Below are 54,385 nucleotides of genomic sequence, written 5' to 3'. Positions count from 1 at the left end.
CGCTGCCGGCGTGGTCATCTCCAAAGATCCTCTAGATGAGATCGTGCCCTTGCAATACAACAACGAAGGCCAAATTATTACTCAGTACTCGATGGAAGATATCGAGTCTCTGGGCCTGTTGAAGATGGACTTTTTGGGGCTGCGCAACCTGACGATGATCCAGCGGGCCGTGGAGCTGATTCGAGAGCACAGAGGGGTCACTATCGACCTGGATAACCTGCCATTGGACGACGAGAAAACTTACCAACTTTTGGAAAAAGGAGAGCTGGAAGGGATCTTCCAACTGGAGTCTTCCGGCATGAAGCAGGTGGTGCGAGAGCTCAAGCCTTCCAACTTGGAAGATATTTCCTCGGTCTTAGCTCTTTACCGGCCAGGGCCATTGGATACGGGCATGATCCCGGACTTTATCGATCGCAAGCATGGCCGCAAGCCGGTAACCTACGCCCACGATCTCCTCAAGCCAATCCTTCAAGATACCTATGGCGCCATTCTCTACCAAGAACAGATCATGCGCATTGCCCAGGACATGGCCGGCTATACCCTGGGCCAGGCTGATCTATTGCGGCGGGCGATGGGAAAAAAGAAAGTTTCCGAGATGGAGAAACACCGGGAGCAATTCGTCCGAGGGGCAGTAGAGCGAGGTGTGGCCAAGGAAGTGGCTACGGAGCTATTTGACCAAATGGTTGCTTTTGCCGAGTATTGCTTCAACAAATCCCACTCTACGGCCTATGGACTGATTACTTTCCAGACAGCCTATCTCAAGGCCAATTATCCAACAGAATACATGGCGGCGCTGCTTTCTTCTGTGGGAGGGGATCAAGACAAGGTCCAGCGCTACATCACCTATTGCCTGTCGATCGGGATCCAAATTGAGCCGCCGGATATCAACCGTTCTGGCCTGGACTTTACCCCTCAGGGATCCAGCATTTTGTTTGGTCTAGGAGCAGTGAAGAATGTGGGCGAGGGGGCGATTCAAAACATTCTGGCTGCCCGCCAGGCCGGAGGCCCCTTCACCTCTTTGGCCGATTTTTGCCAGCGGGTGGATCTGCGCGTGGTCAACCGCCGCGCCATCGAGTCGTTGATCTGTGCGGGCGCTTTTGATGGTATTTCCGGCAACCGCAAACAGCTAATGGCGGATCTGGATCCCATCCTCAATTGGGCAGCGGAGCAGGCTAAGTCTAAAGCCATTGGCCAAGCCAGCCTGTTTGATTTGTTGGGCAACGACCAGGGATTTATTGAAGCTCCGCGGGGGCCTGCAACTGAAGATTTTCCACCGCAAGAAAAGTTAAGGCTAGAACGGGAGCTGTTGGGCTTTTATGTTTCGGATCACCCGCTGCGGCGGATTCAAGAGCAGGCGCGGCTGTTGGCTCCTGTTAACCTCTCCGATTTGAGCGGCTACGCAGCCGATACTTCTGTAGGCATTCTGGCCCTGCTGACCGCCATTAAAACGGTAACCACCAAGAGAGGGGATCGCATGGCCATTTTGCAACTGGAAGATCTCACCGGCAGTTGCGAAGCGGTGATCTTCCCCAAAACTTACGAACGTTTGCGCCATCGTCTGGAGGTGGATCAACGGCTCTTTATCTGGGCCAAGGTGGATCAGCGGGATGAACAGGTGCAATTGATTGTCGAGGACTTACAGCCGATTGAATCGGTGAGTTGGGTTACGGTGGAACTCCCTCTGGACTCGGCTGGGACATTGGAGGATCGATACCGTTTGCAAACATTGCTTGCCCGCCAACGTTCGGAAGCCAAGGAAGAAAATCGCATCCCTGTTGTGGCGGCCATCGTCGCCCCTCCCCACACGCTCTGGGTGAGGCTGGGATCCCAATTTTGGGTTAAAGATGCCGAGGCCACCGTGGCAGCTTTGCGCCAAGCTGGCTATACCGCCCGCAGCGAAGCGCTAGCCTCCCGATAGGCAACCCAACTGTTGTCCCAGCCAGGCGCGCAACTGCGCCGCCGTCAGCCGCGGCGAGGGGCGAGGCAAAAGCCGTTCGGGATCCCCGGCCACCTTCAGCACGGGAACCTCCAGGTGGTAGCGCTCCCACCAGGCGGGGTTGGCGGTGATGTCGCGGATTTCCAGCTCGCCGATTTCGGGGATCTGCCGCAATTTCTCCGCTAAGCCCTCGCAGAGGTGGCAGCCAGGCTTGCTGTAGAGGATTAGCGGCGGCCAAGGCATAGGGGATCCCTCAGGCAAGCCGACGGTGTTGCAGCGAGGGCATCTGCCGTCGGACAAGCTGCAGCCGCTCCGGGTCGATCTCGGCAATGGCCGCACCTGGTTTTTCGCCGCCGGCATCCGCCAAGATCGTCCCCCAGGGATCCACGATCATGGCGTGCCCGTGGCACTGCCGCCGCGCGTAGTGGGTGCCCACCTGGGCGGGGGCGATCACGTAGCAGGTGTTTTCAATGGCCCGACACTGCAGCAAAACCTGCCAGTGATCCCGACCCGTGTAGGCGGTAAAGGCGGCGGGGATCAACAACACTTCTGCCCCTCGATCCACCAAGGAGCGATATAGCTCAGGAAAGCGCACGTCGTAACAGACCGACAAACCAAGGGTGCCTAGCCGCTCCTCCTGGCAGACAACCACCTCGTTGCCGCTCACCACCGTGTTCGACTCGCGGTAGGTGTTGCCGTCGGGCAGGTTGACGTCGAAGAGGTGGATCTTGCGGTAGCGGGCCAGCTCCTTGCCCTCGGGGCTGTAGAGGGCCGCCGTGTTGTACACCTTGCCCTGTCCATCCGGCACCGGGTATCCCCCGCCCAGCACAAACACCTGGTAGCGCTGGGCCATCTTGGCCAAAAACTCTTCGGCCCGCTGCGCAATCTCCGGCGCAAGGCGGGCTTTTTCTTCCTCCGGCCCCATGAAGGCAAAGTTTTCCGGCAAGGTCACCAGCTCACAGCCCCGGCGCGCCGCAAAGTCAATCCACTCCTCTGCCTGTTGCAAGTTGCCGGCCAGATCGGGGGTGCTGGTCATCTGCAGGGCGGCTGCCAAGTAGGATCGCATAGGAAAACTCCACTCAAGGGATCCAGCCGGCTAGCCCACCAGGTGCCACCAGCCCAGGGCAGGCCCCACAAATCGCACCACCACCCAGACAATGGCCAGGAGAATAATGCCGGCCCAAGCGCCTCGAGTTGTCCAATTGTAGATCGTGCGGGCTTGGGCTTTGGTGAGAGGAATGTCTTTGAGCTGGGGAAAGAGCAGCTCTTGGTCGGGAGTCGGTCTGTTTCGGGTTTTGCGGCGCTTGGCTTCGCCCATAGGGTGGCCTCCAAGTTGGCTTTTGCTGTGCCGGGGTAGTGACCATCATCTTAATGCTGTTACGCTTCCGGTGCACCCACAACTTTTCCCAACGGCAGGGTGGCTCGGGATCCCTGTTTTGCCGATCCACATCGGCGAGAGTGCTCCGCCAGTCGCTTAAGCAGAGGGATCCTGGCTAGATCCATGCCTTGCCTCCGCCGACGAACCTATGTTGGTTGGCCACTGCTCCCGCTAGCCGGAAATCCACAGAGGGGATCCCTGGTGCTCTTGGGGCCGGCTGCCGTCTTCTTCGGTAATGGCCACTGCCCGCACCCATTCTGTGGATGCGAACACCGGTGGCAAGCGCAGCTCCTGTTCTTGGTTTCCCGCCGCATCCACCCGGAAAGCTGTGGTGAGGATCGCCCCCGCCCTATCTTTGGTGAAGGGCGCTTCCGGCTCCAGCACCACCCAGAGCGCATAGACGCGGCCTTCCGGCAGCGGCGGCAAACCGCGGGCTACCAGCCTCCCCTGCAAGCGCTGCGGATCCACCTCCACCGTAACCGAGCCAGTCACGTTTTCTGCCGTCGGTTGCAATTCATATGTCACCACCTCGACCGGGATCCCTTGCGTCTGGGCCAGTTGCAGCCTGCGCCACAGGTAGAGATTCCCCAGTCCCAAAGCCACGATTAACCCTGCTGCCAATGCCGCCAGGCCCCGCCAGCGAGGGGATCCCTGAATTGTCGTGGAGAGGGGTTTGGGCGCCGGCTCTGTGTAGGCTTGCAGCAGAGAAGCCCGCAGCGCGGGGGGAGGTTGCTTCTCTTCGACGCCGTAGGCCCTTTCCAGGGTCTGTTGCAGGGCTTGCAGCTCCTGCTGCAGCTCCGGGCGCAGCTTGAGCACCGCTTCCAGGCGGTCGGCCTCTTCCGGGGAGAGATCCCCCAGCACGTAGCCGGCCAGCCACAGTTGCAGTTCTTCGGGAGACACAGACTCGGCTTTCATGGGGCGCCTCCCAGCAACTCGCGCAGCCGCAGCAAGCCTCGGCGGGCTCTGGCTTTAACCGTTCCCAAAGGCAGATTCAATTGCTTGGCAATTTCTGTTTGGCTCATGCCTTCGTAATAGGCCATCTTTAAGACTTGCCGTTGACTTTCGGACAACTCGGCCAAGGCCGTTTGCACCTCGGCCACCCGTTCCGCTTGGGCCAACTGCTCCAAGGTGGGATCCGCAGCAGGACTACCCTGCAATTCCACTCTGCCCTGTTCCAGGGAGCGCTGTCGATTCCGCCAAGAGCGCAGCCGATCCAAACAGCGAGAGCGAGCCAAGATGCTCAGGTAGGTGCGCAGGGATCCCCGTCTGGGATCAAAGGAGGAACGGGCCAAGTTCAAAAAAATATCTTGGGTGAGATCTTCGGCTTCGGCAGTGTTGCCCAGCATTTTGCAGGCAATTCCGTACACCAAGCCGGCATGTCGGTCGTAGAGAATGGCCAGAGCTTGTGACCGGCCTGCTTTTAGGGCTGCAAACACCTCTGCATCGGTTTTTTCCTGCAGGGATCCCTCAGCTTTGTCACCCTCGATCTTCATGAGCGGGAAGAGGAAACGGGATGGAAAAGAGAAAGAAACTGCAGAGGCACAAGCATCGCCCAGGACAACCCAAGCAGGGCAGCGGCTCTCATAATTTATCGTCTGCATAGGCGGAGGTCAACCCCGAGCTAAGGGGAGATAGAAGGCCCAATCCTGAGCTGGGATCGGGCCGGGTCAAGGATCAACAGCAGCAACGATCTCAAAACGATTCCAACAATTGGTTCCAAATCAATGAATCCAAAACATTGATTAATGTTGATTAACCTTGATTTAGATAGGCAAATGGGAATCGGCTTTCCTAGAGGGCGGCCAAGCCAAAGAACGGCCCACCCGGCAGGGTGCCCAGGGATGTGGCCCGACCGGTGTTTAGGTCAATTCGATACAAGGTGGAACCGCCGATGGCAAAGCCGGTATCCACCCCATCAGCAGTACGGATGTCAAACCCGCCCACAGGGCCGAAGTTCACCCCCAGGGGGCCAATGGGCACCTGAACCCCATCGTTGGGGGGATTCTGCAACACCAGCAGGTTCCGTTGCCCGTCGATGTTCAGCAGCCGCGTGGATTGGGCACCCGCCACATTGTTGGTGTAGGCGGCGGCGGTGATGGCCGGCTGGGATCCCTGTAGTTCCATTGGGCCAAAGGCCAAAGGTCTATCTTGGATCACTTCGCCCGTATCCACATTGATGCGGAAGTTCTGGCCATTGGCTCCCACCAAGCGCAGCCGATCCGGAACAGGGTTGAAATCCATGCCAGAAAGCGTGCCCGCGGTGAAGGGAACCGACAGAGTGCTGGCCACGGTAGCGACACCGGTCTGCAAGTTGATGGTGTAAAGGATGCTGGTGTCGGTCAGCCCGTAAAGCAGCCGGTTGGCAGGGCGCACATCGATACCAATGAGGTTGCCGTTCACTCCTGTTACCGTCAGGGATCCTTGCACAGAAGCATCGGCAGAGCGGATAAAGGTGAGGCGGTTGCCGCTGCTCAAAGCCACCAAATCCGCTTGGGAAGGCATCATCGAAGACGAAGTGCCGCTGCCACAGCCCAAGAGAGCAAAACTGCCGGCTATCACAGATGCTGCTACAAAGCTTGTGTGTTTGTGCATTGAACAGGCTCCTCAAAAGATCGACAAACCATCAAAACCACTGACAGACAAGCCCCCCTAAACCACAGAGCCTGTGGCTGCAAAGCGCTGCAGTGAAAACTTTTTTGCCCTCAACCCAGAGAACTCTGCGATTCCCTCTGCCTTGTACTGAAGGCAGTTGTTCTCCGCGATGTCAGCGCGTGGGGCGCGTCTGTAGAAATTACTCAACTCCTGGAAACTCGGATGCGTGGGATCCAAGCTTTTTGGCCCAGACTTTAACTGGAAGCGCTGGTGTAAAAGCGCAGGGCAAAGCGCCAGAAGAGATGGGATCCCCACAACAGCCCTGCCGCCAGCAGGGCGGATCCCACAAGCCAGGGCCACTGGATCCGACCCAGCAAGACTTCTGCCGGCACGGTGGTCAAGAAAGCCACCGGCACGACGAAGGTAAAAAACAACCGATAGGCCACCGGATAGGCCACCAGCGGGAATCGCCCCGCCTCCACCAAGCCCCGCAACACCTCGGTGACGTTGTAGATCTTGACAAACCAGATGCTGGTGGCCCCCAGCATAAACCAGAGGCTGTAGAGGATGACCAACCCCAGCAAAAGGGGCACTAGACCCAGAACATAGGCCCAGGCCGGCAGCCGCAACTGGATCCCGGCGTAGAGAATCAACAACAGGCCACAGCCAATATCCACCAGGCCCCAGGGAGAAAACACCCGAGTTGACAGCCAAAACTGACTGCTGATGGGCTTGAGCAACACAAAATCCAGGGTGCCTTCCTGAACTTGTTGCACGATGCGGTTTAAGTTGACGTTAAAAAGGCTGGCCGACACCCCCTGCAAAATGGTGAACACCCCCAAGACGATGAGCGCCTCCGGCCAGCTCCAGCCCCCCAGGCGGTGCCCCTGCTGGTAGAACAGCGACAGCCCAAACAAAGCTGACCCCAGGCCGCCCAAGCTGCTGAGGCTGGCAAAGACAAAATTGGCCCGGTACTCCATTTCTGCAGCTACAGAAGTGCTCCAAAACAACCACAACACCTGCAAATAGCGCAGCACTTGGGTTTTCTCCCATCTCAGCGTTCATTCCACTTGCGGTAGCAGCGGGCAGTAATCAAATAGGGGTGAAACACTTCTAAGAAATGGCTTTGTAACACCTGAAAGAACTCCTCGATCCGCTGTGAATCGTCGAGATGAAAGGGAAATTCGCCGTTAAACCCCTTGAAAAAATACCAGTTAATCAAGAGCTTACCTGCCGGCTGGAGCCAGTCGTCAAATTGCCGCAACTGCGCCGCCGGATCCGGCAAATGTTCCACCACATCGAAGCAGATGACGGTGTCAAAACGGATCCCTTCCGGGAAGGTGTCTGGACAGTGGATGCGTTCGCTTAGGCCCAGCTTTTCCGCCCGCAGTTGCACAAACTGCCGATGGATGGGGTTGATATCCCAGAAGATCACCTGCTCCACCGCCGGGCAGAGGGCCGCCCCAATGGCGTGGGTGCCGATGCCGCCGCCAAAATCCAACACCCGCCCACGGGCATGGTCGGCCACCAGGCGCAGGGTATCGCCGATGTAGTCGGTGCTGCTCAGGTGCCAAGCTGCCAAGTCCAGCAAATAGGCGGATCCCACCCGATCCCGGTAAAAGATCTCCGCCTGATCCCAGATGAAGTCGCGCCGGCCCAGCTCTGCCAACTGTTGCTGGCCAAGCCGCAGCTTCTCCCGCAGCTCGGCGGCCTTGAGGCCGAGAAAGGATCCCAAGTGAGCTTCCAGGTCGAAGCCATTTTGCCAGTAGCCGCTCAGGGCAGGGGGAGTGGGAGTCACGGGAACCCAAAACTCGGCAGGGGGTTGGATTGAAAACCATTCACGCCATCAAGCGGCGGTGAAGTCGTCGTTCTCTCTGGGCGTCTCTTTCAAGGTTTCTCTCTGGGATCCGGTTGGGGTTACATTGTCGCCGAGGGCCGGCGGCCTCAACAGGGCTGCCAGCGTCTCCGGGCTGAGGCGGTCGGTGCTCTCCACGATGGCGGTTACATTGGGCCCAAACCCTATCTTGTCCAAAAGCTGTAGCCGATGAGACAAAACCCGCTTGCCGTTGACGAACAAACCATTGGTGCTGCGGCGGGATGCGGAACTGCCGTCAAAGATCATATAGCCGTACCCAGCCCGGTTCTCTTCCGGGATGCGGATGATCAGGGCGTGTTCGCGGGAAACACAAGAGTCGTAGAGGCGGATGTGGTTGCTGGCTGCCCGGCCCACCGAGTAGTAAATCTTGTCTAAGACAACGCCGCGCCGACCCATCCGATCCGTGAAGATCAAGACCAAGTGAGGAGGGCTGGGTTGGGCAGCAGGAGCGCTCATGCTCATCTGTGGATACGCCCGGAGCTGAGGTGGTCAGAAAGGGCAGACTGGGAACAGTCAGGCAATCAAGCCGCAAAATGCGGATCCCCCTCTCTTCTCACCCGCTATAGGCTTGAATCATACACTATCCTAGGTCAACCCATACCGACAGCGCCTCCTACCCCCTCTTTTTCTCAAGGGCAAACAGGCTGAGAAAATGGGTTCGTTGCAAAAACAACAACTGACCCAGAACAACTCGGTCTGACTTCTAATCTGGTTGGGGAACTCTCAAGAAGCGAGAAAGAGCGGGACAATGCCCAGCGCCTGCCGGATGTCGTCATCCAAGCCCTTGGCAAGGGTCAGAATCAAGCGCAGGAGGGATCCGGTTGCAGGTTTGCCCCAGACAGGAGATCATAGAGTCCTATCAAAGCAAAAAGCTCCCATTGACAGCGTGACGGTGGAACCTAAGCAGACTCAGCTAGACCCTCGGCCCGCCGGCCTCACCACAGCTACCGGAACCATCAAAGCCCAGTTGGATTTGCTGTTGCTGGGGCTGGAGTCCCTGAGCGGAGAAATTTCCGAGGCGGTTCTGGCTGCAGCCAAAGCCCTGAACTTGGAAAAGCAGATCGGCGATCGGGTGGCTCTCTGGCGGCTGCGCAACGCCAACCCTCTGCGCCGCAGCAGCGGTGGGCGAAAAGAAGTCGATATCGAAGAGGCGCGCGCCCTGGTGCTGGTGATTGCTCATCTGGCTGCTCAGCAGCAGGCCCGTATCCGCAGCACCTTGGAGCAACTGGAAGCTGCTGTTGAACAGGAGCTCAGCCCTTTCCGTCAGCCACTGGTGGGCGACTATCTAGATGAGTTTATCTCCCACTACCGCAGCCGCATGGTGGATGGGGATGTGCGTGACGAGAACAGCCTCGCCGAGCTGGCTCTGCGCATCTTGATCGAGCTGATGTTTTACAGCAGCCCAAGAGGGGCCCAGCGTCTATGGAAAGCCCTGCTCAACCGCCCTGAGATGGATCTGCCCGCCGGCAGCGACGAAGAAGGGGAGGTAGCCCATAGCTCCGGATCGGATGCTTTGCCCTCTTCCTGAAATAGGCTCCTTGCTTGTGTTGTTTGCCCGCCAGTTGCCATGCCCAGTCTCACCCTTATCAGTCATACCTATCAACAGCCCACCTCGACCCTCACGGTGCGGGGAGAGGCACCTGGCCTGCCCGAAGCTGCCGAGGGTTCCTCAACGCCGCCCCTGCGAGCCATCCAGCAGAACTTCGAGTGTCAGTTGGAAATTCGCCAGGGGGAGACCACCAAAACTCTGCAGGGGGACAGTGTTTGGCTCAGCGATTTGATCGCGGTGATCGACCGCTACGTCGGATCCCAGCTCAGCGGCGCGCCCAAGGGAACCTTCAGCGGTACTGTGGCCATCCGTCCGCTGGATTTTATTTTTCATCGCCTCACGGTGCGCCAAGGGGAGAATCAGATTGCCCAAGTGGATCTGTCGATGACCCAGTTGTACGACCTGTTGGAGAACCTCTCTCAGGTGGCCGATGACATTCCCCAACTGGCCAGCCTGGGAACGCCGGTAACGCGGGCTTGGTATCGACAGCCTGCCGGGATCGCTGCCCTGCTGGTGGGAGGGATCGCCCTGGTGGCCGGGGTCGGGATCTGGGCCAGCCGCACCCCGGAGAAGAGGGCTCCCACTGCTTTCAACTCGGCCCAGGAGCAGCTCACCGCGCCGGAAGCCTCTGGAGATCCTCTGCTGCGGCTGCAAAACACCCTGGCCCAGCAATGGCAGTCTCCTCCCGATTTGCAGGAGAGCTTGATCTATCGAGTAACGGTGGATGCGGCGGGATCCCTGCTGGCTGCCGAGCCGGAGAATGAGCTGGCCCGGGAACGCCGCGCCGAAACTCCTCTTGCCGACCTGCCGGAGTTGCCGCCGGATCCCTTGCCGACGGGTGCCAAACAGTTCCGCATCAGCCTAGGGCCAGAGAGCCGGGTAGAAGTGACCCAGATAGAGCCCCTCTGAAATCCGGGCTGAGGAGAACGTCACTCCAGACAGATGACCGGCCCCTCTGTGCCACACTGCTCGCCGTGCAGCCACTCTTCCTGGGGATCCGATTGAGCCAAAGACATAGCCGCCAGCAGAGCCAAAGCAGCGACTACCCCCGCGAGCCAGATGCTGCGCATGGTTTTCTCCCCATCTGCGATGAGTTCAATCTCTCGCTTTTCCGCCCGTGTCTTGGTGACCGGATGAGAGGTTCGAAGGCGATCCAAATCACAGTCAACGGCTGGCCGCTCGCCCTCTCCCCTTGCCGTCGCGGTAGAGTTTGGCAGTGATCTTAATCTGCAGGGATCCCCACTTTGCCCTCTTTCAGCGCAGATCCCGGCCAAAAGGCAACAAAGACAGGATGACCAGCTTCAGGTGCTGTTTGGCAAAGGGGATCCCAACGACGGTGACGGCCAGGATCACAGCCCAGAAGAGGTGGTTGAGCACCAGGGGCCAGCCGAAGAGCAACAGCCAGATCACGTTGAAGATCAGCAGCAGCGGGCTGTTGGCAACTCCACCACTTCTTTGCCGAAGGGGGCAAGCACTGCAAACCCCAGTTTGATGCTCTGCCAGCCAAAAGGAATGCCGATGATGGTCAGGCAAAGGCTTAGCCCCCCCAAGATATAGCCCAGACTGGTCAGCAACCCCCCGAAGATCAGCCAAATGATGTTGCCAATTAAGCTCATGATTCAGAACCTCTAGCGCTGAGCCCGGACTGCAGGGCAGGTTTCCGCTCCCCGCCCCCTGGACAAGCAGACGGGGCGGACCCCTTTTTATTGTTCCCATCGCCAAAGCACGTTCCCTTGAGCCTCGCCGAACTGGAATACTTCGTCAAGGTTTGCAACGCTTTTGGGGAGCTGTGGTAGGATGCCTGCTGTCTGACGAGCCGATCTACTTGCAGCGAGGAGAGCGCCTTGAGCCTGAGAGTTGCTGTTGTTGGGGGTGGCCCAGCCGGAGCCTCTGCCGCCGAAGTTCTAGCCCAAGCCGGAATCGAGACCTTTTTGTTTGAGCGGAAGCTAGACAACGCCAAGCCCTGCGGGGGCGCTATTCCCCTCTGTATGGTCTCAGAGTTCGACCTCCCTGAGGAGATTATCGACCGCAAAGTGCGCAAGATGAAGATGATCTCCCCTTCCAACTACGAGGTGGATATCGCCCTCGCAAAGGAAAATGAGTATATCGGCATGTGCCGCCGCGAGATCCTGGATGCCTTCTTGCGCAACCGCGCTCGCCAAAAAGGGGCGGAGCTGATCCACGGCAAGGTGATGCATCTGGAAATCCCCCAAAATGGCCGGGATCCCTACATCCTGCACTACAGCGATTTTTCCGACGGCTCAAATCGGGGAGTACCCCGTTCGCTGGCGGTGGATCTGGTGATCGGGGCAGATGGCTTTCACTCCAAGGTGGCAGAAGCCATCGGTGCCGGCGACTACAACTATGCTCTGGCCTTTCAGGAGCGGATTCGGCTCCCGGACGACAAAATGGCCTACTACGAGGAGCGGGCAGAGATGTACGTGGGGGACGATGTTTCTCCGGACTTCTATGCCTGGGTGTTCCCCAAGTGCGACCACGTGGCGGTGGGCACCGGCACCATGAAGGCCAACCAAGCCCAGATCCAAAAGTTGCAGGCCGGGATCCGCGCCCGCGCTGCCGAGCGGATTCGGGGCGGCCAGGTGATCAAGGTGGAAGCCCATCCGATCCCAGAGCATCCGCGTCCGCGCCGTGTGGTGGGTCGGGCAGCCCTGGTGGGAGATGCGGCAGGCTATGTAACCAAGTCCAGCGGCGAGGGGATCTATTTTGCCGCCAAGTCGGGCCGCATGTGCGCCGAGACCATCGTCGAGACCTCCGAGGGCGGGAAGCGCATCCCCAGCGAAGAAGATCTCAAGCTGTACCTCAAGCGCTGGGATCGCCAATACGGCCTAACCTACAAGGTTTTGGACATTTTGCAACGGGTGTTCTACCGTTCCAACGCCACCCGCGAGGCCTTTGTGGAGATGTGCGCTGACCGGGATGTGCAGCGGATGACCTTTGACAGCTACCTCTACAAGACGGTGGTGCCCATGAACCCTTGGGTGCAGTTCAAGATCACGGTTAAGACTCTAGGCAGCCTGCTGCGAGGGAACGCCCTGGCACCTTAGGGATCCCTACTGCCACTGGAAGGTGACGGTGACCCGATCCCAATTGGCATCGGTTTTCAGAACCCTAGCAGAGGCGCGTTGTCCCGGCGGCACGTCGCTGGGTTCAAACGCGACCACCCGCGTCTCCACCACCTCCTCTCCCCGGTAGAACGTGAAGCGAGCACGAGCGTTGAGGACGGTGCGGGTGCTGCGGTTGATCGCCTCTACGCTCAGGCGGCTGCCAGCCCCCACCCGTTCTTCCTGAATCGAGCCCACGATCACGAAATCTCCCGGGTTGGGTGCAGATTCGGCGGCAGCAGTCGGCGTTGGGCTGGCCGTCGGTGGGGCCGTCTCGGCCTGGCCGGGATCGGGCTGCTTCAAGAGCGCCAAGACGCGGGCCAGCTCCTGCTGAAAGAAGACAAAGGCTTCCCGCGATTGGTTGGCCACCTGGGCCAAGATCAGCCGATCCGACTCTTCCAGGGGGATCTCCAGGAGGGGGGCCGGCCCTTTGAGGGCGACCCGAATGCTGGCGACTTCTTGGTTGATGAATTTATCCAAGTAGGGAAAGATGTTGAGAATGCAGTCTTGAAAGGATCCCATTGGCATAACGCGATTGTTCGTCAGCACTAAGTCGGCTCGCTCACAGCTAGTTCGATCCTCCATATCGATTTCCAGCGGCACCCGAAAAGATCCCAGGCTGGTGTTGGTGATGGTGACGTTAATGCCGTCCACTTCCTGCCGCCAGCCGTGGATGATCTCCAGGCTAGGGCTGGTCACTTCCTCGGTGAAATACTCTCCGGCCCAGGCGGGGGATCCCCATAAAGCTAGGGCCGAGAGCAATCCAGGGAGATAGTAAGTCCGTCTCCAATTCACCTCAACTTTCCCTCCTTGAACTCGCAGATGTCGGGGTAGAGCCAAACCGCACCCAGATGTTGCCTGCTGCCCCGAGATGGCAATAGCCTAGCCCCAGGGCTAGCACAAACCAAGAGGAGACAGCGTTGGTTTAACGGCTTTCAACCTTCTCCTTACTCGGCTCGGCAGCCGAGCGCCCATCTTCTGAGAAACTCGCGGTTGTCTCTGCAGCAGCTCCCCAGAGACCCTACTTGGACGCTCCTGCCGCTGCCGTTTTCCGACTTGTCAGGTGAGGGATCCCGTGTGCGATAGGATCAAAAGGTGCCAAAATCCTGAAAGCCTCGGATCGAGTGCGCCCGTGTTCCTCACCCTTTCAGCAGTATGGCCAGATCTCCAGCTTTGTGGCTCAGTCGCCTCGCTGTTCTGCGAGGGCTGATCTTTATCTTGGCGGTGGTGGTTGCTCTCGTCTACTTGGGCTTCAGCCGCGAAGTTCGTCTTGGCCTTGACCTCAAAGGGGGGACGCAGCTCACCCTGCAGGCTTTGCCCACGGAAGAGGTGCCTGAGATTACCTCTGAGGTGATGCAGGGGGTAGAGGCGGTGATCCAGCAGCGGATCAACGGCCTGGGGGTGGCCGAGCCTCTGGTGCAGATCAGCGGCCAAGATCGCCTGTTCGTGCAGCTGCCGGGGGTGGCAGATCCCGATCGGGCCATTGCTCTTTTGGGCGATACGGCCCGGTTGGAGTTTCGCAAGGGCCTGGTGCCGGTCAGTGCCCTGCCCCGCAACGAGCGGGGAGAGATAACGGCGGGGGAGGATCCCGACGCCCTGTTTGAACGGGTCGGCCTCACCGGCGATCTGCTGCGCAACGCCTATCCCCAAGCCCCCCGCCGCGGATCCCAGACTTGGGAAGTGTTGCTGGAGTTTAAGCCGGCAGGGGCAGAGAAGTTTACTCAGCTCACCCGCGAGTTGGCCGGAACAGGGCGCCCGATTGGCATTTTTCTGGACGACGTGCTGATCAGCGCGCCAATTGTGGGGCCGGAGTTTGCCCGCACCGGCATTACCGGCGGGACGGCGGTGATCACGGGCAATTTCACAGTGGAAACCGCCACCGATCTGGCGGTGAAGCTCAAGGCGGGGGCGCTTCCCGTTCCCATTCGCGTCATTGAAAACCGCACCGTCGGGGCCACGTTGGGGGAAGAGAGCGTGCGCCGCAGCCTCTATGCTGGCATTGCCGGCCTGGTGCTGGTTTTCGTCTTCATGGTGGCCTACTACCGCCTGCCGGGGCTTGTTGCCGATATCGCCCTCCTCATCTACGCCCTCTGTACGTTTGCTCTGTTCCAACTGCTGGGGGTGACCATGACCCTGCCCGGGATCGCCGGCTTCATCCTCAGCATCGGCATGGCGGTGGATGCCAATGTGCTGATTTTCGAGCGCATCAAAGAGGAGCTGCGGGCCGGCAAGTCCATCTACAAGTCCATCTCGGAAGGGTTTAACCGCGCCTTCAGCAGCATCCTCGACAGCAATGTCACCACCCTTTTGGTCTGTGGCGTACTTTTCTGGCTGGGGATGGGGCTGGTGAAAGGCTTTGCGGTAACCCTGGCCATTGGCATTTTGGTGAGCTTTTTCACGGCCATCACCTGCACCCGCACGCTGCTTTTGGCGGCAATGGGGATCCCCGCCCTGCGCAAACCTGAGTTTTACGGCGTTCGCATGGAGGCGGCTCAATCATGACAGCTCAAGAGCTATCCCCCACCGATCCGGCGGTGGGATCCCGGCGGTCGCTTGACTACCGCTTCGACATCGTGGGTCGCAGCAGGCTGTGGTTTAGCTTGTCTCTGGCAGTGTTGCTGGTGGGGCTGGTCAGCATGGCTTTTTCCCTGGCCTCTCTGGGAACCCCCCTGCGGCTGGGGCTGGATTTTGCCGGCGGCACCTTGTTGGATCTGCGTTTTGAGCAGCCTGTCACCACCGACGAGCTGCGGCGGGCTCTGCAGGAACATGACCTGGGAACCAGCATCATCCAACTGGACACCCAGACGGGCCAAGAAGCCCTGATCCGCATGCCCCCTTTGACGGAGCAGGAGCGCCTGGCGGTAGAAGCCACGCTGCGGCAACAGATAGGCCCTTTTGAGCGCAAGCTGGTGGAGACGGTAGGCCCGACGGTGGGGCGTCTGCTCTTGCGCTCCGGCCTTGTGGCGGTGCTCATCTCCTTTGGGCTCATTGTGGTGTATCTGGCCCTGCGCTTCCAGTGGGATTACGCAGTGTTTGCCATTGTGGCCTTGCTGCACGATGTGGTGCTGACAACAGGTCTGTTTGCCCTTTTGGGCCTGACGGTGGGCATGGAGGTGGACAGCCTGTTTTTGGTGGCGCTGCTAACCATCATTGGCTTTTCCGTCAACGACACAGTGGTTATCTACGACCGCATCCGGGAAAATCTGCGTCTGGTCAGCCGCAAGGTCAGCTTTGCCGAGGTGGTGAACCTGTCGTTGAACCAGACTTTTGCCCGCTCTTTGAACACCACCCTGACGACGATGCTGCCCCTGGTGGCCATTGCCATTTTTGGGGGAGCCACCCTGAAGGGGTTTGCCATTGCTTTGCTCATCGGCTTCAGCTTGGGGGTTTATTCCAGCATCTTCATCGCCAGCCCCCTGCTGGTGTGGTGGCGGCAGCGGCGCTATGGCGCCAACAGGGATCCCAATCCCCTGCCTTCCGGCGCAGAGGGGTAGGATCTTCCCTAGCCCAGGGGTAAAGCGGCGGCAACGGCCTACCAGTGCAGTCGCTGGCCGTAGGCAACCAGGTAGCGCTGCAAATCGGCCATTTTGCCCTGGGGCACGATCTGGGCTGGGGTCAAGCCGGGATCCTGGCTGCGGAGCCAAGCCACGGTCAGCCCCGCTGCCGAGCCAATGGTCCACTCGCCGTAATGGGTGCGGGTGGCGGCGTTGACAATGTGGCTGGCGGCGATCCCCTTGCCGCCGATGAGCAGGTTATCCACCTTCTGGGGGATCAGGGCCTCTAGGGGGATGACGATGGGGCGGACGGAAAACTCGTTGACCGGCGCCGAGCTGGCCGACAGGGAAGGCTCCCAGTTGCGGTAGCGACAGCCGTGCATGTCGATGGCGTAGTGGGTGATCCCAACTGCTGTGGGGCTAAAGTCCCGTCCCCCGCTGGCGCCGACGCGAATATCCTGCTCCAGCATCAGGAATTCCGCCTGGCCGTAGGCGGCCCGCCCCAGGATACGCCGCCCCTCCCGGATGTAGGGGTAGAGGCTGAGGCCGGAGCGGGTGCCCAGCAAAGACTCTTCGCCAAACAGCAAGGAGAGGGGATAGCCGGCGCGGGACTGGGTTTCCATCAGCCATTCGGCAAACAGCAGGGCGTGGTTCTCCCCATCTTTGATGGCCGAGACATCCAGCCCCCCCAGCCAGTTGTGGCGCTGCCCTGAGGCCAGCAGCCGCTCTTCCGTTAGGATTAGGGGTGGGTTCATGATCCCCCAGTCGTTGCCGCGGTTCCAGTTCACCAGGGTGAGATCGCCGGGAAGCGGGGTGCCGTAAAAGGGATCCGTGCGGCCTTTGCTGACGATGCGGCGGTAGTTGAAAAAGCTCTGGCCGCTGAAGGTGGGAAACCCCTCCAGGTCGAACTGGCGGCGGTGCTCGGCGCGGGAGTAGCCCGGCTGCAACTGGGCCAGCTCGGCGCGGGAGCGCCCGCCGTCGTCGTGGATGGCCAGCACGAAGGGAAAAGTGAAAGCCTGGGTGCACTCCGGGTTGCTGGCCGGGGCGGCGTTGGGCTCCCCGGTTAGATCTCGCCCTTCTGAGCCCAGCCGGTAGGGGATCCCGGCCCAGCCCACCAGCTCGCCGGTGTCGGTGGCGTCGATCACGAACAAGGGGCGGCCCGGCGGCGCCTGCAGCCGCAGCACCCGCTTGGCAAAGACTTCCGTCTCCTGCCAGCTATACCAGCTCACCAATTCCCGCCACAGCCGCCCCGGCGGCACAAAATCGGGATCCCGCGGCTGCCGCTGCACCGCGTAGATGCTCTCGAGGCGGGAGCCGTCGGCGCTGAAGGTGGCCCCCTTAAAAGCGGTCTGGGTGGCCCAGCGACTGTGGGGGGCGCTGCGGGCGGCCTGTTGCAGCCAGGTTTCCACCGCCTGCAAACCAGCCTGGGGCGGAAAACACAGCCCCCCTACCCAGCAACTGTTGATTTTGGAGACACGGGTTCCCGGCGGGATCCCTGTCCAGGCGGGCAGATGCACCGGCTGGCTTTCGATGAGGGCCTTAAACTCCAGCCAGTGGCGGGAAAAATTGCCCCGCTGCCGCATGGGGAGCGACTCGTCGATGGCTGATACCCCCTGGGAGGTGATCTGGCCCCCCAGCCAAGGGGTGAGCTCGATGAGACAGGTTTGCACGCCCCCCCGCATGGCCTGGCCTGCCGCCGCCACGCCCCCCAGGGATCCGCCCACCACCACCAGCTCGCACTCCCAGATCTCGTCCGGCTGGGGCAGGGGATCCAGCAGCGGCCAGCCGTGGGCCGTAAAACGGGGCACCTCCGGCTCTGGAGCGGCGACGGGCGATCCCCCTTCCGGCTGGGAGAGGGCGGCAAACCCCATCCCCGCCACAAAGCCCAGCAGCGACAGGATCCCCAGCCCCAGAGCTTGTTTGCGCCTGAGTTGCTGCCGCGCCGCTGGGATCCCCTTACCGGCCGTCTTCACCTTAGTTTTGCCTCACACCCCAAGCTTTCTTCCGCAATGCTAGCGGGAGAACCCCTCTTGAGAATAGCTGATGAATAAGGCCCCCTTGAATGGCTGCGGGTGGCTCCGGATCCCCCAGATGGAAGTGCCGGACAAGGGGATCCAAGCAGGTGAAATCGGGCATAGGCAACCGTTGAGCCCTGGATGGCAAGGGCTGAGTCGTTGCCTGGCGTTGGATTGGGCTTTTGTTGGTATCCTACGCGATAGCCGGTCTGATACATTTACGCTGAACACTGCTGAACATCACTGTTCAACTATGCAGCGATAGCATTCTGCTTGTTTCCATTCGCGTTAGCGGGACGGAGTCCAAACAGAATGGCGGTATCCCGCAAAGCTTTGAGTAGAATACCCAAAGCGCAGTTTCCGTGTCGTCTTACTACCAATTTTCTGCTTTGCTTTGGCTACCATGTTGGCAGACTCGAAAGTAAACAGAAAGATCAACTGGTAGTAATCCGTACTGAACATATTATACATTATTTTCAGTATAGTTGAGCTTATTATTGACTAGAGTCATGCTCCGACTGCTGCTCCATGCTGACCTTGCAAACTGTGGCCGACCTGCTGCAAGCCCCTTTGCAGGGAGATCCCCACCTCTTGGGGTTGCCGGTTCAGGCCCTCTGCACCGACAGCCGCCGGTTGCAGCCAGGATCCGTTTTTGTGGCGCTGCGGGGAGAACGCTGCGACGGGCACGATTTTATTCCGCAAGCCCTGAGCAAGGGGGCCGTTGCTGTCATCAGCCAGCGGCCGGTGGAGGGTCCCCACTTCCAGGTTCCCGATACCTTGACTGCCTATCAGCGCATTGCCAGAGCCTGGCGGGAGCAATTTTCCATCCCGGTAGTGGCCATCACCGGCTCAGCAGGCAAAACCACCACCAAGGAAATGCTGGCGGCTGCTCTTTCGCGCTACGGCAGCGTTCTCAAAAGCGAGGCCAACCACAACAACGACATTGGGGTGGCGCAAACGCTGCTGCGGCTACAACCAGAACACCAGTTTGCCGTTCTGGAGATGGCCATGCGCGGCCCTGGTGAGATTCGCCGCCTTGCACAGATGGCTCGCCCCACCCATGCCTTGATTACCCACATCGGCACCGCCCACATCGGCAGGCTGGGATCCCGCGAGGCCATTGCTGCTGCCAAGTGTGAGCTGCTGCAGGAGTTGGGGCAGGGGATAGCTGTGCTCAATGGTGAGGATCCCTTGCTGTTGGCCACTGCCGCCAGCCTGTGGTCGGGAAAAACCCTCACCTATGGCCTCGCCCAAGGGGACTTGCGAGGAGAATGGGATCCCCAAGCCCAAACCGTAACCGTGGAGGGCTTGACCTTGCCGGTGCCCCTGCCAGGAAGGCATCACGCCCTTAACTGGATGGGGGTGCTGGCGGCTGTGCGCAGCTTGGGTCTGAATTGGGAGCGCCTGCAAGAGCCCCTTGACCTACCGCTGCCTCTGGAGGGGCGCAATCGCCATCTCAAGCTGGCTGGGGACGTGGAGATTTGGGATGAGACCTACAACGCCTCGCCGGAAGCGATGATCGCGGCTTTGCACCTGCTGGCTCAGACTGCGGGAAAACGGCGCTGGGCCATCCTCGGCCCAATGCGGGAACTGGGAGAGCATGCCCCACAGCTCTACGCAGAGGTGGGTCGGGCGGCTGCCTCCTTGAGACTGGAGCGGGTCTGGCTTTTGGATCCCGACGGGGAGATGCAGCCACTGGTTGACGAAAAGCCAGCCGCCGAGGTTGAACGCTTTGAGGAAGCTTCTGCCTTAGTGGAGGGTTTGCAGCAGCAGGTGCGGGCAGGGGATCGACTGCTGTTTAAGGCGGCGCGAGCCGTCGAGCTGGAGCGGGTGCTGCACCGCTTTTTGCAGGCTTGGCAGGGATAAGCTAAGCTAAAGGACAGTCGATAAGTGGCGCCCTATCGAGGCCATCGACCCGAAGCTTGCCCACACCTTCTTCACAGCTGCACTTCTTCTGGACAGCATGTACCACAACCCTTCTCTGCGGGAAGAACCTCGCGATCAGCCTCCAGTAGTGCTGCCCCTGCCCGGTAGCATTTCTATCCTCGACTGGTTGCGCCAGGAAGGCCGGCTGATCGAGCAGCCTCTTGAAGTCCCTGAAGCTGTTTTGGAAGAAGACATCGACGACATCGACGATTTGATCGGGGACGACTACGACGAAGACTTCGAGGCGGAAGAAGAGTAGGCATGCCTGCTGAGATCGCCAACTCGTTTACCCCTCTGCCCAGCACCGCAGAGGTGCCCACTTTGGCGATGCCAATGGAACGCTAACTTGAACAAACAATGTAAACAAACGTAACGATCCCTCAGCCTCAAGGGATCCTCATCGGGCGTGTTTTGGATGGTTCACCGCCATCCCGCGATGATTGTTGCAAATCTAACCTCAGCGGAGAGTAGCCTTGTAAGCCTTGTCAAAAAGGTATTTTGGGGTAGTAGAAATATCTTTTTCGGGGACTTTTTGCGATTTTGAGGAACCCGAGCTCTATCCCGTCCGTCACATAGAAATGTGAACCTACTCTTCACGGAGGGTTACATTGCATGATTCGCAATCTCTTCGCTCTCTCCTTGGCTGTTGCCTCGGCCACCACGTTGGTTGCAGCCCCTGCGGTCATTGCCGGCAGCCACGGCGCGACTTCTGAAAGCGTGAAAACCGCTGCCCCTGCCAGCAAAACCATAGTAGATGTTGCTGCCGAGGCCGGCTCTTTCACCACCTTGATCCAAGCCTTGGAAGCTGCCGACTTGGTGAAGGTGCTCTCCGGGGAAGGCCCCTTCACCGTTTTCGCTCCCACCGATGAAGCTTTTGCGGCGCTGCCGCAAGGCACTCTAGAGGAGCTGCTGCAGCCGGAAAACCGCGAGAAATTGACCCGGATTCTCACCTACCATGTGGTGCCCGGCAAAGTCCTCTCCAGCGATCTAAAGGAAGGTGAAGTGACGACGGTCGAAGGATCTTCTGTGAAGATCTCCTTGAGCGACGGAGTCAAGGTCAACGATGCCAAAGTGACGCAAGCAGACATTGAGGCCTCTAACGGCGTCATCCACGTCATCGACAAGGTGATCCTGCCCCCGCAAAGCTAACTTGTCGGTGCTAAGGCTCTAGATCCCAGGGGGGTCTAGTCCGGCCCCTGCCCTCAGGGGTGTGGGCTTTGCGTTGCAACCCAGCCCGGCGACCCTGGCCTTGAGCTCTACAGGTCGATGCCGACGCTGGAAGTGTAGATCGCCTCCACCGACACGCCGGACACCCGCTGCGGACGCACGATCATGTACTCGTTGTCCATTTGCTTGGGCAATGTGATGAACTCGTCCCCACCCACCATCAGTTGGTTGATCAGCTCTGTGTATTCTCTAGCTTCCTTGACCCGTACCTGCATGGTTTGTCCACCTTCGAGCATGATGTGGACAAGGTATCCATCGGGTTTTCTGGCCATGGGTGCTCCTATTGGGTGCAGCGAAGGTCGATAAGGGGCGTTCTCATGAACATTATTCCCCCATCGGAGAGGCCTGGCCAACCCTTGCCCCCGCCAGGAAATCTGGAGTTGCGGCGCGACCAACCGACTTGAGGCAGTTTCCCGGGCGCCTCCCCGGCCCACAGCTCCCCTCCCAAAAAGAGAGGAAAGGCGAAGGAAGGCCAAAGCAAGTGGTTCCCCTGCGATTGGGGATGGCTATAGATTACTAGGATGTGCCTATTTTGGGCTTCCTACCCAACTTGCTCGATCTCCCCGCTGGCTGGGATAGCTGGAGTGACTGGCGCAAACTCCCTTCAACGGCTGGACTGGCGCAACCTCAACACCCTCTGGGGATCCGTTTTGGCCGAGACCTTGAGCCGGCTGGGCTGTCGGGTGGCCGTGGTCTGTCCAGGATCCCGTTCTGCCCCCCTCACCTATGCCCTAGCCCAGCACCCTGAGATCGAGGCCATTCCAGCGGTGGACGAGCGGTCGGCGGCCTTTTTTGCCCTTGGCTTGGCCCAGCAGCTGCGGCAGCCCATCCCGCTAGTGTGTACCTCTGGCAGCGCCGGCGCCCATTTTTTCCCTGCTCTCATCGAGGCGGCAGAAAGTGGTTGGCCCCTTTTGGTGTTGACGGCGGATCGGCCGCTGGAGCTGCGCCACTGCCGCGCCGGGCAGACCATTGACCAGGTGAAGCTCTACGGCCACTACCCCAACTGGCAGGCGGAGCTGGCCCTGCCCAGCGCCGACCTGGAAGCTCTGGCCTACCTGCGCCAAATGATCATCCACGCCTGGGAGCGTGCTCTCTACCCTTTCCCGGGTCCGGTGCATCTCAACGTGCCTTTGCGGGATCCCCTAGCTCCCGTTGCCGATGGCAGCACGGCGCCGCTGGTTCATTTGCAGGAAGATCCGGAGTTTGAGAAGACCTTTTTCCGCGGGGTTATCTCCCCATCTGGCCTGGTCACCCCGGCTGGCGGTTCTGCATTCGCGTCAACAGCTTCCTTTTGGCGGGAGTGGTGTGGCTGTGAGCGGGGGGTGATCTTGGCAGGGCCGGCCCAACCGGCAGACCCCCAGCGTTATGCAGAGGCGGTGGCCCGCTTGGCGCTGGCCCTGGGCTGGCCGGTGTTGGCGGAGGGACTCTCCCCTTTGCGCAACTACGCTTCCCTCAACCCCTACCTCATCACCACCTACGATTTTCTCCTCCAGGGAGAGCAACCTCCTCTTTGGCCAGAGCAAGTGATCCAACTGGGATCCTTGCCCACCAGCAAGGCGCTGCGGCAAACCCTAGCCCAAGCCCGACCCCGCACCTGGCTGCTCGATCCCCGGGCCCAGAACGCCGATCCCCTCCACAACCCCACCACCCACTTGCCCTTTGTCGTGGAGGAGGTGGCGGCAGGGATCCCGGCAGGCAAGGCCAAAGCAACCGCTTTTCTACAAACCTGGCTGCGGGCGGAAGCCAAAGCTCGGGCTGAGCTGGATCGGCTGCTGGCTGACCTGCCGGAGTGGTTTGAGGGCAAGCTTGCCTGGTGGCTGGCCCACCACCTGCCGCCGGAGACGCCGCTATTTATTGCCAACAGCACGCCGGTGCGGGATGTGGAGTGGTTTTGGCCGCCCAACGATCGCCGCATCCGGCCCTACTTCAACCGCGGCACCAACGGCATCGACGGCATCCTCTCGACTGCCTTTGGGGTGGCCTACCGCCATCGGCCAACAGTGCTGCTGACTGGGGATCTGGCCTTTCTGCACGACTGCGGCGGCCTGCGTCTTGCCCAATGCCTCCAGGGATCCCTGACCATTCTTCTCATCAACAACCAGGGGGGCGGCATCTTCGAGCTGCTGCCCATTGCCGAGGCGGGCCCACCCTTTGAGCCCTACTTTGCGACTCCCCAGGCGGTGGATTTTGCCCTCCTCTGCCAGGCCCATGGCATCCCCCAGCAGCGGATAGAGACCTGGGAAGAGCTGGCCCAGGCTTTGGATCCCTTGCCCGCCCAAGGGGTGCGGGTGTTGGAGATCCTTACGGATCGGCGGGCGGACGCGCGGCGACGGCAGGAGTGGTTCCGGCGCTGGTCTGAGCTGCCATCCACGCCGTAACCCGCTTCCAGATCTGTTCGGGCAGATCCTCGGCCTCGCAGTCCAGCCACTGGATCCCTGGCATGGCCCGAAACCAGGTCATCTGCCGCTTGGCAAACTGGCGGGTGCGCCGCACAATCAGAGGCTGCAGCTCGGCTGCCGGGATCCGCCCTTCCAGGTAAGCGCCGATCTCCGCATAGCCCAAGGTCTGCAAGAGGGGCAGGTCTGGGCCGTAGCGCTGCCGCAGCGTTTTTACCTCCTCAATCCAGCCTGCCGCCAGCATTTCTGCTGTGCGCCGGGCAATGCGTTGTTCCAGACGGGGCATTGGGCAGTGCAACCCCAAGAGCAAAATGGGGTAGTCAGGAGGATGGGCCTGCCGCAGGTAGGAAGCCGGCTTCCCAGTGGTGTAGATGATCTCCAAAGCCCGCAGGGTGCGCACTTCATCATGAGGGTGAATCTGCCCCGCTGCCACAGGATCCAACTGCTGCAGCCAGGCGTAGCGGATCTCGGGCGGCCACGTCTCCAGTTGAGCGCGCAACTGAGGCTGGGGGGGAACTGCCGGGATCCCTAAGCCTGCCGTGATCGACTGAATGTAGAGCCCTGTGCCCCCCACCAGAATAGGAGTCTGTCCCTGCCGATGGGCTGCGGCAATGCGCGCCTGGGCCGCCTGCTGAAACTCGGCCACTGTATAGGTGTGGCGGGGATCCACAAAGTCAATCAACTCGTGGGGCCAGAGGGCCCGCTCGGCGGGAGTGGGCTTGGCAGTGCCGATGTCGAACTCCCGGTACACCTGACGAGAGTCGGCGTTCAACAGGGGGGATCCCAGCCGCTGGGCCAACAGCAGCGCCTGGCGCGACTTGCCGGTGGCCGTGGGGCCAGCGATGACGACAAGCCCCGGCCTTGCAGTCGAGGAGGGGGAGGGAGGTTCTCGACAGTCGCGCCCATTTGGAGACCGGTTTTGATCCATCCGCCGGCAAGAAAGTTCACCCAGGGCAGCAGATTAAAATTTTCAAAGAACCTTAGCGCTGTGGCTAGAATAGAACATCCATAGTCTCTATCGTCTTCCCAGCTCTTCGAATTTCCCCGTGATCTCATCTTATGTCCCTGCTTCCGTTGCCATGTGGGGCGGGGCACGGCCTCGGTTTAAACTGCCCCTTGTCAAACTGCTTTTCCTGTTGCTGCGGGCCTCGGCACGGCTAGGTCTGGCCGGCTTTGGCAGAGCCCTCGGAGCAGGAATCCTGGCGGCGTTGCTGGCGTGGGAACCGCGCCCTGCCTTGGCAGAGGTTTTGGTGCTCAAGCAGGGAGAAGTGCGAACTTTGCCCCTATTGCAAACAAGTGCCCGGCTGCCCCTGCAGATGGAAATGCTCTATTTGGGCATGGTGGAGGAGCGCTTCTTGAGCTACGCCCGCGCCAACAATTGGGAGACTATTTCCAGCGACCGGGAGGATCCCCGCTGGAGCCGCTGGCAACTGCGCCCGGGCGGTGAGGCCCTTTACCTGCCGGATGCCCCTTCGTCGCGGGATCCCTTAGAGCCCCCCCTCTATGCCCGTGGGTTTTATGTGGAGGCCTACTTCATGGGCGGGCGGCTGGCGGGGATGCACCTAATTGACAATCCAGAAGAGCCGGGCTTCAATTTAAGGCAACTGCAAAGGCTTGTTCGCGCCTGGTTCCCCGATAATCGCCTGATGGTGTACTACCAGGTGCTGCCGGAGGATCCGGACCAGCAGGTGCTGGGCGCCTACTGGGGCACTGTCCCTCCCCCTTACCTTGCCACCATTCAGCGCAACAGCCGCCTGCCCTTCTGCCAGACCTTTTTCAGCCCCACTTCGCCCCAGCCCATCACGCCTCCTTCCACACCTCCCCATTGCCTAGTCCAGGCCGCCGGTGAGGACGGTACCGTGCCTTTGGCTGCCCAGAAGAAGACCAACGCTCTGCGCTAGAATTTCGAGCCCATCCTCCCACCAGAAGGGATCCCTGCCGCTGAGCCGTGGCCCTTCCCAATGGGCTGAGGGTGAGGAGCGCCAGGCCTTCTCCCCTCTCTTTTGCGCCTTGGCCTGAGAGGAGTCCAAGGGCAGGGTTTTCCCAGATCAGCTCAAATCAAACCGTTACCAGCTCGGGGCGGCGGCTGTGGCGAATGGCACGAATGGCTTCCCCGTAGTCCTTGGCCTTGAACACGGCTGAGCCAGCCACGATGGCGTTGGCCCCCGCCTCGATCACCTGCCAGGCGTTGCTGGCCTTGATGCCGCCATCTACTTCAATCCAGGGATCCAAGCCCCGCTCGTCGCACAGGGCCCGTAACTGGCGAATCTTGGGAACCACCGCCGGGATGAAGCTCTGGCCGCCAAAGCCAGGGTTGACGCTCATGATCAACACCAGGTCCACCAGATCCAGCACGTACTGAATCAGCTCCAGAGGGCTGGCCGGGTTGAGCACCACGCCTGCTTGCTTGCCCAGATCCTTGATTTGGCCGAGGGTGCGGTGCAGGTGGATGGTGGAGCTGGACTCGGCGTGAACGGAGATGATGTCGGCCCCCGCCTTGGCAAAGTCGGCCACATACTTTTCCGGCTCCACAATCATCAGGTGGACATCCAGAGGCTTGGCCGTAACCGGGCGCAGCGCTTCCACCACCAGCGGGCCGATGGTGATGTTGGGCACAAAGCGGCCATCCATCACATCTACGTGGATCCAGTCGGCTCCTGCCTCGTCCACTGCCCGCACTTCTTCCCCCAAGCGGCTAAAATCGGCTGAAAGGATGGAGGGGGCGACGACGATCGGCTTTTGCCCAGAAGCTGCTGACGGCTGAGTCATGGTGAGTATCCAAGTTGTAAACCGCAAAATAGGGGAGCTCGCTCCTCTATGGTACGGAGTTTGATCCCCTTTGCAAACTGCCTCTTGGCTCGGAGCCTAGGGTTGCAGGGGAGAGGTGGAGCCAGCACTGGCCTCGACCCACCGCCATCCCCGGAAAACTTAGGCCAGATGTCCCCAGAGATCCGGTGGCTGCGCGTTGCTCTGAGGCTCTGGAGCAGCCTGCTCTGAGGGAGCCGGGTTCACCTCTTCTTCCAGCCGCAGGGCCAGCTGCTGCAACTGCATATAGATGCTGTTGACAGCCAGCATGGCCAAGACGGTGCCGAAAAACTTGGTGCGGGATCCCATAGACCAACCCCTGGGCAAGGCCAAGCCCAAGCGCTCGTTGCCCTAGCTCCAACTTAGCGCACAGGCGGAGCAGGCTCTTGGAGAAAATATGGTTTCCCTCGACAGATGCAAGCACTTTCCCGGAGCAATGTCATGACCGCCTCCCCAAAGCCCGCCTACCAGCACCTGCACACCGCCCTTTGGGTCAGCGATCTGGCCAGGGCCGAGCATTTCTACGGCACGGTGCTCGGGATCCCCAAGGCAGAACGGTTTCCCTTTGACTTTCCCGGCGCCTGGTACCAGGTGGGGTCTTCGCAGATTCACTTGATCGTCACTGAGGAGCCGCTTGACCAGGGGCAGCAAGCCAGTCGTGGCAGCAGGGCGAAGTGGGGGCGCCTTCCCCACGTGGCGCTGGGAGTGGAAGATCTGGAGGCGGTGAAAGCCCGCCTGCTGCAGGCAGGCTATGAGGTGCAGCCCAGCGCTTCCGGGCGGGCGGCTGTGTTTGTCCGCGATCCGGATGGGAATGTAATCGAGCTAAGCGCCATTGGCGCAACTGAGCCATGAACCCTCTCCCCCCAGCGATACCGCCTGTAACACCAGCGCGGCGTGGCGATAGGGATCCCCGCTGCCAGTTCGACCCGGCCACCGCCCTGGTCAGCGCGGCGCAGATGCAGCGCCTTGAGGAGGAGATCTTCGCTGCCGGCATGCCCGTGGCCGCCCTGATGGAAAAGGTAGGGCTGGCCGCTTTTGCCCAGTTGCGGCAGGATTTCCCCCATGCGCAGCGCATCGGCATCCTCTGCGGGACAGGGCACAACGGCGGCGACGGCTTGGTGGTCGGACGAGAGCTGCGGCTGGCCCAAAAGGGGGTGAAGGTTTGGCTGGGCAAGCCAGATCTCAAACCCCTGACCGCCGAGCACGCCCGCTACCTCAGGGCCCTGGGGGCGGAGTTTGTGGAGCGGGTGGAGGCGTTGGCCGACTGCGACCTGCTCATCGACGCCCTCTTTGGCATTGGCCTAAACCGGCCCCTGGGGGATCCCTGGGCGGAGGCGGTGGAGTGGGCCAACGGCAGCGGCATTCCCATCCTCAGCCTGGACCTGCCCTCCGGCCTCAACGACCAGACAGGCGAGATCTGGGGCTGCTGCATCCGCGCCAGCTACACCTATGCCCTGGGCCTCTGGAAGCGGGGCCTGTGGCAGGAGGCGGCTCTGCCTTGGGTGGGACGTCTGCGCCGCCTCGATTTCGGCATTCCCCCTTGGGCCTGGCCGGAGGTGGAAGTTCCCCAGGTGTTGCTGCACCCCTGGCCCCATTTCCCCCCCGATCCGCCTTTGGATACCCACAAATACCGCCAGGGATCCCTGTTGCTGGTGGCGGGATCGACAACCTATGCCGGGGCGGCGGTGTTGGCCGGGCTGGGATCCCGCGCCAGCGGCGTGGGCATGGTAACCCTGGCGGTGCCGGCAGAATTGAAAGGGCTCGTCCACAGCGCTTTGCCGGAAGTCTTGGTTCACGCCTGGGAAGGGATCCCCTCCCTGCTGGCCGAGAAACCCTTTCAGGCGGTGGCGGTGGGGCCGGGCGTGGGAGAAACCCGCCGTCTGCTGCTGGAGATCCTGCTGCAGGATTGGGCCGGGATCCCTTGGGTGATCGACGCCGATGGCCTCAACGCCTTGGCGGAAATAGGGGTGGAGCGCTTGCCAGAACACAGGATCCAAGCCATCCTCACCCCGCACCTGGGGGAGTTTCGCCGGCTTTTTCCGCACCTCCCGCTTTCAGATCGCATGGAGGCAGCCCAGAGAGCAGCAGCCCAGAGCGGGGCAGTAGTGGTCTTGAAGGGGGCGCGGACGGTCATCGCCTCTCCTACGGGGGAATGCTGGGTCAACCCGGAAAGCACACCGGCTTTGGCCCGCGGCGGCAGCGGCGATGTTCTGACCGGCCTGATCGGCGGCCTGGTGGCGCGCAGAAGGGCTCAACTGGGTCAGTCGATGGGGATCGCGGAGCTGCTCAGTTGCGCCTGTGCGGGGGTGTGGTGGCATGCTCAAGCAGCCATCCATTTGGCGGGGGAACGGGGTCTAACGGGCGTGGATCCGGCCCACCTGGCGGAGCACCTGCCGAAAGCGCTGCGGATTCTGCGGCAACAAAAGCCCACTTAAGGTTGCAAAAACCCCAGGGCCAGCCCCAGGAAAATGAACAGGCCAAAACCAATCCGATAGACAATGAACACCCAGGTGCTGCTGCGCTGCAAAAATCGAATTAGCCAGTCGATGGACCCGTAGGAGAAGACAAAGGCCGAGAGCGTCCCCAGCCCCTGCGACAGCAGCGCCTCTGCCCTGAACTCGGCGATAAACTCCGCCACCCCGGCCAAAAAGAGGGCCGGGATCCCCAGCAAAAAGGAGTAGCGGGCGGCAGCCGAGCGCTGCAAATCCAGCAACAGAGCCGCCGTCAGCGTCACACCAGAGCGGGATACCCCTGGGATCAAGGCCAAAGCCTGGGCCAGCCCCACCCAGAGCCCATCCCCAATGCCCAGGCTGTGCAGATCGCGCCGGCGCTTCCCCACCCGTTCTGCCCAGCCCAAAGCCAGGGCCAAGCCGATGGCGGCGGCGGCAACCACCCACAACTGCCGGGGCGGGGATCCCCAGATGGCCTTGACGGCCCAGCCCGCTATGACAATCGGCAGCGTTCCCACCAGGATCCCCATGAGCAGCCGCCAAGACTCCTCCTGGAAATCTCGCTTCTGCCAAGCCTTCCAGGAGCCGAGGAGCAACTGGCGCAGGTCAGAAGCAAAGTAGATCAACACCGCTCCCAGGCTGCCCAATTGGATCACCGCCGCAAAGGAAGCCCCCGCATCCGGCCAGCCCAGCAAAGCTGGAAACACCCGCAGGTGCGCCGTGCTGCTGATGGGCAGAAATTCCGTGATCCCTTGCACCATGCCCAAGACCAGGGCCTGCCACCAGTTGGGATACCAGATATCGGCCAGCACCAAAGAAAGCCTCTCCCAGTACGCCAGGCTACTGTCTGGAGGGGAGTTTCCCTCACCCCCAACCCCTCTCCCTTAGGGAGAGGGGAGATAGAGATGCCGCAGTACCTCACCAGCCTTGCCCTGTCTCTGAAAAGGGCTACGCCCGAAACCCCCTGTTCAGGGATCCACTCTCAAAACTCTCCCCCGCTCGAAGGGAGCTGCCCTTAGAAAGTGAGCCGCTCCGGATCGTCGATGGTGATGAGCCAGTTGCCCACATTGCGGAAGAGGGGGTTGGGCTCTGTCCCCCGTACCCGCGCCTCTACCCGGTAGATGCCGGCAGCGGAAGGATTGCGCACATTGGAGAGCACCAAGCGGATCTCCTGGCCGGCGGCAATGGGCTGACGGGCCACCACCTCCAAAGAGCGAAACTCCTCGTTCCAGTACACTTCCGCCAGCTCCACCGGCTTGCCCTCCACCTCTAGGCGCACGTTCTCCGGGTCGATGACGGCATCGAAATTTCTATCCCCGTTGATCTGCACCTCTGCCACCGCCACGTTCTGAGGCGGGATCGTCAGGCGATAGCGATCCAACCGACCGCGAATGCCGCGAAAATCCAGCCGGTAGCTGAGGACAGGTACCCCTTCGCTGCCGGTGATCACCAGGCCCGACTGCGCCGCTGCCGAAGGGGACAGCACCCCTACCAACAAGCCTGCCAAAATCAGCCTCGTCCCCAGCCGGGCCAAGCGGAGGCTCCACGAACGCTTCACTGCTCTCAACACCCAAACCTCCCAAAAGACATCAGTGTAGGCACAACTTGCCGCTGACCTAGGGAGCAGCAAGGCCATGAGATTAAATTAAATTGCTATCCATCGTAAGGGGTGGGATCCCTTGTACCGAGAGCGCTCAAGGCCCACGCGGGTGCGGAGATGCGCAGTTTTCCCCGCCCCCAGAACCTTGCAGTCGCAACCCTGATGCTCTGCAACGTCCAGGAGCCTGGGGGATGGGCGTCGAAGGATATCACTTAAAGAAACTAAGTACCCCCACCCCGATCACCATCAGCACCCAGAGCAGGGATCCCACCAAAATCACATTCTTGGCCCGGCTCCAGTCGCTGGCCGAGCTGAAGAGCACCGGCACCGCCACCACCAACAGCAAGCTGTAAAGCACCAACACCAACAAAGCAATTTGGAAAATGAGCATCATGGTCTGGATCCCTCACAAAAGTCTTGTCTTGGATAAAAGCTCCCGACGACACCGGGCTGCCCAACCTGATCCGGCTCGCTGCGCACCGGCGGCAGGGTAGATAGGATAACGCTGTAAACTACCCGGCTCCGACCGCCCCCCCTTCCAGCCCCCCAACCCCCCGTATACGGGGGGCAGGGGGGCGGGGGGATTGAGGGGGGTACGGAGCGGGCTTTTGGTAGCCCTGCAGCTGGCAAGCCAACCACGAACCCCCCTCTTGTCCCCTCGCATGCGGGGGGATGTAGGGGGGCTGGTTTACAGCGACCCCCAAAAGTGCAATCCCGTTGGCACCGTTCAAATCTGCATCCCCTTCCCAACCACAAGCCGGGTTCACACAGCGAAAATGCTTCCCTTCCCGTTGCCCAATCCACAGGCACTGGTGGCAGGTCTGCGAGCTGTAGGCCGGCGAAACCACCACAACCTTCACCCCTGCCCGCATCGCCTTGTAGTGCACAAACTGCCGCAACTGGTAGAACGCCCAACTGTTTGCCCGCCGCCGCTCCGTCTTGCTGCGCGGCTGCCGGTTGACCCGCTCCCGGATCCCGGTCAGGTCTTCCAAGGCAATAAAACGGTGAGTGGCCAGTGCCCTAGCAACAATCGACTTGGAGATGCAGTGGTTCACCCAAGTTTGAAAGCGTCTCTCCCGACCAGACAGCCGTTGCAGCAGTTGCTGACACCGACGTCGTGTACTGCGTGTGCCCTTGCTGGCCTTGCGTTGGAGAACCCCTCTCAAACGGGAGTAGTGGTCTCTGACCTGGTTCAACTGCCGTCCATTCCAGTTATCTCCCTCAGAGGTGTGGGCAATATCTCTCCTACCCAAGTCCACACCAATGGCCTTGACGGCGTGCTCCGGCTCCGGCACCTCAGACTCCACGCCAATCTGGATGGAGTAGGAGCCGCCTTGGCGCTTGACCAACGTGGCTGCTTTGGGATTTGAACCCGCTAGCAGGCCGCGCTGGTAGTAACCTATATCCAGTTCAAAGCGTTCCCGTCCCTCAACGGTGGTCAGCGACACCGTCCAGTCCTTCTCACGGAACGAGAAGATGCGGGCATCGTAGGTAACAAAGCCAGACTTGAACGCCTTGACTGGACGGTTTTTCTGCTGGGCAACCTTGCGGGCACCGGCTAACCTTCTGCACACCTGTTGTGCCAGGTTGCTGGATAGTCCGAAGCGGGTACGAATCTCGCGGTAGCAGAGAGATTGGAGCTTGACGGCGTTGACTATCTTCTCTGGTGTGTTCTCATTCACGCAGTTCAGTGCCTTTGCGAAGGCATCCAGGGTCGCATCCAGCTTGGCGGCTTGCGACACAGACACCTTGAGTTTGCAGGAGATAGTCAGGACTTGGGCCATGTCACGATTATACGTCGTCCGCATTCCTCCCGACCCTGACCGGCACGGCCCCCGGCCCCCCAGTCCCCCCGTATACGGGGGGATATAGGGGGGTACAGGGCGGGGCTCCTGCGGTTTCTAGCTGACTATACCAAAACTGGGATCCCTCTTTTGGCCATATCCGTCGGGGCAGCCATGGACGAATGAACTACCCAGATACGGACTGCATTCGGAAAGGGTTGAAGTCGGTTGCCACGTCAAAGTAGTCTTCCTGTTCTTGCTGCTTCAGCCAGCCGGTGATGACATAGGTCAGGGGCGTACAGACCGCCTCAACGGCACACTTGAACACGTAGTTGGAGACAATGAGGCTCATCAGACCGGGAAACACCCCCCAGAAGGCGATGAGAATAAACAGGCCCGTATCCACCGCCTGGCCCACCAGGGTGGAGCTGATGGTGCGTGTCCACAGCCAGCGTCCCCGCGTCCACACCTTCAGGCGGGCCAGCACATAGGCATTGGCAAAGCTGCCGCTCCAGTAGGCAATTAGGCTGGCCAGTACAATGCGCGGGGTAAGGCCGAGAATCTGTTTGTAGGCTTCCTGGTAGGGCCAGTCGGGGGCTGCCGGCAGGGATCCCACGATCATCAAGGTCGCCGACATCAGGGCCGCCGAGATAAATCCCAGCCAGATCACCCGCCGCGAGCGGGCATAGCCGTAGACCTCCGTGAGGATGTCGCCGAAAGTGTAGCTGAGGGGAAAAAGGACGGTGCCGCCATCGAACGTAAACGGCCCCAAGAGCACGATCTTGGTGGAGGCGATGTTGGAGATCAGCAGCACAGCCACAAACAGGGCCGTCACCGCATCCAGGTGCCGATAGGCGCGCTCAAAAACCCTCTCAGACATCAGGATCCCCCCAACAGCTTGCGGATGTGCTTTAGCTCCTTGACGATCAAGGCCAAGCCCTGGCTGTGCCGTTCCACCTCGCTGGTGAGTTTACGGATCTGCTCTTCCAGGTTAGCGCTGTGGGATTCCTGACGCTCCAGGCGCTGGTTGAGATCAGAAAGCCGCGTCACCACTTCCCGCTGGATAAGGTTTTCCGTACCTTGGATGAGCAGCGTCTCGATGGCGGTGAGCTTGTTCAAGAGCAACTGGGTGTTGGTTTCCGATCCCGGCTCTGCTGCCGCCGCAGGGGCTACTTGCAGGGCCTTTTGAATGCGAGCCAGAAGAGCCTCCGCCTCAAACGGCTTTTCAATAAAATCGAAATCGACAAAAGGCTCAGGGACGCGGGCTGTTACCTGCTCTTTCATCCCCGACATGATGATGACAGGGGTATTCTTCAGGCTCTCTTCCTGCCGGATGGCCTGCAATGTGTCATAGCCGTCCATCTTGGGCATGACAAAATCCAGCAAGATCAGGTCGGGGTGATGTTTTTTGGCAGCCTCCAGGCCCGCTAGGCCGTCTTTGGCCTCCAGCACCTGAAACTGGTCAGCCAAGATGCTGGCCACCATCTTGCGGATCATGATGCTATCGTCAATGACCAACACCGTCTTGGCTGTCATGCTCGGGCGCCCCCTTTTCCCAATCTACTCGACCTGCTCAGCCTCTTCCTCCAGCGCATGAAGCATCAGAGGCGTCCTTCCTGGGACACCAATAGAGTACTCTCCCTCTCAGGGAAGTGGAGTGTTTACAGCTCCAATTTCGCCGACTCTCCCAAGGCCCAGAACTTGCCGGTTTCGCATCGCTGCCTTGCTATAATCTAACGTAAACAAACATTAAGCATTCGCACCTTGCAGGGTTATGAGCTTACAGTTGAGCTCCGAGCTGTCGCTGCCGATCCCATCTCCAGTCGGAGAAGCTGCTTACCGCGCTTTTCAGTGGGGCAAAAATCTCTTTGGCTTTGCCCACAAGGCTCTCTCCACCCAGGCTTTGGAGCTGATGCTCTCTGTGCTCAGGGAGCTGCAAAGTTTTTCCTCTGGGAAGCCCCTACCGCCGCGGGAGCGGGTGAAGGTCAGCCCAGCTACTTTGCAAGAGTTGCGGGCTCGTTACGAACGGCTGCTACAGGTCGATTGGCAAGACGCCGAGGCAGGTTACTACCCTCACGCCCTTCTTTTCGATAACCCCTGGCTGGACTTTGCCCGCTACTACCCGCAGGTATGGCTGGATCTGCCGCAGATCACTCAGCGGGTACACAGCCGGCGCTACCAAGAGTTTTCTCCAGACATCTCCACCGAGGGCTATCCAAAATACTACCTGCAAAATTTTCATTACCAAACCAACGGTTACCTGAGCGACAGCTCGGCTGAGCTCTACGACCTGCAGGTGGAACTGCTGTTTGGTGGCGCGGCAGATGCGATGCGGCGACGGGTGATCCGCCTGCTCAAGGATGGTCTCGATCCTGCTCTATCCGACCCCCACATCCTCGACGTAGCTTGTGGCACCGGGCGCACGCTGCGCCTGCTGCGGGGATCCCTGCCCAAAGCGGCGTTGTACGGCCTGGATCTTTCCCCTGCCTATCTGCGCAAGGCCAACCGGCTGTTGCAGGAGTTGCCCGGGGAGCTGCCCCAGCTCATCCGCGCCAATGCCGAGGCCATGCCCTACGCCGACGCCACCTTTGATGCGGTTGTCAGCGTGTTTCTCTTCCACGAGCTGCCCGGCCCGGCCCGCCAAAATGTCATCAACGAGATGAGCCGGGTGGTGAAGCCGGGGGGCGCCATTGTCATCTGCGACTCGGTGCAACTGCTGGACTCGCCCGAGCTGGAGGAGACGATGGAAGCTTTTGTGCAAACCTTCCACGAACCCTACTACCGGGACTACATCCGCGACGACCTGGGGGTGCGCCTGCAGCAGGCAGGCTGTGAGGTGTTGCGCCGAGAAACCCACTACGTCAGCACTTATATCTTGGCCCGTAAGAGTTGAGCGCCCTTGCCAAAAGCTTAAGAGGGTAAGGAGATTCGCGGTCGCCTGGCCAAAGGCTGTATAGTAGTATCAGACACGAAACCTCGGATAAAAAGCTAGGTCATCAACGCCCTTAAGTGCAAGGCGTCAGAATCTTTTCTATACTTAGGCTCATGTCCCCTCCGTATGGATCCCTTCGTGCCGGCATCACTGCTCTCAAGCAGGAGCGCTACTTAGAGGCGATCAACCTCCTTGAGTCTTTCTGCTACTGCTGCTCGATTCACGAGAGCTCGCCCCGCCAGAAGGAGCGCAACGGTTCCAGGATAAACCCTGAGGAATGCGCTTTGGCGCGGGTAGCCCTGGTCATGGCCTATCAGGGCAGCGGCGACTTGGAGCGCTCGACCGCGCTCTGTCAGGAGCTGTTGGAGCAGGGGGAACCCTCCTCAACAACACCCCTCTGGGCGCAGGAATGGGCAGCTCAAGCTCTGCCCACCCTCAGGCAGGCTTCAGAGCAGTCTATGCCGCCTGAGGAGGTGATGGCGCGGCTGCCCGTCCCCCGGCAGTTGGAAGACTGTCAGACCCTGTGTAGCTCCCGCGATCCCGCCCCGCATTTACTCAAGTCTGCCAACTAATCCTGCCAGTAGGCTGAAGTTGGCAACTCTGGGTGAAGAGCCGACAGGAGAAGTTGTGTTTTCGCCAGGAGCGCGCCTCTAGGTGTTCGAGTCTCACATGTTAATCGTAGAGTATGCCTGCTGCTGAGCCCACCACCTACCACTTTATTGTTGCCAGTCTGTCTTTTTTGCGCTCTGAACCTCTGGAGGAAGTGCTGGAGGAGCGTCGCCGACACTACGAGGAGCACCATCGCTCCATCGATTTCTTTTGGGTGCCCCAGCCGGCTTTCATGGAAGCTCCAGAGCTGCGTCCCCTGCGCCACAAGTTAAAGGAGCCGCTGGGGGCAGTGGTCTCGACCAATGAGGATTTCATCCGTTGGCTGGCGGTGCGCCTCACTTTTGTGGAAAAGGGCAGCTTCGTGGCCCCCAGCGAGTCGATCCCGGATCCCTTGCGCTCCCTGTCCTTGGCAGAGGGTTGATGAGATCCTGCCGGCGCGACCGATGGGAGGTGTCGCCCCCTCCTCGAGACGGGCGCGCAAGTTTGATTGCGGGATGGGCCAAGATTAAGATCAGGGCACCTCTCTCCGTCCAGCAGCAGTGGCGGCACGAGCCGGCATGAAAAGCACCTGTCAGGGCCAAGGCGGGGGAGGGAGAAAGGTTACACGGGGCACTATGACTTTGGAGCGACGAGGGGATTGGCCGGAAGGGGAGGCGGAGGTCTGCCAGCGGACTCCTCATCTTCGGGATCTTCCTCCCACATTTCCTTCAACTGAGGTGCTAAAGTCGGAGGCCCCCCCACTTGAGCCGCCGGCAAGTCCTCCCTCCGGCTCGCTGGCGTGTTCGTCCGGGAATCCCTTGCCGGAGCCGCTCCCTGAGGATCCCAAAGACGACGGCCCAACCGAGAAGCTGAAGCAGGAGGATGCTGCTCTGGCCGGGCCAGGCCTGAGAAATTTCCTGGCCGTGCTGCGCCGACGCAATTTCCTGCTGCTGTGGATAGGGCAGGTGTTTTCCCAGTTGGCCGACAAGGTGTTGTTGGTGCTGCTGATTGGGTTGATCTCGAGGCAGTTTCAGCCGGAAGGGGCCTCCATCAGCGGCTGGGTGGCGGCGATCATGCTGGCTTTTACGCTGCCGGCGGTGTTGTTGGGCAGCCTGGCGGGGGTATTTGTGGATCGCTGGCCCAAGAAGGGGGTGCTGGTGCTCTCCAACGTGGTGCGCGGGATCCTGGTGCTGCTGTTGCCGCCGCTGCTCTGGCTGACGGCGGGGCGCAACCTTTGGCCAGGGATCCCTTTGGGCTTTGGCGGGCTGCTGTTGATTAGCTTTGCCGTGTCTGTTTTGACCCAGTTTTTTGCCCCTGCCGAACAGGCCACTCTGCCCCTGATCCTGCCCAGGCGGGAGCTGTTAGCGGCCAACTCCCTCTACACCACGACGATGATGGCTTCGCTGATCGCCGGCTTTGCCATCGGCGAGCCGCTGCTAACGCTGGCGGATCGTTGGGGGCGTGCGTGGTTGCCCGGCTGGGAGGTGGGGCCAGAGCTGTTGGTGGGGGGAGCCTACCTGTCGGCGGGAGCCCTGCTGCTGCTGTTGCAACCCCACGAGAAGCTGGAGCCCAGACCTTGGGAGGCTCCCCATCTCTGGGAAGATCTCAAGCTGGGCCTGGAATACATCGGGCAAATGCCCTTGATCCGCGCGGCCCTGCTGCAAATGGTGGTGCTCTACTCGCTGTTTGCGGCGCTGGCGGTCTTGGCGGTGCGCATGGCCGAGGTGACGGCGGAGCTGGAGGCAGATCAGTTTGGGGTGTTGCTGGCGGCTGCCGGCCTGGGCATGGCCATTGGGGCCTTTTGGGTGGGGCATACGGGCCGGCAGGTGAGCCGTCGCGCCTGGAGTGGGCTGGGATCCCTGTTGCTGTGTCTGTCCTTGGCGGCCTTGTCCTGGACGGAGGGGAAGCTGTTTCCCAGCTTGGCTTGGATTGCCCTGCTGGGCTGTGGAGGGGCGTTGGTGGCGGTGCCCATGCAAACCCTGCTCCAGGAGGAGACCCCCGAACATCTGCGCGGCAAGGTTTTTGGACTGCAGAACAATGCGGTCAACATTGCTCTCAGTTTGCCGCTGGTTTTGGCGGGGGTGGCGGAAACCTATTTCGGCCTTGCCTGGACGTTTCTCGGCCTGGCGGCCCTGACCGGGTCGGCGGGGCTGTACCTCTGGGGTCTGCTGGGCAGAGAGGGGCACAGATAAGTTTTTCTGCTGGATAGCTGCGACGTAGGGCTGGGTATCTGTCAATGCCTTGTCGGTCTGGGTTTCTCCCCTGAGAGGGGAGGAGCGGGCCGAGGTGGGATGCGAGTCTGCTACCCTTATAGAGGCTTTGGAATCGCACATCCCCTTGTAGATCAGCGTTCTGGCGCCGTAGGGATCCGCCCATGCACATCGCCTGGATAGGCAAGAAGGCACCTTTCTGTGGCAACGTCACCTATGGCCGTGAGGTGACCAACGGCCTCTTGGAGCGGGGACATCAGGTGAGCTTTTTCCATTTCACCAACGAAAGCCCCTCCCCCAGCCTGGAGGCCCCTGCTGTAGAGGGATCCCGTCCGGGGAGCCGTTGGCGTGCTGAGCTGGCGGGGCGGGATGTCTCCCTGCCCTGTCTGTACAAGTCGCAGATTTATACGATCCCAGCTCCCAACGCCAGGCGGCTGCTCACCCAGGCGCTGCGGGAGTTGCAGCCGGATCTGGTGCATGCCTCGCTGACGATTTCTCCCATCGACTTTGTCTTGCCGGAGATCTGTGCGGAGCTCAACCAGCCGCTGGTGGCCACCTTCCACCCGGCCTTCGACCGGCGGCGGCGCAACATTGCCTCCCGCACCCAATACCTGGCCTACCAGCTCTATGCTCCTTGTTTGGCCCACTACGACCGCACCATCGTCTTCTCGGAAACACAGCGGCAGATCTTGGTCAGGCTAGGGGTGAGCCGCGAGCAGGTGGTGGTCATTCCCAACGGCGTCGACGTGGATAAGTATTCGCCGGGGCCCTCCACCCTTAAGCAACGGTTGGGGCTGGAGCGGATCTTCGTTTACCAAGGGCGGATCTCGCCGGAAAAAAATGTGGAGGCCTTGCTCAAAGCCTGGAAGCAAGCTCAAATGGGCGAGAAGTGCGGCCTGCTCATTGTGGGGGATGGGCCGCTGCTCAATACCCTCAAGCCCTTCTACACCCGCCAGCACGGGATCCACTGGCTGGGCTACGTTGCCGACGAGCAGCAGCGCATCGAGATCCTGCGCGGATCCGACGTGTTTATCCTGCCCTCTTTAATCGAGGGGCTCTCTTTGTCGTTGCTGGAGGCGATGGCCTGTGGGGTGGCGGCGGTGGCCACCGACGTCGGGGCCGACGGCGAGGTTTTGGCCGATGGAGCCGGGATCCTGTTGGATCCGGCTCGGGTGACGGTGGAGCTGCAAACGCTGCTGCCCCTGCTGCGGGATCAACGGGAATTTACGCAACTGCTGGGGATGAAAGCCCGCCAGCGGGTGCTGGAGCGCTACACCCTCAGCCACAACCTCAGCCGGTTGGAGCAGCTCTACCAGGAGCTGTGCCGGGGATCCCGTCAGCGCCGCCGCGCGTAAGGAAGACTATTGGGATTGGGCTGAAACTTTTGCGACAAAGCTTTTGATATTTTTGCTAAACTGCATCGTTATGTTTCCAAGGGATTGCCTCTAAGTTCCCGATGGATGAGTACGGCCCGCAAGAAGCCTTTCCGGCGCAGCCCCCTGCCGGGCTGTCGGGTTCGTCCTGGACGGAGTCTTTGCTTGCCCAAGGCGCGGACAGAAACTCCTTTCCCGCCAACGTTCCGGCTGCGTCGCTGCCGCCCACCGACGAGCAGGGCGATCTGCGCTCGGCCCAAGCTGGCCCAGATGGGGATCCCGCCGGTGCGCCCAAGGCGGCCTCGGAGGAGAGAAAGCTGACGGAAGTGAAACCGGCCATCTTGCCCGCCCCGCCGAAGCCGGAGCCGGTGGCAGAGCTGGGGACAGACCAGCAGCCGATGCTGTATTTGCTGGGGGGATTGGCCTTTGCCCTGCGCTCCTTCAACAACCTGAACCAGATCCTAGAGCTCACGGCTTTTGTGGCCAGCCAACTCACCGCTGCCGACGGCGGCGCGCTGGTGTTGTTCAACCCCAACGGCACCATCCAGCTAGATCAACTGCATTGTTCGGACCTCGACCGCCGCGAGCAGATTCGCGCCGAGATGGAGCAGATCGCCCAAGCTCTGTCTGCGCAGGAGCCCATTTTAAAAACCGAGGGATCCCTGTCTGTGAAGATCCCAGCCCTGGAACATCTCTTGGACGAGCGCCTGCGCCAGAGTCTGGGGCCAGATGTCCGCCTGTTCGGGACGCCGCTGTTGATTCGCAGCTCCGTCCAGGGGCGCCTGTACGTCTTCAGCCGTCAGCCCGGCTACCAGTGGAATGAACGTCGCCAACAACTGCTGCGGTTGGTGGCTGACCAAGCGGGCGTGGCCATCGAGAACGAGCGCTTGACGGCGGCCTTGCGCCGCAAAATGGCCCTGGAAAAAGAAATGGAGATCGGCTCCTACATCCAGACCCAACTGTTGCCCCGCCAGTACCCCCAGGTTCCGGGCATTCGGCTGGCAGCCCGCTGCCGTGTGGCCAGCAAGGTGGGGGGCGATTACTACGATTTCATTAAGATCCCCAGCGAGCGACCGGAAAACTCTAGGGCCGCCGCCGATGAGCCGGTTGGATCCCTGGCCCCTTCCCCTGAGCCATCCGAAGACTTTCGCCTGGCCATCGTAATTGGGGACGTGATGGGCAAAGGTGTCCCTGCCGGCATGTTGATGAGCATGACCCGCGCCATGGTACGGGCAGAAGCCCTCAACCGCCACTCGCCGGCCCGCGTTCTCCAACATCTCAACCGGGCCATGTACAGCGATCTGGAGAACTCCAATCGCTTTATCAGCCTGTTCTACTCAGAGTACGATCCCCGCTCCCGTCGCCTCTGTTTCAGCAACGCCGCCCACAACCCCACCCTCTGGTGGCGGGCCCGCAGCCGCGACATCCAGCCCCTCGACACAGAGGGAGCGCTGATCGGCTTGGAGGAACACAGCCAATACTCGGAAAGCTGCGTGCACCTGCAGCCGGGAGATGTTGTAGTTTATTATACCGATGGCTATGTCGAGGCCGCCAATACCCGCGGGGAGCGGCTGGAGACTTCAGGTCTGATGGAGGCCATCCAGCGGGCTGCCAGTCGCTACGAGTCGCCCGAGGAGATCCTGGAGAACCTTTTTGAGCAGATGGACGCCTTCCGGGGCCGCCAGGGATCCCACCCTGTTGTCCCAGGGCCGCCAGTGGATGCAGGGCTCTTGTTTCAGGATGAGATTTCCCTGCGGCCTGAGCCGGTGGACGATACGACGCTGGTGGTGTTGAAAGTACTGCCCGATTCTGAGCCAACCTAGCTACGAAGGTTCAAACTAAGGGTACCCTCTAGCTAGGGAGGCCACTTAGGTGGCGGCCCGCTTTCCCAGTTGACCTTTGCCTGAGGTACATGCATGCACTCCACTGCTTCTGGCTCTGAGCCCTCCTTAGTTTACTTGCCGGCCTCGCCGGCCTTGCAGACGGAAGCGATCGTCGCCCAGGTGTTCCGGCAGGACGTGCTGGGCGATATCCGCAAGGGCTGGAACAACTTCGTGGAATCGGGCCAAATTTGGGCCCTTTTGATAGGGATCGTGGCAGGCTACATGCTCAAGAGCATCACCAGCTCTCACTAAAGGCGGTGGCGCCCGGATTCCCTGGCCCCAAGGTGGCGGCGTTTTGGCTGTCGTTGCCTTGCTTGCTCTTTTCCGCCTCAACTGCAGCCAAGTCTTTCTGTGGTGGTCATCTCTCTCCCCGTTCCAAGCCCATGGCTAAGCCGACGGCACCTTCCACCCCGCGCCCCTGGAGCGGACGCTTTGCGGGATCCCTCCACCCTAGGATTGCCCGCTTCAACGCCAGCATTGGCTTCGACATTCGCCTTTTGCCCTACGATGTGGCCGGATCCCTGGCCCATGTGCAGATGCTGGGGGCCTGCGGCATCTTGAGCCGCGAAGAGGCAGAGCAAATTCGGCAGGGGCTGGAGCAGATCGAGAAGGAAGTTGCCGAGGGCATCTTCCAGCCTGACCCTGAGGCGGAAGATGTCCACTACGCCGTCGAGCGCCGTCTGGTGGCCTTGGTGGGGGAAGTGGGCAAAAAACTGCACACGGGGCGCTCCCGCAACGACCAAGTGGCCACCGACCTGCGCCTCTACCTGCGGGATGAAATCGACACCATCCGGCAGGCTCTCTGGGAGCTGCGGGGGGTTTTGTTGGACTTGGCCAGCCAGCATGTGGAGACAATCCTGCCCGGCTACACCCACCTGCAGCGGGCCCAGCCCATCAGCTTGGCCCACCACCTTTTGGCCTATGAAGAAATGCTCTGGCGGGACTGGCAACGGTTGGGACGGGTGCGGGAAGAGGTCAACGTCTGTCCCCTGGGCTCCGGGGCCTTGGCCGGCACTTCCTTGCCCATCGACCGGCAACTGGTTGCTCATCTGCTGGGCTTTGAGCGCATCAGTGCCAACAGCCTAGACGCCGTCAGCGACCGGGACTACCTGGTGGAGTTCCACGCTGCCGCCAGCCTGATCTTGGTGCATCTCAGCCGTCTCTCGGAAGAGCTCATCCTCTGGGCCACCCAGGAGTTTGGCTTTGTCGCCCTCACCGATGCCTGTGCCACGGGCTCCAGCCTCATGCCCCAGAAGAAGAATCCCGATGTGCTGGAATTGGTGCGGGGCAAGACAGGGCGGGTGTTCGGCCATCTCCAAGCTCTGCTGGTCACCTTGAAGGGGCTGCCCCTGGCCTACAACAAAGATTTGCAAGAGGACAAAGAGGGGCTCTTCGATACCGTCGATACTGTGAAGGCTTGCTTGGAGGCGATGACCATCCTGCTGCGGGAAGGGATCCAATTCCAAACCCAACGCATGGAGGCCGCGGTGCAGGAAGACTTCTCCAACGCCACCGACGTGGCCGACTATCTGGTGCGAAAAGGGATCCCCTTTCGCGCCGCCCACGATCTGGTGGGTCAGATCGTGCGTACCTGTGTGGCAGAGGGAATTCTGCTCAAAGATCTGCCCCTGGAGCGGTGGAAAAGCTTTCATCGAGCCTTTGAGGAGGATATCTTTGCGGCCATCGATCCCCGCCAGGTGGTGGCCGCGCGGCTCAGCGCTGGAGGCACTGGCTTTGCGGTGGTGCGGGAAGCCTTGCAACGGGCCCAGGCCCGCTACCAACAGACAGAGCCGGCAGAAGAACCCCCGCTGCCCCCCTCCTCACCTGGCTCTGGGCTGCCCTTGGAGAGCTGAGCAGCGGCCCTGCCTCCATTCCCGCTTGCCCCCTCTGTCCGCGACCCCAGAGCGACCTCCCAGCCATTGGCCTTGAGAAAGCGGAGGAAGGATGCGATCCCAAGCCATCTCCCCACCCCCCTCTGCCCTGGGAGAAGTGGTGGAGGCCAACACCACCACCCTTGTGGCCCAGTGCCTAGAGCCAGAACGCCTGAGCTTCCCGCCCCTGCCCGCCCTCGGCAGTTGGATCCGCTCGCAAGACGAGGAGACCGGCAACTGGATCTATGGAGTGGTCTGCTATGCCGCCATCACTCCCATCGACACCGTTCACCGTCCCAGGGCCTTGGGCCTCTCCCCCCGGGAACTGCGGGAGCAGCAACCCCAGATTTTCGCCATGTTGCGCAGCGATTTCCGCGCTGCCATTGTCGGCTTCGTTGGCGGGGGGCGGGTTTATCAGTATCTGCCGCCGCGCCCGCCCCAGATCCACCAGCCAGTTTACCCCTGCTCTGAAAGCGAGGTAAGGGAGTTTTGCCGCTCTTTTGAGTTTTTGCGCACCCTGCTGCGTGTCAACGGGATCCCCAGCGACGAGTTGGTGGCCGCTGTCATCCGTCAGACTTACCGGATCTTGAACCGGGATCGCCACTGGTTGGTGCAAGCAGGGCGGCAGTTGAGCTCGCTGTTGCGGGACGACTACGAATACCTTAGCGCAATTTTACGAAAGATTGAAGCCTAAGCGAAGAAGTATTGAGAATAGTCCTGAATCCCGCCGAAATTTCATCTGAGAGTGATAGCCTGAGGCGAAATCCTTGTGAATCATCCCTTTTGTACCCCATTGCTTGCGTCAAAATGTTTAACAAATTTAATCCCTCTGACAAACCCTCCAAAGGCAACTGGGCAGGTCGCACTTTTTCTGCTGCTGTGGGCGCTTCGCTGGCAGCGGCTGTTTGCATGGCTCATGGCCAGCCGCCCTTTATATCGCTGCTAGTGGCCAGTTGTGCAACGGTGTTTACCCTCGTTTGTGATGAGATGGGCTGGATATAGGCTCGGGGTCAGCTTTGGGCTCTCAGCCCCTCTGAGGCAACCATCGAACGACATGCAAGATACCCACGGATCAAACGCCGCTAAGAGTCTCTCCGCCCCTGCGCAATTTGTTTCGGCGAGCCATAGCCCTCGGCAAGCTATTGGAGGGCAGTAGAAGAGGGCGGATACGGATTCCTGTCTCTCCAGGCTTTTGGCTGGATCTAGAGGCCCTGGTAACTGTCCCCGGCCCGGCAGCCTCTGGGCCCACTTGGGCGAGGTGGGCAGGGAGCGAGCAGCGCTGTTTGGTTTTGATGTTTTTTGCCGGATCCCTGCCCAGGGCTGGCTTCGGCGAAGCAAAAGGTAGAGCAATCGGGGGTTAAGATCGGGGGGAGCGCCCTCTGCTGGTTTCTCTTTGCCTATAGTTGGCCCCGGAAACATCCCCATCTACAGAGGCTGTGCTGCCGTAACTTGAGAACCAGGCAGGCGGGAGCCTCCGATCCCAGTCAGGGCCTTTCCAAAACCCGATTTGACGGCCGATCTGTCTGGAGCGGGGCCAGAGTTGCTCGCTTCCCCCAGGCGCCGATGCCCTTGAGCCTATGACCTCCCTTCCTCTGGTTTCTGTGATCTTGGGCACGCGGCCCGAAGCCATTAAGCTGGCTCCGGTAATCCAGGCCCTGCGGGCCAGTCCCCACCTGCGCACCGAGGTGATCCTGACAGGGCAACACCGGGAGATGGTGGATCAGGTGATGCGGCTCTTCGGCCTACGGGCGGATCGGGATCTGGAGATCATGCGTCCCCGCCAAAGCCTGACCGACATCACCGAAGCCACCCTGCGGGGTCTAGAACCCTACTTGCAGGCGCAGCGGCCCCAACTGGTTTTGGTGCAGGGCGATACCACCACCGCCTTTGCCGCTGCCCTGGCTGCTTTTTACCAACGCATTCCAGTAGGCCATGTGGAAGCCGGCCTGCGCACCGACGATCTCTACCACCCTTTTCCCGAAGAGGCCAATCGCCGTCTCATTTCTCAGTTGGCCAGCCTGCACTTTGCTCCCACGCCGCAAGCGGTGGATAACCTGAAGCAAAGCCGCGTGATCGGCTCTATCTATTGCACGGGCAACACCGTCATCGATGCCCTGCTACAGGTAGCTGCGCTTGGGATCCCCTGCCCCATCCCTGGCTTGGACTGGGGGCGCTATCGGGTTTTGTTGGTTACTGTGCACCGGCGGGAAAACTGGGGGGATCCCTTAATAGCCATCGGCCAGGCTCTGCTGCAGATTTTGGCGGAGTTCCCCGACACGGCCCTCCTCTTGCCTCTCCACCCCAACCCCGCGGTGCGAGAGCCCCTGCAGGCCCTGTTGGGATCCCGGGAGCGAGTTTTTCTTACCGAGCCCTTGGACTATCCCTGCTGGGTCAGCGCCATGCAGCGCTGCACTCTCATCCTCAGCGATTCCGGCGGCATTCAAGAAGAGGCGCCAGCTTTGGGCAAACCGGTGCTGGTGCTGCGGCAGACCACCGAGCGCCCTGAGGCGATTGCTGCCGGCACCGCCCGCCTGGTGGGCGCCCATCCCGAAAAGATCCTGGAGGCAGCCCGAGAATTGCTCACGGATCCCCAGGCCTACGCCCGCATGGCCCAGGCTCAAAACCCCTTCGGCGACGGCACCGCTGCCAGGCAAATTTGCCACATCATCGAGAGGCAGTTTAACTCGCCCAGCTCACCAGAATAAGGCCCGCAGAGACTCAGACTGGGGTGAGAAAACCGTTGCCTGCTCCTCCCTTTCTTCGGCTGCCCCGAAAAAAACTAGGATCGACTGCTGGTACACCGGCAAAGCCGTCATCCGCACCGCCAAGATCCTGCCCGGCTACCCGGCCGTGCTCTGCCGGAGCGCCACCTGCGTATGTGTTTATAGCCTTGGGACAGGAGCCATTCATCATGGTCATGGCTCCCCCCAAAACCCTCCCCGACCTAGACAAAGTGCAAGCCCTGCGCTTCCCCCCTGGGCACGGGCTGCTGCTGCACCGCGGCACCTGGCACGCTTTCCCCCTCGCCTGCGAGCGCCCCGTTGTGGTGCTGACTGCCAACTCCGACGAAGTGGTAGAGGCCCTGGCCAGCAGGACGACGGCGCAGGATCAGGGGGATCCCTGTGCCAGCGGCTGAACGCCGAGATCCATTTGCAGCCGCTCTAAGCCCATGGCGCGGATCCCCGACGGCACCCCCCCACCGGCTCTTTCGGCGCAGAAGCCTTCGGCTTTAGCCGTGGGGTAGTTTGCAGAATACCCAAACCTCAGCATTAAAAATCGGCAAAAATTGGCGGTTGGTCTGCCAGGCTCGAATTGGGAGGGGTGAGTATTCTCGAATACTCCGAAAAGAAAACGCAAAGTTAGCTTTTAGGCAAGCGCAAGCTCAGCTCCGACCGAAGCGCGCTGGGGGCAACAGTTCGTCCTAATTTGGGCTCTATCTGGTGTTCGGGAATACGTACCCTTCGATAGGAACCTCGCTTGTACAAAAGAGGAAGCTTAACTGCGAGAGAAGATTCATAGGCAAAGTACGAAACATGAAAGCGCCCAGATTATCCGGATGAGGCTCTTTTTGGGGGCCGCATCCGCCTAGCTAGAAGATCCGCAAACGTCTTCACCGTTGGCATCTGAAGAGAGTTGCCTTATATTAAATCAGCTAGCATGTTCGATATTTGCCAGAATTAAGCTATCTTGAGGGCTGACATGCCATCTAACCATTGGTCAGACTTCCATCCTCCCAGTCCTGGGCAAGGCTTGGAGCAAACTCAGTCAACGCCTTCCCATTGGAGTGAGCGCTACACGGGGGAGGACTCTCAGGTCGAGTATGAAAGAAACGGAGCCCAGACCAAGGCAGCGGCTCATCCAGAGGAGAACATGCTGAGCAATGCCGCGAAAATTAAGGTGGTGGGCGTGGGGGGTGGAGGTGGCAACGCGGTCAGTCGGATGGCGGCCAGCAACCTCAAGGGTGTTGAGTTTTGGAGTATCAACACGGATGCTCAGGCCCTTGCGCAGTGCTCGACATCAACGGTGAACCGCCTGCAAATCGGGCAAAAGTTAACCCGCGGGCTGGGGGCAGGCGGCAACCCGGCCATTGGTCAGAAAGCCGCCGAAGAGTCCAGCGAAGAAATTGCAGCGGCTCTCAAAGGGGCAGATTTGGTCTTTATTGCCGCCGGCATGGGAGGGGGCACGGGCACCGGTGGAGCCCCTATCGTCGCCCAGATTGCCAAGGCCAGCGGTGCCCTGACGGTGGGGGTGGTGACGCGGCCTTTTTCCTTTGAGGGCAAGCGGCGCACCAAGCAGGCCGAAGAAGGGATCCAAGCGCTGCAGGAGGCGGTCGATACCCTGATCGTGATCCCCAACGACAAGCTGCTCTCGGTGATCTCTGAGCAAACTCCTGTGCACGAGGCTTTTCGCGTCGCGGACGATGTCTTGCGTCAGGGGGTGCAGGGCATTTCGGATATCATCCTCATCCCCGGCATGATCAACGTGGATTTTGCCGACGTGCGCAGCGTGATGGCCGATGCCGGCACTGCCTTGATGGGCATTGGCATGGGATCCGGCAAGTCCCGCGCCCGCGAAGCTGCCATTACCGCCGTCTCCTCTCCCCTTTTGGAAACTTCCATCGAAGGGGCCAAGGGCGTGCTCTTCAACATCACCGGCGGGCTGGATCTGTCGTTGCACGAGGTCACGGTAGCCGCTGAGATTATCGCTGAGGCAGTGGATCCAGAAGCCAACATCATCTTCGGCACCGTCCAGGACGAGCGCATGCAAGGGGAGGTGCGCATCACCGTCATCGCCACCGGTTTTGACGGATCGCGGTCGGCTGCCGCTTCTGGATCCAAAGCCTCGGTCGCCAACAAGGGGGGGGTGGGGACGCGTAGGACCACTGCCTCTGGCTCTGAGCCACCGCCTCGACAGCCCCCTGAGCCTGAGCCCCCTGCATCCGGGGGCTTGGACATTCCCGAGTTTTTGCGCCGCCGCCGTCCTCCTTCGTAGGTTAGAGTGAGGGAATGCGGCTATCCTGGTGCCGGTTGCTGGGAGTGGGGAGTGCTTTGGGGTTAAGCCATGAACATTGTTATCTTGGCAGGGGGTCGTTCGGCAGAACGTCAGGTTTCTTTGGTAACGGGCAAAGCCTGTAAGCGGGCGCTGGAGGATCTGGGGCATCGGGCGAAGTTGATCGACCCCGAGGAGGATCTGCCGCTGCGCCTTTGGCAGGAACGGCAGGCAGGCTGCGACTTCGTCTGGATTGCCCTGCATGGCCCCGGCGGTGAGGATGGGGTGGTGCAGGGGATGCTGGAGTGGCTGGGCTTGCCCTATCAGGGATCCGGGCCGTTGGCCAGCGCTCTGGCCATGGACAAGCTGGTCTCCAAGCAGATCTTTCGGGCCGAAGGGATTCCCACTCCTGAGTGGCTGGTCTGGGATGAAGCGCAGCCGCTCTCCTGGGCCGAGTGTGTGGCGCGTTTGGGATCCCCGCTGGTGGTGAAGCCCAGCAACAGCGGCTCGACGGTGGGGATTAGCCTTGCGCGGGATGAGGTGTCGTTGGCTCAGGGGCTGGCGTTGGCCAGCTCGGTCTCCTCGCGGGTCTTCCTGGAGCGCTACATTCCCGGCAAGGAGATCACCCTCTCCATTTTCTCCGGCCAGGTTCTCCCGGCCATTGAGATCATCCCTGCCCAGGGAGATTTTTACGATTACGAAGCCAAGTACGCCCCCGGCGGCTCACGGCATTTGATCCCCTGTTCCCTCAGCGCGGCAGGGCTGGCCCGCTGCGAGGCGGCAGGGCTAAGGGCCTATCGGGTGTTGGGATGTGAAGGTCTGGCGCGGGTGGATCTGCGGGTGGATGCCGACGAGAACCCTTGGGTGCTGGAGGTGAACACCCTGCCCGGGATGACCCCCACTTCGCTTTGCCCAGAGGCGGCGGCAGCTCTGGGCTGGACGTTTACGGAGCTGGTGGAGCGGATGCTGCAGGATGCCCTGCAGAGGGCGGCATTGACTCGCTCGGCCCCGTCTGGATCCCGGCCTTCGCCACAGCCGGCCTGATCCCCAGCCAGACTGCTTTCTAGAGAAAGAAAAGAAGCAAAACCGCCACCGCCATCCCGACCATCAGCACTGCTCCTGCCGGCCACAGCCAGGCAATAGGGGATCCGCCTTTGCCAGCAGCTTTTTGGCCGGGACCCTTTTCTTTGGGCTCAGGCTGGGGGCCGGCGGAATCGGGAGCAACCAGCGTTAGATCCTGCAGCAGCCGGTTGCCTTGCTTTTCCAGCACGAGCGTGGTCTCCTCAGCGCTCAAGAGAGGATCCCGCAGCGGCTGGGTTTGCTGCCACTCGTATTCGGAATGTCCTGACGCTCGCCCATAGACCGTCACCTGCTCCAGGCCGGATAGGCCCAACGCCTCCAGCGCGGCTCGCACCTGTTGGGTGAGATGGGGATAGTCGAGCTGGGTTTGCGGGGAGCGGTTGAGGAGAACGTGCAGGTGAGCCTGGCGACGCTTGACGGCGATCTTGACAGGGACGGCCAAGCGAGCCTGCAACGCCTGGGCAATCTCAGCTTCCGTCATTGAGTTTTATTCCAGTGAAGGCAAGTTAATTCTAATACAGCCATGGGACAGGCGCTGGGAGTGGCGGCAGCGGCTTCGGGGTAGAATGTATCCGCATCGGCAAGGAAGGCCCCTGAGGAGGTCGTGTAGCTGGAAGTTCTATGCAAGAAAAAGCTATTGTCCGCAATTACTTCAACACCGTCGGTTTCGAGCGCTGGCGGCGCATCTACGGCAACGAGGAAGTCAATTTTGTCCAGAAAGATATTCGACTGGGCCATGCCCGCACAGTCGAGACGGTGTTGCAATGGCTGGGGGATCCCTCCGGTCTGCGCATTTGCGATGCCGGCTGCGGAGTGGGCAGCCTTAGCTTGCCTTTGGCCGCCCGAGGGGCGCAGGTGTTTGCCAGCGACATTTCCGAGCAAATGGTCAACGAAGCGCGTCGCCGCCAACAGATGGAGCTGGGATCCACAGACAACCCCCAGTTTCAGGTTTTGGATTTGGAGGAACTGACGGGGGAGTACGATGTCGTCGTCTGCCTGGATGTGATGATCCACTATCCCGAAGCCGACGCCCTGCGCATGCTCAACCACCTAACTTGCCTGGCCCGCTCTCGCCTGATCTTCAGTTTTGCTCCCAAAACCCCCTGGCTGACGCTGCTGAAGAAAGTAGGGGAGTTCTTCCCTGGCCCCAGCAAAACCACCCGCGCCTATCAACACCGCGAGGCGACGTTGGTGGGCCACCTGGCCGAGTGGGGCTGGAAAGTGCAACAACGCCGAACCATTCGAAGCCGCTTCTACTTTGCCTGGCTGCTTGACCTGGTTCGCTGAAGCCGTCGCTCCTAGCTTGCTCTGGGGCCGAGCTGCCTGGGCTCGACCAGGTCAGTCGAAGTTACCCAGTTTTTCCAGCAAATCCGGATCTGCCAGCTTTTGCAGGGCAAGTTGCGCATCATCCTGGACTCCCCAGTCAGGGTCGCCGCTGGCGCTGGCCAGCAACTGCTTGGTGAGCATTTGATAGAGAGCTGTATAGGGCGTCGCCGGCTTCAGATGTTGCCCTAGGATCCCTAGGCTCCAGGCGCAGTTGCCGCGGACTGCCGCCACCGGATCGTGGGCCAAGCCCCGACAGAGGGCTGCCGCCACCTCTTGCAAGGCCGGGCCGGGCAACACCTGAGCTTGGGCCAATTGTCCGAGGGCGCTGGCCGCCCACAGTCGCACGGCTGTGATATCTCCGGCCAATACTTCCAGCAACACCGGATAGGCCCGCGGATCCTTGGCATTGCCCAGGGCCCACACCAACCCTTTGCGCACATAGCCATTCCAATCCCGGCGCAAGCTGTCGATCAGCAGCTCCACCTCACAGGGATCCGAATTTCGACCTAGGGCATAGGCCGCCCCTACCCGCACCAATGGGCAGGGATCCCTGAGCAGAGCCAACAGGGACGGCACGGCACGGGGCTCTTCGATCTCACAGAAGGCGCGGGCCGCCTGCATCCGCAAACGGGGATCCGGATCCTGCAACTGCTGCAGCATCCGCTCCACATCTACCTCCGGCGGCGAGTGAGGTGGCAGCTCGTCTAGGGGAGAAAAGGCATCTTGGTACATGAAGGGGCGCGGGCAGATTGGTGCCGTTGGCGGGGAGGGCAGGAGCACGAAAATCTCTTCTCCCCAGGCAAAAGGCCAGAATGAAGGCGGAAAAAGCAGCCAAGCAAGCAAATCCTGGCTGCAGCCCATCATAAGCCGCCGAGGTCCCTAGTTTGCAGTTGAATCTGGAGATCCGGGAACCTGCAGCAAGTCCGCTCCTTCCAGCACCCGCGCCGAGCGGATCACATCCCCCACCTGCAGGCGCTCCACCCACTCCATGCCACTGGTGACATAGCCGAACACCGCATAGCGCCCATCCAGGATCGGCAGAGCAGAGAGGGCGATGTAAAACTGGGAAGAGGCCGAATCCAGCGGGCTAGAACGGGCCATGGCCACCGCGCCCAAGCGATGGGGCAAGGCCAGCTTGCTCAGGGCGATGGGATCCTCAATCAAGGTGTTGTAGCGGGGGTGAGGCTCCCCACGCACCTGAATCTCCAAAGGGATGGTGCGCAGGCGGTTGCTGCCCGGCTCGGTAGCGCCACCGGTGCCATCTCCCCGCGGATCCCCTCCTTGCACCACAAAAGGTTGGGGATCTTTCTCCACTCGATGGAAGGTGAGACCGTTGTAAAAGCCCCGCTGCACCAAATCCACAAACTGGCCAGCCGTGAGGGGCGCCTCCTCCCCGTGAATCTCCAAGATCACCTTGCCCGCTCCCTCAGCAGTTTGCACCTCTAGCTCCACCAGCGCCTTGCCCTGCAGTTGCGGGCGATGGGCGTAGGCCGGTGGGATCCCCGATGGAGAGCCAGAGGAGGGGAGTGCACGGCGACAAGCGAACAGACCAAGACAGAGGTACCCCAAAGCCAAGCCCAACCCCACTCTGCAGCGGCTCATTCGCCCCAGCTTGGTAAATTGCATCTGCCCCTTCTCCCTTTTTCGATTTGATCCAACTTTCCACAGGGATCCCTCTCCAGATGTCAAGAGAGATATCTAGAGCCGTTGCGACAACCCCAATTGCAAGGTGACGCTTTGAGCGCCATTGCTTACCCTCACCCCGTAGGGGCTGATGGAGGTGACCCGCCACTCTGCTTTCACCGCCTGGCCAACCGGCACCTGTCGCACCACGTTGTCGATCAGAATCAGAGCCTTGGGATCGCCCGGATCGTGGATCAACCCCACCAGCTTCATCTGCGGCGGCGGTTGAGGCGGGATCCGCACCGGCGCAGACCTGAGGGAGGGAGGAGAAGCGCTGGTTGCCGCTGCAGGGGTAGGAGCGGTGGCCGCTGGCGGCCTTACGGGGGTTGTTTTCGCCTCTGGCTCGGCTAAGGTGATCCTAGGTGGCTCCTGAGACGAAACTTCCTCAGAGGGATCTCGAGGAGTTTTACCTCCCGCCTCTGGGGGCCGAGATGGTTCCTGTTCCTGGGCCAGCCGGAAATCCGAGTTGGGAGAATCGGAGGCCTCAGTCACAGGATCCCTCAGCCAAGGAGAATTGGCCTGAGAAAAGACTCCCGCCCGGCGGCGCAGGGTCGTCCAGAAGGCTAGCCCTGCTACCAGAGTGGCCGCCAAGGCCAAACCCAGTAGGATCCCTGAGGCCATAGAAGAGCGCCGCAAAGGCAGCGGCGGGCGCGTGCCCCAATAGGGGTACTCTTCCACCAGCCCTTCTTCAAGGCTGTGCTCCAAATCCTCAAGCAGCTCATCCAGCAGGGAATCTGCTTGACTCTTGTAACGCAATACAGCCCAAGGAGAACGACGGCTCCTGTCTGCCGAAGCATCAAACCCGGACATAGAACCTCCCCTGGCGGCGAGACCCCTAGCCGACAGCAGCCGTCTCCTCACTCCAGCGCTCTCACAGGAGCCGCATTTCCGGGTACTCGGTCAACAGCGCCTCTGCCGACAGGGTGTCTCCTTCCAACTGCGGCGTCCACAGCACTTCGATCGCCACAATTCGCTCCGCCGGAATGGAGGCCAACTGCAGCAGGCACTGCCGCAGATCCGCCGCAGATTTAACTACAGGTAGTGTACCTAAGTTGCCGCGATACGCAACTAGTAGAGTAACGACCAGATACTCGCCGACATCCGGGATCCCGGCAGCAGCGCGTTTAAGGACCGCTTGGGGAACCTGTTGGATTTGGTTGTTGCGGTTGCTGAGGGTTTCGGCGCTAAACTTGCTGCGCTCTTGCAAAGAGGCTTGGTAGAACAGAGACTCGGCGCGGGAGAGAGGCAGCTTCTCTGCTTGGGCATGGCCATAGGCCCAGTAGTCGCTGTAGCGCATCAAGCCGAGGGTGACCTCTTGCAGGAGTTGGCTCAGCCCTTCCGGCGATTGGGTATCCGCTTCCAGAGCCAGGGCGTTCATGTCTTTTTGCAGTTGCCGGGCGCTGGCCAGCAGGCCCACTTTCACCTGAGCCAGGGTTACTGGCGGGTCAGCAACCCCCTCGTCGCCATCTTCGGAAACAGCCGAGCGCAGGCTGCGCACCAGAAAGCTACCTGCCCCGATGAGCAGCAGCAGTGTCAGCAGGCCGCCACCACCACCCCAGAAAAAGGGCACCACCAGGGGAAAGCCGAACCCCCCTCCATAGCTGGGGTACACCGGAGCCGAGCGGGGGCCAACGGAGCGGGGGGCAGAGAAGGTCGGAGAGCGGAAAGAGCCACCGCCAATGCGACCACCACTGCGCGCCCAGACGGCACTGACGGGGGCCAAGGCCAAGATCAAAGCCAGGGCAATGGCCAGCAGGGGCCGGCAGCTTCGACTGATTCGTTTCAGCATGTTCACGTGTCCATCACGGGGCTAGTCTTCCTCAATTGTATGCTCTTTCCTTAGACAGCAGAGGGCAGGGATCCGAACCTTTTAGCGGGCTATTTGAGCCATTGCTTGTGAATCCCCACCGATTTACTCCTCAGCATCCAACTCAGGATTACTTCAATCTGGCCCATCGAGACTATCGACGGAGGCGACCGCAGTCTTGACACTCCCACCGCCTGAAGGCGGGGGATTCTTACGCAGTCCACAAAAGAACCCGTAACGGCGTTGTCAAAGCGCCTCTAGACAGTTCCTTCACGCAAAGCCCCAAGGTTCTGCTGACTTTCTTAAGCAGGTTGGCGGCAGCATTTGCCTCAGCGTTGACCAACCACCCCTTTGCCGTTTGGTACAGGCCCCGCTTGACACGCTTTCCAGAGGGTCTCCACCCGTCGGGTTTTTCACCATAATTAGGTAGCCCATCTCCATCTAGGAAGCTTGCCTGCGAGCTGTACGCCTCCTCTACCTCGATAAACTCAAT

Annotated in this window: 57 protein-coding genes and 2 pseudogenes (1 of these 59 running past the window's edge); 27 read left to right on the top strand and 32 right to left on the bottom strand. The window is 60.7% G+C overall.

Features of this window, described 5'->3' with window-relative positions; all coding sequences use genetic code 11:
- Positions 1–1,918, top strand: the 3' portion of a protein-coding gene (locus SYN60AY4M2_RS07480) for a DNA polymerase III subunit alpha (protein ID WP_099812627.1). 1,568 nt of this gene lie to the left of the window's left edge; only the last 1,918 of its 3,486 coding nucleotides appear in the window; its start codon lies off the left edge, out of view; its stop codon occupies positions 1,916–1,918.
- Here the strand turns inward: SYN60AY4M2_RS07480 and SYN60AY4M2_RS07475 are convergent.
- The 9 genes from SYN60AY4M2_RS07475 to SYN60AY4M2_RS07435 all read right to left on the bottom strand — a co-directional run bounded on the left by SYN60AY4M2_RS07475 (position 1,904) and on the right by SYN60AY4M2_RS07435 (position 8,244).
- Entirely contained in the window at positions 1,904–2,179 is a 276-nt protein-coding gene (locus SYN60AY4M2_RS07475; RefSeq protein WP_011428981.1) for a glutaredoxin family protein, read from the bottom strand. The genes SYN60AY4M2_RS07480 and SYN60AY4M2_RS07475 overlap by 15 nt on opposite strands.
- Before the next feature lie 10 nt (positions 2,180–2,189).
- Positions 2,190–3,002, bottom strand: coding sequence for a carbon-nitrogen hydrolase family protein (locus SYN60AY4M2_RS07470; protein WP_099812626.1), 813 nt, complete (start codon positions 3,000–3,002; stop codon positions 2,190–2,192).
- A 30-nt stretch (positions 3,003–3,032) separates the two neighbouring features.
- Entirely contained in the window at positions 3,033–3,254 is a 222-nt protein-coding gene (locus tag SYN60AY4M2_RS07465; RefSeq protein ID WP_011428983.1) for a DUF2839 domain-containing protein, read from the bottom strand.
- 231 nt (positions 3,255–3,485) lie between these two features.
- Positions 3,486–4,229 carry an anti-sigma factor gene (locus SYN60AY4M2_RS07460; RefSeq protein WP_011428984.1) on the bottom strand — a complete coding sequence of 248 codons (744 nt, stop codon included), beginning with the start codon at positions 4,227–4,229 and terminating at the stop codon, positions 3,486–3,488.
- Positions 4,226–4,807 (bottom strand): sigma-70 family RNA polymerase sigma factor, encoded by a 582-nt coding sequence (locus tag SYN60AY4M2_RS07455; protein ID WP_099813287.1) that lies wholly within the window; start codon positions 4,805–4,807, stop codon positions 4,226–4,228. Before SYN60AY4M2_RS07455 ends, SYN60AY4M2_RS07460 begins: the two co-directional genes overlap by 4 nt.
- Positions 4,808–5,105: 298 nt before the next feature.
- Positions 5,106–5,873 (bottom strand): DUF4394 domain-containing protein, encoded by a 768-nt coding sequence (locus SYN60AY4M2_RS07450; RefSeq protein ID WP_240527769.1) that lies wholly within the window; start codon positions 5,871–5,873, stop codon positions 5,106–5,108.
- Positions 5,874–6,160: 287 nt separating this feature from the next.
- On the bottom strand, positions 6,161–6,943 hold the full coding sequence (locus tag SYN60AY4M2_RS07445) for an ABC-2 family transporter protein (RefSeq protein ID WP_099812624.1): 783 nt from the start codon (positions 6,941–6,943) through the stop codon (positions 6,161–6,163).
- A 17-nt stretch (positions 6,944–6,960) separates the two neighbouring features.
- On the bottom strand, positions 6,961–7,704 hold the full coding sequence (locus SYN60AY4M2_RS07440) for a methyltransferase domain-containing protein (protein ID WP_099812623.1): 744 nt from the start codon (positions 7,702–7,704) through the stop codon (positions 6,961–6,963).
- 48 nt (positions 7,705–7,752) lie between these two features.
- Positions 7,753–8,244 (bottom strand): FHA domain-containing protein, encoded by a 492-nt coding sequence (locus SYN60AY4M2_RS07435; protein WP_099812622.1) that lies wholly within the window; start codon positions 8,242–8,244, stop codon positions 7,753–7,755.
- 430 nt (positions 8,245–8,674) lie between these two features.
- On the opposite strand from SYN60AY4M2_RS07435, the gene SYN60AY4M2_RS07430 reads away from it, so the two are divergent.
- Both SYN60AY4M2_RS07430 and SYN60AY4M2_RS07425 read left to right on the top strand, forming a co-directional pair.
- Complete coding sequence (locus SYN60AY4M2_RS07430) at positions 8,675–9,310, top strand: DUF3038 domain-containing protein (RefSeq protein WP_240527768.1); 636 nt, start codon at positions 8,675–8,677, stop codon at positions 9,308–9,310.
- Positions 9,311–9,349: 39 nt separating this feature from the next.
- On the top strand, positions 9,350–10,240 hold the full coding sequence (locus tag SYN60AY4M2_RS07425; RefSeq protein WP_011428993.1) for a DUF4335 domain-containing protein: 891 nt from the start codon (positions 9,350–9,352) through the stop codon (positions 10,238–10,240).
- Positions 10,241–10,260: 20 nt separating this feature from the next.
- Here SYN60AY4M2_RS07425 and SYN60AY4M2_RS14080 read toward each other — a convergent pair whose 3' ends face one another.
- From SYN60AY4M2_RS14080 to SYN60AY4M2_RS14415, 3 genes are all read right to left on the bottom strand, one after another.
- Positions 10,261–10,401: a hypothetical protein gene (locus SYN60AY4M2_RS14080; RefSeq protein WP_168173324.1), complete on the bottom strand. Its 141-nt coding sequence runs from the start codon at positions 10,399–10,401 to the stop codon at positions 10,261–10,263.
- Positions 10,402–10,585: 184 nt separating this feature from the next.
- On the bottom strand, positions 10,586–10,741 hold the full coding sequence (locus tag SYN60AY4M2_RS14420) for a YccF domain-containing protein (protein WP_228375383.1): 156 nt from the start codon (positions 10,739–10,741) through the stop codon (positions 10,586–10,588).
- Positions 10,742–10,749: 8 nt separating this feature from the next.
- Entirely contained in the window at positions 10,750–10,947 is a 198-nt protein-coding gene (locus SYN60AY4M2_RS14415; RefSeq protein WP_240527767.1) for a YccF domain-containing protein, read from the bottom strand.
- Between the two features lie 228 nt (positions 10,948–11,175).
- Here SYN60AY4M2_RS14415 and chlP point away from each other — a divergent pair, with 228 nt between their 5' ends.
- A complete protein-coding gene (gene chlP / locus SYN60AY4M2_RS07410) occupies positions 11,176–12,396 on the top strand; it encodes a geranylgeranyl reductase (RefSeq protein WP_099812621.1) in 1,221 nt (406 codons plus the stop codon).
- Positions 12,397–12,402: 6 nt separating this feature from the next.
- On the opposite strand, the gene SYN60AY4M2_RS07405 is transcribed toward chlP, so the two are convergent.
- The gene (locus tag SYN60AY4M2_RS07405; RefSeq protein ID WP_011428995.1) at positions 12,403–13,248 is read right to left on the bottom strand and encodes a hypothetical protein; all 846 of its coding nucleotides are present in this window, start codon (positions 13,246–13,248) and stop codon (positions 12,403–12,405) included.
- Positions 13,249–13,608: 360 nt separating this feature from the next.
- Between SYN60AY4M2_RS07405 and secD the strand changes: the two genes are divergently transcribed.
- Positions 13,609–14,955: a protein translocase subunit SecD gene (gene secD / locus SYN60AY4M2_RS07400; protein ID WP_099812619.1), complete on the top strand. Its 1,347-nt coding sequence runs from the start codon at positions 13,609–13,611 to the stop codon at positions 14,953–14,955.
- Positions 14,952–15,947 (top strand): protein translocase subunit SecF, encoded by a 996-nt coding sequence (gene secF, locus SYN60AY4M2_RS07395; protein WP_011428997.1) that lies wholly within the window; start codon positions 14,952–14,954, stop codon positions 15,945–15,947. Before secD ends, secF begins: the two co-directional genes overlap by 4 nt.
- A gap of 38 nt (positions 15,948–15,985) precedes the next feature.
- Here secF and SYN60AY4M2_RS07390 read toward each other — a convergent pair whose 3' ends face one another.
- Both SYN60AY4M2_RS07390 and SYN60AY4M2_RS14755 read right to left on the bottom strand, forming a co-directional pair.
- The gene (locus SYN60AY4M2_RS07390; RefSeq protein ID WP_240527766.1) at positions 15,986–17,920 is read right to left on the bottom strand and encodes an FAD-dependent oxidoreductase; all 1,935 of its coding nucleotides are present in this window, start codon (positions 17,918–17,920) and stop codon (positions 15,986–15,988) included.
- 293 nt (positions 17,921–18,213) lie between these two features.
- Positions 18,214–18,421, bottom strand: a pseudogene (locus tag SYN60AY4M2_RS14755) (hypothetical protein); the annotation flags it as partial.
- Positions 18,422–18,490: 69 nt separating this feature from the next.
- Here SYN60AY4M2_RS14755 and murF point away from each other — a divergent pair.
- The 3 genes from murF (at position 18,491) to SYN60AY4M2_RS07370 (ending at position 21,037) form a co-directional block, all read left to right on the top strand.
- Complete coding sequence (gene murF / locus SYN60AY4M2_RS07380) at positions 18,491–19,828, top strand: UDP-N-acetylmuramoyl-tripeptide--D-alanyl-D-alanine ligase (RefSeq protein WP_099812618.1); 1,338 nt, start codon at positions 18,491–18,493, stop codon at positions 19,826–19,828.
- A gap of 97 nt (positions 19,829–19,925) precedes the next feature.
- Complete coding sequence (locus tag SYN60AY4M2_RS07375) at positions 19,926–20,147, top strand: DUF3134 family protein (RefSeq protein ID WP_011429000.1); 222 nt, start codon at positions 19,926–19,928, stop codon at positions 20,145–20,147.
- A gap of 353 nt (positions 20,148–20,500) precedes the next feature.
- Entirely contained in the window at positions 20,501–21,037 is a 537-nt protein-coding gene (locus tag SYN60AY4M2_RS07370; RefSeq protein ID WP_011429001.1) for a fasciclin domain-containing protein, read from the top strand.
- A 107-nt stretch (positions 21,038–21,144) separates the two neighbouring features.
- Here the strand turns inward: SYN60AY4M2_RS07370 and SYN60AY4M2_RS07365 are convergent, their stop codons facing one another.
- Positions 21,145–21,387: a hypothetical protein gene (locus SYN60AY4M2_RS07365; RefSeq protein WP_041438020.1), complete on the bottom strand. Its 243-nt coding sequence runs from the start codon at positions 21,385–21,387 to the stop codon at positions 21,145–21,147.
- A gap of 312 nt (positions 21,388–21,699) precedes the next feature.
- Here SYN60AY4M2_RS07365 and menD point away from each other — a divergent pair, with 312 nt between their 5' ends.
- On the top strand, positions 21,700–23,493 hold the full coding sequence (gene menD / locus SYN60AY4M2_RS07360) for a 2-succinyl-5-enolpyruvyl-6-hydroxy-3-cyclohexene-1-carboxylic-acid synthase (protein WP_099812617.1): 1,794 nt from the start codon (positions 21,700–21,702) through the stop codon (positions 23,491–23,493).
- Here menD and miaA read toward each other — a convergent pair.
- A complete protein-coding gene (gene miaA / locus SYN60AY4M2_RS07355; RefSeq protein ID WP_011429004.1) occupies positions 23,417–24,439 on the bottom strand; it encodes a tRNA (adenosine(37)-N6)-dimethylallyltransferase MiaA in 1,023 nt (340 codons plus the stop codon). The genes menD and miaA overlap by 77 nt on opposite strands.
- A 151-nt stretch (positions 24,440–24,590) precedes the next feature.
- Here miaA and SYN60AY4M2_RS07350 point away from each other — a divergent pair, with 151 nt between their 5' ends.
- On the top strand, positions 24,591–25,412 hold the full coding sequence (locus SYN60AY4M2_RS07350) for a hypothetical protein (RefSeq protein ID WP_099812616.1): 822 nt from the start codon (positions 24,591–24,593) through the stop codon (positions 25,410–25,412).
- A gap of 157 nt (positions 25,413–25,569) precedes the next feature.
- On the opposite strand, the gene rpe is transcribed toward SYN60AY4M2_RS07350, so the two are convergent.
- Positions 25,570–26,280 carry a ribulose-phosphate 3-epimerase gene (gene rpe / locus SYN60AY4M2_RS07345; RefSeq protein ID WP_011429006.1) on the bottom strand — a complete coding sequence of 237 codons (711 nt, stop codon included), beginning with the start codon at positions 26,278–26,280 and terminating at the stop codon, positions 25,570–25,572.
- A 159-nt stretch (positions 26,281–26,439) separates the two neighbouring features.
- On the bottom strand, positions 26,440–26,625 hold the full coding sequence (locus SYN60AY4M2_RS07340; protein ID WP_011429007.1) for a hypothetical protein: 186 nt from the start codon (positions 26,623–26,625) through the stop codon (positions 26,440–26,442).
- Positions 26,626–26,757: 132 nt separating this feature from the next.
- On the opposite strand from SYN60AY4M2_RS07340, the gene SYN60AY4M2_RS07335 reads away from it, so the two are divergent.
- Together SYN60AY4M2_RS07335 and SYN60AY4M2_RS07330 are read left to right on the top strand one after the other, a co-directional pair.
- On the top strand, positions 26,758–27,168 hold the full coding sequence (locus SYN60AY4M2_RS07335; protein ID WP_011429008.1) for a VOC family protein: 411 nt from the start codon (positions 26,758–26,760) through the stop codon (positions 27,166–27,168).
- On the top strand, positions 27,165–28,751 hold the full coding sequence (locus SYN60AY4M2_RS07330; protein ID WP_099812615.1) for an NAD(P)H-hydrate dehydratase: 1,587 nt from the start codon (positions 27,165–27,167) through the stop codon (positions 28,749–28,751). The genes SYN60AY4M2_RS07335 and SYN60AY4M2_RS07330 overlap by 4 nt, the downstream gene beginning before the upstream one ends.
- Here SYN60AY4M2_RS07330 and SYN60AY4M2_RS07325 read toward each other — a convergent pair.
- The 6 genes from SYN60AY4M2_RS07325 to SYN60AY4M2_RS07300 form a co-directional block, all read right to left on the bottom strand.
- Positions 28,748–29,578, bottom strand: a complete 831-nt coding sequence (locus SYN60AY4M2_RS07325) for an undecaprenyl-diphosphate phosphatase (protein WP_011429010.1) — start codon at positions 29,576–29,578, stop codon at positions 28,748–28,750. The genes SYN60AY4M2_RS07330 and SYN60AY4M2_RS07325 overlap by 4 nt on opposite strands.
- 203 nt (positions 29,579–29,781) lie before the next feature.
- Complete coding sequence (locus SYN60AY4M2_RS07320; RefSeq protein ID WP_228375387.1) at positions 29,782–30,336, bottom strand: DUF2808 domain-containing protein; 555 nt, start codon at positions 30,334–30,336, stop codon at positions 29,782–29,784.
- 238 nt (positions 30,337–30,574) lie between these two features.
- Positions 30,575–30,760, bottom strand: a complete 186-nt coding sequence (psbZ, locus tag SYN60AY4M2_RS07315) for a photosystem II reaction center protein PsbZ (RefSeq protein WP_011429012.1) — start codon at positions 30,758–30,760, stop codon at positions 30,575–30,577.
- Positions 30,761–30,878: 118 nt separating this feature from the next.
- Positions 30,879–32,150: an RNA-guided endonuclease TnpB family protein gene (locus SYN60AY4M2_RS07310; protein ID WP_099812614.1), complete on the bottom strand. Its 1,272-nt coding sequence runs from the start codon at positions 32,148–32,150 to the stop codon at positions 30,879–30,881.
- Positions 32,151–32,337: 187 nt separating this feature from the next.
- The gene (locus SYN60AY4M2_RS07305) at positions 32,338–33,030 is read right to left on the bottom strand and encodes a queuosine precursor transporter (RefSeq protein WP_099812613.1); all 693 of its coding nucleotides are present in this window, start codon (positions 33,028–33,030) and stop codon (positions 32,338–32,340) included.
- Positions 33,030–33,686 (bottom strand): response regulator, encoded by a 657-nt coding sequence (locus SYN60AY4M2_RS07300; protein WP_011429015.1) that lies wholly within the window; start codon positions 33,684–33,686, stop codon positions 33,030–33,032. The genes SYN60AY4M2_RS07305 and SYN60AY4M2_RS07300 overlap by 1 nt, the downstream gene beginning before the upstream one ends.
- 238 nt (positions 33,687–33,924) lie before the next feature.
- Between SYN60AY4M2_RS07300 and SYN60AY4M2_RS07295 the strand changes: the two genes are divergently transcribed.
- The 11 genes from SYN60AY4M2_RS07295 to SYN60AY4M2_RS14230 all read left to right on the top strand — a co-directional run bounded on the left by SYN60AY4M2_RS07295 (position 33,925) and on the right by SYN60AY4M2_RS14230 (position 46,143).
- The gene (locus tag SYN60AY4M2_RS07295) at positions 33,925–35,043 is read left to right on the top strand and encodes a class I SAM-dependent methyltransferase (protein ID WP_011429016.1); all 1,119 of its coding nucleotides are present in this window, start codon (positions 33,925–33,927) and stop codon (positions 35,041–35,043) included.
- Positions 35,044–35,195: 152 nt separating this feature from the next.
- Entirely contained in the window at positions 35,196–35,654 is a 459-nt protein-coding gene (locus tag SYN60AY4M2_RS07290) for a hypothetical protein (RefSeq protein WP_049749696.1), read from the top strand.
- 113 nt (positions 35,655–35,767) lie between these two features.
- Positions 35,768–36,112 (top strand): MgPME-cyclase complex family protein, encoded by a 345-nt coding sequence (locus tag SYN60AY4M2_RS07285; RefSeq protein ID WP_011429018.1) that lies wholly within the window; start codon positions 35,768–35,770, stop codon positions 36,110–36,112.
- A gap of 376 nt (positions 36,113–36,488) precedes the next feature.
- Positions 36,489–37,862: an MFS transporter gene (locus tag SYN60AY4M2_RS07280; protein WP_240527765.1), complete on the top strand. Its 1,374-nt coding sequence runs from the start codon at positions 36,489–36,491 to the stop codon at positions 37,860–37,862.
- Between the two features lie 182 nt (positions 37,863–38,044).
- Entirely contained in the window at positions 38,045–39,235 is a 1,191-nt protein-coding gene (locus SYN60AY4M2_RS07275; protein WP_011429021.1) for a glycosyltransferase family 4 protein, read from the top strand.
- 101 nt (positions 39,236–39,336) lie between these two features.
- Positions 39,337–41,076, top strand: coding sequence for a GAF domain-containing SpoIIE family protein phosphatase (locus SYN60AY4M2_RS07270; protein ID WP_240527764.1), 1,740 nt, complete (start codon positions 39,337–39,339; stop codon positions 41,074–41,076).
- A gap of 93 nt (positions 41,077–41,169) precedes the next feature.
- Complete coding sequence (locus tag SYN60AY4M2_RS07265; RefSeq protein WP_099812611.1) at positions 41,170–41,388, top strand: hypothetical protein; 219 nt, start codon at positions 41,170–41,172, stop codon at positions 41,386–41,388.
- Between the two features lie 131 nt (positions 41,389–41,519).
- Positions 41,520–42,989: an argininosuccinate lyase gene (argH, locus tag SYN60AY4M2_RS07260; protein WP_011429025.1), complete on the top strand. Its 1,470-nt coding sequence runs from the start codon at positions 41,520–41,522 to the stop codon at positions 42,987–42,989.
- Positions 42,990–43,080: 91 nt separating this feature from the next.
- Positions 43,081–43,701 carry a hypothetical protein gene (locus tag SYN60AY4M2_RS07255; protein WP_011429026.1) on the top strand — a complete coding sequence of 207 codons (621 nt, stop codon included), beginning with the start codon at positions 43,081–43,083 and terminating at the stop codon, positions 43,699–43,701.
- 883 nt (positions 43,702–44,584) lie between these two features.
- Positions 44,585–45,712, top strand: coding sequence for a UDP-N-acetylglucosamine 2-epimerase (non-hydrolyzing) (wecB, locus tag SYN60AY4M2_RS07250; RefSeq protein ID WP_011429028.1), 1,128 nt, complete (start codon positions 44,585–44,587; stop codon positions 45,710–45,712).
- A gap of 206 nt (positions 45,713–45,918) precedes the next feature.
- Positions 45,919–46,143 (top strand): ureidoglycolate lyase, encoded by a 225-nt coding sequence (locus tag SYN60AY4M2_RS14230; RefSeq protein ID WP_206336818.1) that lies wholly within the window; start codon positions 45,919–45,921, stop codon positions 46,141–46,143.
- Here the strand turns inward: SYN60AY4M2_RS14230 and SYN60AY4M2_RS14075 are convergent.
- Complete coding sequence (locus SYN60AY4M2_RS14075; RefSeq protein ID WP_168173323.1) at positions 46,116–46,277, bottom strand: hypothetical protein; 162 nt, start codon at positions 46,275–46,277, stop codon at positions 46,116–46,118. The two genes, SYN60AY4M2_RS14230 and SYN60AY4M2_RS14075, sit on opposite strands and share 28 nt — an antisense overlap.
- A 600-nt stretch (positions 46,278–46,877) precedes the next feature.
- Between SYN60AY4M2_RS14075 and ftsZ the strand changes: the two genes are divergently transcribed.
- Both ftsZ and SYN60AY4M2_RS07235 read left to right on the top strand, forming a co-directional pair.
- A complete protein-coding gene (gene ftsZ / locus SYN60AY4M2_RS07240) occupies positions 46,878–47,999 on the top strand; it encodes a cell division protein FtsZ (RefSeq protein WP_011429031.1) in 1,122 nt (373 codons plus the stop codon).
- Positions 48,000–48,068: 69 nt separating this feature from the next.
- Entirely contained in the window at positions 48,069–49,040 is a 972-nt protein-coding gene (locus tag SYN60AY4M2_RS07235; protein ID WP_099812610.1) for a D-alanine--D-alanine ligase, read from the top strand.
- A gap of 19 nt (positions 49,041–49,059) precedes the next feature.
- Here SYN60AY4M2_RS07235 and SYN60AY4M2_RS07230 read toward each other — a convergent pair whose 3' ends face one another.
- Positions 49,060–49,557: a hypothetical protein gene (locus SYN60AY4M2_RS07230; RefSeq protein ID WP_041438022.1), complete on the bottom strand. Its 498-nt coding sequence runs from the start codon at positions 49,555–49,557 to the stop codon at positions 49,060–49,062.
- Positions 49,558–49,697: 140 nt separating this feature from the next.
- Between SYN60AY4M2_RS07230 and bchM the strand changes: the two genes are divergently transcribed.
- Positions 49,698–50,363, top strand: a complete 666-nt coding sequence (gene bchM, locus SYN60AY4M2_RS07225; protein WP_011429034.1) for a magnesium protoporphyrin IX methyltransferase — start codon at positions 49,698–49,700, stop codon at positions 50,361–50,363.
- A 51-nt stretch (positions 50,364–50,414) separates the two neighbouring features.
- On the opposite strand, the gene SYN60AY4M2_RS07220 is transcribed toward bchM, so the two are convergent.
- From SYN60AY4M2_RS07220 to SYN60AY4M2_RS14225, 5 genes and pseudogenes are all read right to left on the bottom strand, one after another.
- Complete coding sequence (locus tag SYN60AY4M2_RS07220; RefSeq protein WP_240527763.1) at positions 50,415–51,182, bottom strand: HEAT repeat domain-containing protein; 768 nt, start codon at positions 51,180–51,182, stop codon at positions 50,415–50,417.
- A 99-nt stretch (positions 51,183–51,281) separates the two neighbouring features.
- Positions 51,282–52,028, bottom strand: a complete 747-nt coding sequence (locus SYN60AY4M2_RS07215; protein ID WP_011429036.1) for a peptidylprolyl isomerase — start codon at positions 52,026–52,028, stop codon at positions 51,282–51,284.
- A gap of 72 nt (positions 52,029–52,100) precedes the next feature.
- On the bottom strand, positions 52,101–52,895 hold the full coding sequence (locus SYN60AY4M2_RS07210; protein ID WP_011429037.1) for a hypothetical protein: 795 nt from the start codon (positions 52,893–52,895) through the stop codon (positions 52,101–52,103).
- 61 nt (positions 52,896–52,956) lie between these two features.
- Entirely contained in the window at positions 52,957–53,874 is a 918-nt protein-coding gene (locus tag SYN60AY4M2_RS07205; protein WP_041438024.1) for a DUF1517 domain-containing protein, read from the bottom strand.
- Positions 53,875–54,103: 229 nt separating this feature from the next.
- Positions 54,104–54,385 (bottom strand): annotated as a pseudogene (locus tag SYN60AY4M2_RS14225) (RNA-guided endonuclease TnpB family protein); the annotation flags it as partial.

It is taken from the genome of Synechococcus sp. 60AY4M2, assembly GCF_002760375.1.
Lineage (GTDB): Bacteria > Cyanobacteriota > Cyanobacteriia > Thermostichales > Thermostichaceae > Thermostichus.
This window is presented reverse-complemented; position numbering and strand designations above follow the sequence as displayed.

Bases quoted from the DNA above. Each gene is read 5' to 3' on its own strand.
- SYN60AY4M2_RS07475 (WP_011428981.1), bottom strand. From the start codon at position 2,179: ATGCCTTGGCCGCCGCTAATCCTCTACAGCAAGCCTGGCTGCCACCTC.
- SYN60AY4M2_RS07470 (WP_099812626.1), bottom strand. From the start codon at position 3,002: ATGCGATCCTACTTGGCAGCCGCCCTGCAGATGACCAGCACCCCCGAT.
- SYN60AY4M2_RS07465 (WP_011428983.1), bottom strand. From the start codon at position 3,254: ATGGGCGAAGCCAAGCGCCGCAAAACCCGAAACAGACCGACTCCCGAC.
- SYN60AY4M2_RS07460 (WP_011428984.1), bottom strand. From the start codon at position 4,229: ATGAAAGCCGAGTCTGTGTCTCCCGAAGAACTGCAACTGTGGCTGGCC.
- SYN60AY4M2_RS07455 (WP_099813287.1), bottom strand. From the start codon at position 4,807: ATGAAGATCGAGGGTGACAAAGCTGAGGGATCCCTGCAGGAAAAAACC.
- SYN60AY4M2_RS07435 (WP_099812622.1), bottom strand. From the start codon at position 8,244: ATGAGCATGAGCGCTCCTGCTGCCCAACCCAGCCCTCCTCACTTGGTC.
- SYN60AY4M2_RS07425 (WP_011428993.1), top strand. From the start codon at position 9,350: ATGCCCAGTCTCACCCTTATCAGTCATACCTATCAACAGCCCACCTCG.
- SYN60AY4M2_RS14080 (WP_168173324.1), bottom strand. From the start codon at position 10,401: ATGCGCAGCATCTGGCTCGCGGGGGTAGTCGCTGCTTTGGCTCTGCTG.
- SYN60AY4M2_RS14415 (WP_240527767.1), bottom strand. From the start codon at position 10,947: ATGAGCTTAATTGGCAACATCATTTGGCTGATCTTCGGGGGGTTGCTG.
- secD (WP_099812619.1), top strand. From the start codon at position 13,609: ATGGCCAGATCTCCAGCTTTGTGGCTCAGTCGCCTCGCTGTTCTGCGA.
- secF (WP_011428997.1), top strand. From the start codon at position 14,952: ATGACAGCTCAAGAGCTATCCCCCACCGATCCGGCGGTGGGATCCCGG.
- murF (WP_099812618.1), top strand. From the start codon at position 18,491: ATGCTGACCTTGCAAACTGTGGCCGACCTGCTGCAAGCCCCTTTGCAG.
- SYN60AY4M2_RS07375 (WP_011429000.1), top strand. From the start codon at position 19,926: ATGTACCACAACCCTTCTCTGCGGGAAGAACCTCGCGATCAGCCTCCA.
- SYN60AY4M2_RS07370 (WP_011429001.1), top strand. From the start codon at position 20,501: ATGATTCGCAATCTCTTCGCTCTCTCCTTGGCTGTTGCCTCGGCCACC.
- SYN60AY4M2_RS07365 (WP_041438020.1), bottom strand. From the start codon at position 21,387: ATGGCCAGAAAACCCGATGGATACCTTGTCCACATCATGCTCGAAGGT.
- miaA (WP_011429004.1), bottom strand. From the start codon at position 24,439: ATGGATCAAAACCGGTCTCCAAATGGGCGCGACTGTCGAGAACCTCCC.
- SYN60AY4M2_RS07350 (WP_099812616.1), top strand. From the start codon at position 24,591: ATGTGGGGCGGGGCACGGCCTCGGTTTAAACTGCCCCTTGTCAAACTG.
- rpe (WP_011429006.1), bottom strand. From the start codon at position 26,280: ATGACTCAGCCGTCAGCAGCTTCTGGGCAAAAGCCGATCGTCGTCGCC.
- SYN60AY4M2_RS07340 (WP_011429007.1), bottom strand. From the start codon at position 26,625: ATGGGATCCCGCACCAAGTTTTTCGGCACCGTCTTGGCCATGCTGGCT.
- SYN60AY4M2_RS07335 (WP_011429008.1), top strand. From the start codon at position 26,758: ATGACCGCCTCCCCAAAGCCCGCCTACCAGCACCTGCACACCGCCCTT.
- SYN60AY4M2_RS07330 (WP_099812615.1), top strand. From the start codon at position 27,165: ATGAACCCTCTCCCCCCAGCGATACCGCCTGTAACACCAGCGCGGCGT.
- psbZ (WP_011429012.1), bottom strand. From the start codon at position 30,760: ATGATGCTCATTTTCCAAATTGCTTTGTTGGTGTTGGTGCTTTACAGC.
- SYN60AY4M2_RS07310 (WP_099812614.1), bottom strand. From the start codon at position 32,150: ATGGCCCAAGTCCTGACTATCTCCTGCAAACTCAAGGTGTCTGTGTCG.
- SYN60AY4M2_RS07305 (WP_099812613.1), bottom strand. From the start codon at position 33,030: ATGTCTGAGAGGGTTTTTGAGCGCGCCTATCGGCACCTGGATGCGGTG.
- SYN60AY4M2_RS07300 (WP_011429015.1), bottom strand. From the start codon at position 33,686: ATGACAGCCAAGACGGTGTTGGTCATTGACGATAGCATCATGATCCGC.
- SYN60AY4M2_RS07295 (WP_011429016.1), top strand. From the start codon at position 33,925: ATGAGCTTACAGTTGAGCTCCGAGCTGTCGCTGCCGATCCCATCTCCA.
- SYN60AY4M2_RS07290 (WP_049749696.1), top strand. From the start codon at position 35,196: ATGTCCCCTCCGTATGGATCCCTTCGTGCCGGCATCACTGCTCTCAAG.
- SYN60AY4M2_RS07285 (WP_011429018.1), top strand. From the start codon at position 35,768: ATGCCTGCTGCTGAGCCCACCACCTACCACTTTATTGTTGCCAGTCTG.
- SYN60AY4M2_RS07275 (WP_011429021.1), top strand. From the start codon at position 38,045: ATGCACATCGCCTGGATAGGCAAGAAGGCACCTTTCTGTGGCAACGTC.
- SYN60AY4M2_RS07270 (WP_240527764.1), top strand. From the start codon at position 39,337: ATGGATGAGTACGGCCCGCAAGAAGCCTTTCCGGCGCAGCCCCCTGCC.
- SYN60AY4M2_RS07265 (WP_099812611.1), top strand. From the start codon at position 41,170: ATGCACTCCACTGCTTCTGGCTCTGAGCCCTCCTTAGTTTACTTGCCG.
- argH (WP_011429025.1), top strand. From the start codon at position 41,520: ATGGCTAAGCCGACGGCACCTTCCACCCCGCGCCCCTGGAGCGGACGC.
- SYN60AY4M2_RS07255 (WP_011429026.1), top strand. From the start codon at position 43,081: ATGCGATCCCAAGCCATCTCCCCACCCCCCTCTGCCCTGGGAGAAGTG.
- wecB (WP_011429028.1), top strand. From the start codon at position 44,585: ATGACCTCCCTTCCTCTGGTTTCTGTGATCTTGGGCACGCGGCCCGAA.
- SYN60AY4M2_RS14230 (WP_206336818.1), top strand. From the start codon at position 45,919: ATGGTCATGGCTCCCCCCAAAACCCTCCCCGACCTAGACAAAGTGCAA.
- SYN60AY4M2_RS14075 (WP_168173323.1), bottom strand. From the start codon at position 46,277: ATGCTGAGGTTTGGGTATTCTGCAAACTACCCCACGGCTAAAGCCGAA.
- ftsZ (WP_011429031.1), top strand. From the start codon at position 46,878: ATGCTGAGCAATGCCGCGAAAATTAAGGTGGTGGGCGTGGGGGGTGGA.
- SYN60AY4M2_RS07235 (WP_099812610.1), top strand. From the start codon at position 48,069: ATGAACATTGTTATCTTGGCAGGGGGTCGTTCGGCAGAACGTCAGGTT.
- SYN60AY4M2_RS07230 (WP_041438022.1), bottom strand. From the start codon at position 49,557: ATGACGGAAGCTGAGATTGCCCAGGCGTTGCAGGCTCGCTTGGCCGTC.
- bchM (WP_011429034.1), top strand. From the start codon at position 49,698: ATGCAAGAAAAAGCTATTGTCCGCAATTACTTCAACACCGTCGGTTTC.
- SYN60AY4M2_RS07215 (WP_011429036.1), bottom strand. From the start codon at position 52,028: ATGCAATTTACCAAGCTGGGGCGAATGAGCCGCTGCAGAGTGGGGTTG.
- SYN60AY4M2_RS07210 (WP_011429037.1), bottom strand. From the start codon at position 52,895: ATGTCCGGGTTTGATGCTTCGGCAGACAGGAGCCGTCGTTCTCCTTGG.
- SYN60AY4M2_RS07205 (WP_041438024.1), bottom strand. From the start codon at position 53,874: ATGCTGAAACGAATCAGTCGAAGCTGCCGGCCCCTGCTGGCCATTGCC.